The organism is Halobacteriovorax sp. HFRX-2_2 (assembly GCF_043196705.1).
Lineage (GTDB): Bacteria > Bdellovibrionota > Bacteriovoracia > Bacteriovoracales > Bacteriovoracaceae > Halobacteriovorax_A.
Genome location: NZ_JBEBMT010000004.1, coordinates 257361 through 315031, shown reverse-complemented (window position 1 = coordinate 315031; position 57671 = coordinate 257361). Strand labels below are relative to the sequence as shown.

Sequence of the window (57671 nt, the reverse complement as noted above, 5' to 3'; positions counted from 1 at the left end):
ATCCTAAGCTTAAGGTCACGCCAACCATTTGCAGCTGCACCAGTTGGTCGGTCTTGTTTTACTCCAACTTCACTAGGCTTATTCAGCTTAGCTAGTTGACTTAAGATCCCTTTTCCATTGATCGTACGAACTAACTCTGTAACACCTTTTGCAAAAGCACTATTCTTTGCGGCCAACATAACAGGTTTTTTCTGATTAATGGCCATTGCACATGTTTGCTCGTCTTTTAAGATTTGCGCTAGAACTGGACGTCCAACAGACTTCCCTGCAACGTCTGCAGTAACGGGATGTCCCTTTTGTGCCTGATTAAAGACAAAATGAATCATTTCCTTAGGAAACATCATTGTAATCAGTTCTGAAACAAGACGCTTCGTTTGATTTAATGCCAGTAAATCAGGCGTGATCACAACCAAGATCATTGTAGAATGTTCAAGGGCCTTTGCTGTAAGATCGGTAATTTCAGTACCCACATCAATTACTGTAAGTGGATACATACTCTTAACGGCCTTTAAAACTTTACCTGCTCCATCAACACTCATGCCTTCAGTTGCAACAGGATCATTTGGTAAACCTATATAGTGAACCCCACTTGGGTGCATATTCACGAAAGGTTGAAACGTTCGAGGATCAATATTTCCATTGAAGTTAAATAGATCCTTTAGGTTCTTATTTGTTTTAATACCAGTTAATAAGTTTAAGTCACCACTTGCTCTTTGATCGAAATCAAGCAGTAGTGTTTTAGAACGTTTTTCACCACTAAAGGCAAAAGCTAGGTTTGTGGCAACTTGGGACTTCCCAACACCGCCTTTACCACCAATAACTGTAATAATATGACCTTCGGCCACTATGGCCCCCTCTTTCTAAATTTTCTTTTAATATCTTCAGTCCCTGTCGAAGCACTCTCAATAATTTCAGGAGTGATGAAAACAACAAATTGCTCTTTCGACTTAGAGACATCTTTGGAACGAACGAATGAGAAGAGTGAAAAGACTTGTCCTTCCTCACTTCCATCACTTGTCGTAGTAGAAACACCATCTGGTGGATCTTTATCATATTCAGTTGCTGTTTTATTAATCGAAATACCACCAACAACCGCTGATTCACGAGACTTTACAATAATTTTGGTATCGAGATTGTTAGTTTGTTTATCTGTTCCCTGAGAAGAAGAAACACCAAGAATAATATCCAGGTTAATTTTTTCTTCCTGCAGAATTTTTGGAGTTACATCCAAGTTAAATCCTGCTTCAATAACCTTTGCTTGTTGAAATTCACCCGTACCAACAGCAACGTTTCTTTCCGAACCTTTTGAAAGCTTCGCTTTTTCACCGTCTTTAGTAATAACCATCCCCGACTGAACAATACGTGCATACCCCGCAGCCTTTGCAGAACTTAGCTTAGGGAATAATTGAGAAATCGTTCCACCAAAGTTACCGGCCGATGAAGTCGTTACCGTTCCACCATTTTCAGTTCTACCGAAAACAATCTGTCCACCAGTTGTCCCAACACTTGGGTTCCATTTGAAACCAAAAACACGGTTATAGTCTTTCGATAGCTCTACAAATTGAGCAGTAATTTTAATTAGCTTTGCTGCCTGTGGAGGCTGAGGTTTTCTATTAATTGCAAGAAAGTTTCTAATGATCTCACCCTTATCAAGTTGTTGAACCGAGTCAGTTCTTCTTGCTAAACTTTGGATTCGATCAGGTAAGTAAGTTGCAGCAATCTTAACGGCAAGATTACTCTCTTCTTCAGAGTTGACGATCCCTTCTAGTAGGTAAGAGTTGTTAAAGAACCTAACCGTCACATCTTTTAAATTATTTCTTCTTAGACCTTCTTGCATTTCTCGAGAGATAATTAAGTAAGTTTGTGGAGAAACTTCAACGAGGTTTTTCACATCTGGGTAATCTTCTAAAACCTTTACGATTCGGCCAATGTCACCAGGAACAATAATCTTTCCTTCAACAAAAACTTTTCCACCTTTGAGGTTGATCTCTAGCCCTTCAATAGGTCCTAGTTGTTCCTTGATTTCTGCAATAAGCTTCGATTTCTCTGTTGCCGTAACTGTGACAAGGTAACGTTTTTTAATTGCCCCTAATCGATCACGAACTGTAACAGATGTAATCCCTGGAGCCTCACCTTTTAGAACAAGCTCACTAGTTCCCGCTGCAGTATTAACAGGTTGTACTTTTAGAATTCTCTGATTAGCGATTTGTACACTTCGAGAAGTGATTGTGAAATCAATTGGTAGAACCTTATCAATTCCAAGAACTACTTCAACTTTCTCTTCAGATACTCCAATACCAGAAGAGGCCTGCTGAGCGCTGGCCGTGAATGCAAATATAAATAGAGTTAAGTACGTTAAAATTCTCATTAATTCTTTTTCTTATATTTTTCGTTAAAGAAGGCCCTCGCTTCGTTCTTATCTGAATCTGAAAGAATATCGTAAAGTCTAGTTCCTTCAATCATTGCCTTCTCACCATCATTAATATTTCTTAGAGTTAAGATTGGTTTATTTGGTTGGAAGACATAAAGGTGTGCAATCTTCTGTGCTTGGAATGGGCTTAGCTCAAGTGTTACCGTCGTATAATTTGAGTAAGTGTTAAGCTTCATCTTTCTAACAACTTCTTCAGTTTTAACACCAATAAGTGGAATATTATTTGAAACACTCATCCCCGTTGAAAGGACACGAACATCTTGAAGAATCGTTACAATCTTTTCTTGATCCTTTCTCGCTCCACCTGTGTAATCAATAGGTGCAAGAACATCAACACGATCTCCAGGACGAATTAGTTTACCAACAGAGCTTCTTTCATCAACCTGGAAAGCAATCGCTCGCATTCCAACTGTTACCTCTCTTGAAAGACCAGTACTCTCTCCAGGGTAAGTTACACGAGGCTTTGTAATTTGCTCACCTTTTAGAATTGGAACTGTTGCAATTGTATTTTCAATTTCTTTAACTGTTTTAAAACTTCCAGGAGCTAGGAATTTTTGAGGAACTGTAATGATTGAAACCTTCGTTTCATCTAATAGATCGAACTCTCGGATATCTTCTTTAGCAACAAGAACAGAACTCATCGTTCCGTATTTTTTAATCAAAGCAGATTGTTGATCTTCGATATAAGTGTGGACCATAAACATGGCAACACCTGCAATAATAAGGGCCAGCGTAAAAGCTCTAGTATTCATAAAACATCCTGTTTTACTTTGTTAAGTAATCAATTAATATTTTAACAAAAAACAAGCATTTAGTTGCAATGAGGCATTTTTGGCTACTTATAGCTACAAGAAGTTACCGGCGAGAGAATAGTGGCGTCATTGGCCCTAAATAAAACATCACCTGGTTTAGTAAAGGTTTCACCACAGACTCCAAAAAGAGTGAACACCTTAATACAACTTGTATCCTCAGGATCACCCGCCTCTTCACAATTCTCTTCTTCAGCAGGGGCCCACGGCAAACTAGGAATCTTAAAAGTTGATGAGATTGGTGTACTATTAGATTGTAGTGTCTTATTCCATCCAATCATAAAGCCACCTATCTCACTAAAAGTTCCGCCTAAACTTCTAATATCGTTTGCACCGATACCATCTGAGTTCCCTTTTAAGATAAAGAATGTATAAGTTCGAGTTGCTTTATTTTGATTAATTGAAGCATTGATTGAGTTACCAACAGTGATAAGCATCACAACCATATAAAGAAGTATTGGAATAAAGATCATTGCCTCAAATAAGGCCTGACCTTCTTCATTTTTTAAAATAGTTTTTTTCTGATTAGGATTCAATCTAACATCCATTATCATAAATAGTTGAGTTCGTACTTGAACAATTTCCATTTCCTAGATCGGTCGCAACTTCAGAAAAGGCACGACAAACCTGAGCTAGGCACTCCCTTATTGTAGGCTCCTTTCCGAGAAAGGACTCTATTCTAAAATCTAAATCAATATCTCCTGTTAATACCTTCATAACTGAAAACTTAGTTTTATAATCTAAGTAGGTACCACTTAAAAACCATTGATTCGTTGATTTTGAATTAAATTTAATTTGGCAGTCAGTACCGCAATTAACCATATTATAAGAGTTGAAAACTGCTGTTGCATTTTGGCGAGCAAGAGAATCATTTTGAATCTTATTATCAGCAACGAGATAAGCTCTTGAGGCCATAAAATTTGCATATTGTAATAGATAAGTATTTGTGTAGTTTATTGCAATCTTTGCAAAGACAAAGAAGAAAGCAATAACAAAGGTAAAAGTCGATAAGAATTCAATTGTCGACTGACCTCTTTGATTTTTTATTTTCCTATGGAGCTTCATCATAAACTCCTACAGGTGAGAAGAAGTGAGATCTTCCTTCATCATTATTGTAATAAAGTGGATGAACTGGATTACCGTAAGTTTTTCCATATGTATCGACACTGCCCTTATCACCATAACGAGCAGAGTATTCCATCGAACGGGCCAATGTACCAAACATCCCCTCGCCAACCATATTTTGAAAGCCTTCACTTTTAAAAACAAGCATCGCAAAAGATGTAACAACAACAAAGAGTAGAATGTACTCAACTGTTGATTGTCCTCCTTGGCCTAAAAGAATATATGCTTTTTTATTTTCCATCCTAGAAATATCCATGAAATAAGTATAACAGGGGCAAATGCAAATTTCTTCCCAAAAATCTTTTTAATCTGAACAACATTACCTTCCTTAAAAGCCTGAATGATAAACTCAAGATTCTTAAGAATATTTGTAATGAATACAGAAAGTCCTACAATGACTGTAACAACAGAAAGTGAAATCAGGGCCTGATCCTGATGAGCAACAGGAATTAAAAGAAATAAACTTGCTAGATATTTCGAATCCCCGCCTCCCATTATCTTTAAGATGAATAACAGAAAGCCCGCGAGAAATATTCCCAGAGGATAAAGAAGTGTCTCAATTCCAATAATGTAGTTATTTGGGAAAAAGAATACGAGAACTAGAAATAAAAAAATATTTCCAATGGACCACACATTCGCAATCTTACGTGATTGGATATCGATATACGATACATACAATAATTGAATAAAGATAAAAATATAGACACTAACTGGCACTCAAACCTACCTATCTTGGTTTACATAAGGTGAATGCCAACATCCTCTCGGACATGAGCCAGTTGCAAGTTCTTGCGATAAATGGAATGCAAAGCTTTTAAAAAAGCCTGTTGTATAGACTCCTATTCCCCTTGCCATAGCAATGGAAATACCAGCGAAGAACGCTAGGATAAATATATACTCTATTAAAGCCTGACCGCTTTGAGACTGACGTGACATACTTAATATTCTACATTAAGTATGCAAAAGGTTTTGGTGAGAAAGTTTTTCCTCCGCTCTCTAGAATAGAGTGCTAAATAGTCGCATCAGACTAAAGAGCGGAAGAATTAGTTCCCTTGTAGTTCACGAAGTAGGTTGTCTGTGTTCCCAAAAACACCATCTGTCAGAGTCGTAATACCTTCAGACGCCTTTTCCTTAAACTTCATAACAAGCATCGCTGCAACAGCAACAAGTAGAATATACTCTGTTGATGTTTGACCTTCTTCGTCTTTTAGAAACGCTAGTAAGGTTTTCATTTCATACTCCTTTCAATCACCCCCAATCAGTGGGGTTGAAACTTAAATAACTACTTGAAAGTTTCGGCAATATCTGAGTAAAGCTTTAACTTTTCTTAATAATATTTTAACACTTTGCGAAACTAGCACAAAAAAAACCGCTATTTGTTCATAAATACATGTAATTACTACCGTCAAGTGCTTTTAATTATGCCTATTATTGTTGCCGTTTGCGGTTTTCGGGTATAATTTATGAGTGAGCTAGATGGGTACCAAATAAAGTTGTTTCGCCCTACAAAGCTTAGAAAGGAAGTGGTCACTGGTCACGGTGAGCAGGCCCATGAATCAGTGGGAAGCCTAAAGTGATTATCACTACATCCACCTGTCGTACGACGGGCGGAAACTTTCATCGCTCATCTAGCTCATTCACACTGCCCTTTCAATTGCGCAATCCAAAAAAATCTTTTCAAATCATCAATATCTAGTAGAATTTAAGTTATGGATATTACAAAATTTGAAAGAAACACGGAAGTATCAACAAAATGGATCGAAAATCTTGCTCTCGAAGAGATCAATATGGACGAAAGTGGTGTTGTTAGTTTTAACGACCATTTAAATCCGGCATTCCAACTTGAGGAATCTTCAATTAACTTCATGAATAAGCTCAGAGATCTTTTTGAGATTTATGTCCATAAATTTAATGAATACCGCGGTGACAATAATACGATCAAGATTTTTAAAATCGCTAATACGATTAATGACTTTATGATCTATCGCAATTCACTTCGTCTTATTTTTGCAAGAAAGTCGGATGATCTCATTTCAATTGGTTTCCTGGCCAATGGAAAAGACGTCTTCAGTGCAAGAACAAATGAATCACAAGTACACGGTGGCGGTCACCTACATGAAATTCGTGCACATATTGGGCCATTTAATCAAATTACTTGGCGCTTTGAGAATGAAGTTGTTGATTGTGATGCTCTTGTAAGACACTACTTAAGCGAATTCATCAAGCTTTCAGCTCGCTAAAAAACTTAGATATAGTTAATAGTATCTTTAGACTCATGTGCTTCTTTAGCATCAAGGCCTACACGTAGCTTTTGAACAGAATACTCTAACGACTCTTCTACTGAAGGAAGACGTAAATGGAGATAGCCTTCAGCATTAGTGATATTCATATTAAAGTTAAGTACTCCAGAACTATTATCACTTACTTTAGCGGAACTCATAATTGGATAAGGCCACTTCCCAGAAGAAATTAGTTTTCCTGGTTCTTGAAACTTTTGACAGTAAAGTTTTCCAAAGGCATATGTGGACATAAAGTCATTGGAGCTTATTTGTAATAGGCGATTTTTAAGACCTCTTTCAACACAGATTTTAATAACCATTCCAAGATAATCAATATCAAGAAAGCCAGTCTTAATATAATCATCTAACTCTATTTCTTCTCTTGCATGCAGCTTTGCTTGAATTTTTTCAAAGAGGTTTCTTCTAACGTGAACACCTCCCCTTCCATAAAGTCTACAAACTCTAAACACTAAATAATTGAGTGAAGACTTTTGAATATAAAACTCTGCTGCGGCCTGAGTTTTTCCGTAAGTTGTTGTTGGATCCGGAATATCTAATTCAAAATTCTCAGAAGACTCACCAGAAAAAACAAAATTCGAAGAGAGATAGATAATTTGTGATTTATAGCGCTGACAAATATCTGCAACGGTGAAAAGGCCACTGGTATTAAGTGCGTCAGCTCTTCTCTCACTTAAGGCACAATCAACAATTGATGAAAGCCCTATTGCATAAATAGTAATGTCCGGCTTGAAAGTGTACATGATTAACTGAACTTCTTGTTTACTATGAATATCACAAGGAACAGTTGTGATGCCATCAATAGAGACAGGATTCTTATGGTATGTACCAACGATTTTGTAGTCTTTCTTTAAGAAGCTTGCAAGCGATGAACCCACAAAAGAAGAAATACCAAAGATTAAAATTGTCTTGGTTCTTTGTTCAGTCATGTTTCTATTATATAGGTAAGATTTGATTTTTGAGAAAAAAAAGAGGAGGCAACTATGTCCTATTCAGGACCATAGTCGCCTATATGATTAGTTTATCCGATTAGTTTTAATGCCACATTTGGCACTTGGTTTGCCTGTCCAAGAACAGAGGCTCCCGCCTGAATTAAGATGTTGTTCTTAGTCATGTCGGCAGTTTCTTTTGCCACATCAACATCTCTGATTCGCGATTTAGCTGCACTTAAGTTCTCGTCGCTAACTCCCAAGTTGTTGACTGTTGATGTAAGTCTATTCTGTAACGCACCCATATTAGCGCGATAACCGTTGACTGCGACCAACGCATCGTCAAGTTTCTTAAGAACTGCTTGCGAGCCTTCTTTAGTAGCAACACTTTCTGAGGAAAGTCCCAGCGCTGTAATAGTTGCGTCAGACCCTGCTGCATCGTACGTGAGTCGATCAAGCATTGGATCATTGTTGACACCAACTTGAAATTCCAGCCTGCCTCCTGTCCCATCGAGCAGTTGCGTTCCGTTAAAGTTTGAAGACTTTGCGATCCTATCGATCTCGTCTTTAAGCTGTTGGAACTCGATGTCTGAAAATGCCCTTTCAGTATCCCCAATCGTGTCAGAGGCAGTTTGTACTGCAAGCTCTCTAAGACGAATGATGATATTTGAAACTTCATTTAATCCACCTTCTGCTACTTGGACAAGTGAGATTGCATCGTTTGCGTTTCTCTTTGCTTGCCTCATACCTCTGATCTGTGCTTTTAAGTTTTCACTAATTGCCAGTCCAGCGGCGTCATCTCCAGCTCTTGTAATACGTTCACCTGAAGATAATTTTCTTAAGTTGTCCCCAACTCTTTTATTTGTAAGTGACATTGCTCTTTGTGCTGCGATAGATGCCACGTTTGTATTAATTCTGATACCCATGATTAGTCTCCTTCAATCATCATATAAACCTCCTGTTTGATAATTGAGCTTCCAGCTCAATAAATTCGTTAATAATTAAATAATGCTTCTACGGATAAACCAATCATTCCTCTTTATATATTTTGCCAAGCAATCAAAGGTTGCAGTCTCCAATTGCCGTACATAACTTATCCAGTAGTATGCATATTATTGACTCCGTGTTCTTTACTCTAAACTTTTCTAAACAATGCTAGTGCCATCCGGCGCTGTCAGGGATTACTACCCTTGAGCAGCAGCCTGGATTAAGCTTAGTGCACTGTTTGTACTAGTGTTCGCTTGAGCAAGAACCGAAGTACCGGCAGTCATTAGAATGTTTTGTTTTGTTAAGTTTGCAGTTTCTGCTGCTACGTCAGTGTCTCTTACACGAGAGTTTGCTGCACTTAAGTTTTCAATCGACGTTGCAATATTATTTACCGTTGACTGAAGTCTGTTTTGAAGAGCACCAAAGTCCGCTCTAATACCAGATACAGAGATAATCGCCTGATCAATTGATGATAGAGAGTTCTGTGCAGAAATCTTATCAGCAACTGATGCTAAGTTAAGACCAAGAGCTGCTACGTTTACGTCAGCTGATGATGCATCAAACGTTAAACGATCTGATATAGGGTCATTACGCGTACCGATTTGAATATCAAATACTGCACCTGTACCATTTAGTAGTGGTACTCTGTTGAATTCTGTTGAGTTAGCGATACGATCAACTTCAGAAGTTAATTGTTCGAATTCTACGTTTAGGAACTTTCTTTCAGTTGCTCCAATAGTATCCGAAGCTGCTTGTACTGATAGTTCTCTAAGTCTAATTAAGATATTTGAAACTTCACCTAAAGCACCTTCAGCAATCTGAACTAATGAAATACCGTCTTCTGCGTTTCTTTCAGCTTGTCCAAGACCTCTAATTTGAGCCTTTAGGTTTTCAGAGATTGCTAGACCTGCGGCATCGTCACCCGCTCTGTTAATTCTCTGACCTGATGATAATTTTTCTAGGGATTGTTGCATACCAAGACGTGTTCCACGTAGGTTTCTCTGTGCGTTTAGAGATGCAACGTTCGTGTTAATTCGTAGTCCCATTCTATCCTCCTTGACTGGGTACCGACAAGATTCCTTCCTGTCAGTCAGCTGAAATCCATACAGCTGTACAATTGTTACACCACCTTATCGCTCCAAATTCTTAACTCTTTAGAAAAAAATTGTATATTTCTTATACGAAACTTTTTGCCTAGTTAAGAAGTTAACCCAGTGTTTATGGGGCTTTTGAAATCTGGATAAATTTGTTCAAGATTTTAATTAGAAAAAACTGTAAAATATATGGACATGATACTTACAACTTTAGATCAATATTCTCACTTAAAAGACATACTCAATAAAGAAATTGAAAAAGCTTTTCATTATAAAGATGGCAATAGCTTTAACACTGATTTCTTCCAATTAATGAAAGAGAGCAATCATAATAACTGTCATCTTCTTCTTGATGAGAATGAGAATTTAATCGCCCATATAGGAGTAAGGCCAGTCACACTACATTATAAAGGCCAAGAATTAAAAACATTACTTCTTGGAGGTATTGTCACTAAAGAAGAGTTTCAAGGAAAAGGACACTTTAAAGAACTCTATAATCATATAAAGAGTATCTATAAAGATAACTACTCACTCGCTATTCTTTGGAGTGATAATATGAGTGTCTACAAAAAGCTTGGCTACTCTCAATTCGGTTTAACGGCCGTAATTGGTGACATTCCTTCAACTGAAGAAGAAATTAAGCGTAGAGGCTACCAGGACATATCTATCCAAGAGATTCCAAAAGACAAATTGGCCAAGAAATACAACGAGTCTTATAAAGAGACTATTTCTATTAAAAGATCTTTAACAGAATGGAATGATATTCAAAAAATCTCTTCGATGAAAATATATATGAATGAATATGATGACTATCTCTTCTTTGAGAAGGGGCAAGATTTAAAAGGAATTATTCACGAGTGTTCTTTTGCTAATAATAAAGAAGAGCTTTCTAAATTCAAAGGTCTACAGTTACTTAACCCAACACCTTTAGACGATGATTCATTCTATATTCATCTAGCATGGGGAAAAATTATAAATACTTCGGACTTTTCAAAATTCTTAAGTGCCATTACAAATGGTCAGGTTTCGATTTCAGAATTTCTAGCAGATTCAAATAAGATAACACTAACGATAAACAACGAGTCATATTTATTTAAAAGAGAAGAACTTCTCCCTCTTCTTTTTGGCCCTGAACAAGCAATTGAACTGCAAAGCCTAATACCTCAAATCTATATTACTGGTGCTGATAGTATTTAATTACGATGCTTAAGTGTTCCATAACCGATAGTTCCTAAAGATAATAACCACAAGATTAAAGTTATGGTTGGATAATCGAGAAGCGCACCTTGATAGAGATCCTGCTCGGAGACAAATGACTTCCCAGCAAAAAACAACACTCCGCCAAGAATATAAAAAGATAATAATCTTACACTACTTGCAAGTGAAGCAATTGGCTTCCAGATTCCTTTATGCCTAATTTTTACTGCATAATTATTCTTTGCAAACTCTTTCAAAAACCACTTAAGATGTCTTGGAACAATTCGAGACGCACTTAAAACATCTTTTGCAATCCACATTCCATCTTCAATAAAGCTATCAGTTGAGAAGCTATCTTTGATAATGTCATTGATATCTCCTTCTAAAAGGTTGAAGATATCAAAGTCAAGATCAAGAGACTGCCCCACTCCATCAAGAGTTATCAATGCTCTAAAGACAACGAACCATTCACTTGGTAAGAAAATATGATGTTCTCTAAGAGTTGTAATAATAGAACTTATAATTAGAGAAAAGTTAGTTTGTTGAACAGTTAGTCCAATCTGTGGACCAATTGCATTCTTTATATCAACAATAAGCTTATCTACATCTGGTACAGTTTCATAAACTGCAACATCTAAAAACTCATAAACTAAGTTTTCAAAATTTTGAGTTAAGATGGCATAGATAATCGCGATAAAGTTTTGGCGAGCATTCTTAGAAAGATTTCCAACAAGGCCAAAATCAATCAGAGCTATTTTTCCATTTGGAAGATAAAAGAAGTTTCCACCGTGAAGGTCTGCGTGAAAGAAACCTTCATTTAGAAAACATCGCATAAAGATTTTCACGCATTCATCGAGCTTAGAATCTAAATCAGCGATATGCTCACTAATCCTAGCGCTATCACTAAAAGGTATCCCCTCAATTAGTTCCATGACCAAGAGGTCGTGGCAAGTAAAGTCTTTATAAATTTTAGGTAAATGAAAAATTTCTGATGAGTCGTACTTTGCAATTATTTTCTTCAGTTTCTCACAATTAAGAGCTTCAACATTGAAGTTTAATTCACTTTGAAGTGAGAAAGAAAAATCTTCTAGAACTTTAGAGAAGCCCAAGAACTTAAAATCATCTGCCGCCTTCTCTGTTTGAGTTGCCAAGAAGATAAGAATTGAAAGATCAGTTTGAATGATTCGATCAATCCCAGGTCTTTTAACTTTTAAGACAACTTTTTCACCAGTTAGTAATTCAGCTCGATAGACCAATCCAATTGAAGCGGTACCAATCGGCTGCTCCTCAATACTTTTAAAGACTTCTTCAATCTTTTTCCCTAGTGATGCTTCAACATTCTTTTTGATACCTGAGAAAGGAATCGGCTTCACTTCATCTCTAAGTTTTTTCATATGCTTGATGAAGTCCTCATCAAAGATATCTTCTCTCGTACTAAGTAGCTGGCCAAACTTAACAAAGGCAGGCCCAAGCTCTTCAAAACAAAGCCTTAGGCGATATCCCATCACATCTCCCCATGAATTGTCATGAACAGAAACCTTTTGTGACTCTTCACTTTTTCTTGGGAAAACAAAGTTTGGAATTATATTAATAACATTCTGAGAAACAAACTCATCGAGGCCATTTTTAGCAAAAACAGTAGCAATCTCTCTTAAACGAGAAATATTTCTAATTGTTTTCGTTATTTTAAAACTCGTCGTTATTAGGCCCACATAATATCCTTTAGAAAATATCTATTATTTTATCACGATAGAATCAAAAGGTGCATAGCCCTATTGCCAGAAAAATGGTAAAAATAAGGAGTGAAAGAATTTTTTATTATTACATCGCTTTTATTTTCTCTAGTGACTCATGCAAATGATGAGACTTGCTCGCGCGTTGCAGTAATTAACCAACAAGAGATTCTTATTGATCCAAGCTCCTCATTAAAGGGAGAAGGCCTACGCTACCATCTTGAAAAAGATAAAGTGGCCCTAAGTTATTTAAATGATTATCAATCACTACAAGAAGATATTTGGCGTCCTGCAATAATGGGAACTGTTGGTTCGGGCCTTATTTTATCGGCCTTCCTAACAAACCCTAGCTCAAATACCAGAAGAAGCCTTATTGCATCAGGAACGGTTGTTCTTATTCTCAACTACTTATTAACGAAAACAATTCAAACAAGTAATGAAGAGTTACTTTATAAGAGTATTGATGAGTACAATAAGAGACAAGAACCTAAGATTTTTCTAAAGTCAGATGATCAAATTAATACGCCTGAAGTTTATATTGAAAAAAGCTGGAGCTTCTAATGATGGACAATAAAGAAATCACTTGCCACGCGTGTCATAAACCACTAGATCTTCAACCGGGACAGAAAATCTCATTAAAAGAAGAGTGTCCATATTGCTACGCTAGTGTTCATTGTTGTAAAATGTGTAAGTTCTACGACATTACGGCATATAACGAGTGTCGCGAATCAAGTGCTGATCGCATTGTTGAGAAAGAAAAAGCTAATTTTTGTGATTACTTCGTCCTCAAGGGCGGTGGTGATGGCGGAGATAGTAAGGGTGACCTTCTTGCCGCTGCAAACGCATTATTTAAATAAAGGAATTATTAATGGCAAATCCAATAACAAAACAAGGTTACGATACAATTCAAACTGAGCTTGATCACTTAATCAAAGTAGAAAGAGAAGAGCTTAAGGTTACAATTGCGGAAGCAAGAGAGCTGGGTGATTTAAAAGAAAATGCTGAGTATCACGCGGCCAAAGAAAAACAAGGTGTTGTTGAAGGACGTATCTCACAACTTCAAGGAATTCTTGCGAGCTGTGAAGTTATCGACCCTAGTACAATTAAATCAGACAAGATTGTTTTTGGAGCAACTGTCTCAATTTTAAATATGGAAACTGATGAATCACAAACTGTTAAGATTGTTGGTGAGTCGGAGTCAGATATGAAGAAAGGGCTTATTTCATATAATAGTCCATTAGGTAAAGCACTTATTGGTAAGGAAGAAGGCGACGAAGTTCTAGTGCGTGCACCAAAAGGTGATATTGAATATGAGGTGGAGAGCATTGAGTTTAAATAAGGATATTCTATCTACTCAAATTTCTGATCTCTACGCAAAGCCTACCAAAACACTCGAAGCGCTTAATAAAAAAAATATACATACAATTAACGATTTGCTTTGGCTTATGCCAAGGCGAATTGTTAAATTGCCAGAAATTGCTAAATTTGATTACGCAAATATTGGCGACTTCTTTCGTGGTCGCGCAACAATTGTTTCGATGCAAGCAAAGCCAAACTTTAAGTCGAGAGGAAAAGGTAGAGCTGTATTACTCAATATCGCTGTTACCGTAAAAGATGACTTAAGTGACAATTATATAACTTTAAAATGGTTTAACGCTTACCAGTCAATTCAGAAGAAACTTGAACAGCTTAAGCACCTCGAATTCCTAGGTGTTGTCTCAGTATTTAATGAATCAATGCAAATTGTTAACCCTGAAATTTTTGAAGTTGGTAAATCTGAATCTGAAAGTGGACTGCGTATCACCTACCCGACAATCGATAGTGTGAAGTCACATCATATTCAAAAAGTCTTTGATAAATTACCAAATGGATTCTGGGATAAGATTCCAGAAATTATCCCTAGTAATATACTTGAAGACAAAGGCCTTCTATCTCGTAGTATGGCCTTTAAATATCTCCACGGCAGAGTTCCTTCTAACGAATGGAGCCAGGAGAAATTTGATCAAGCGAGACGCAGAATTATTTATGAAGAATTCATCTATGATCAACTCAAGATAAAACTACGAAAAAATAAGAGAACTGAACTATCACGCAATAGCCTTGAAATAAGTACAGAGCAAGTACAAAAGGCAAAGTCTCTTTATCCTTACGAGCTTACTACTGATCAAGACAAGGCCCTCGACGATATTGTCTCAGACTTTGAAGGGACAACACCTTCAATGCGACTAATTCAAGGAGACGTAGGTTGTGGGAAAACGACTGTTGCCGTTGCCTCTGCTTACTTAATCCTAAAGACAGGTGGGCAAGTCGCTCTTATGTGCCCTACTGAAACTTTAGCACTTCAACACTACCGAGAAATAGAAGAAATTCTTGGTAGTGAATTTAATGTTGAACTTCTTGTTGGGAGTACTAAGGGCAGTGAAAAGAAAAAAATAAATGAATCTTTAGAAAATGGTAATTGTAATATCGTAATAGGAACTCACTCTCTTTTTCAAGACAGTGTAAAATTCAAGAATCTTGAACTAGCTATTATCGACGAGCAACATAAATTTGGTGTCGAGCAAAGAATAAAACTAATGAAGAAAGGTGAAAATCCTCATTGCTTAATTATGTCTGCAACACCTATTCCACGCTCTCTTAGCCTAACCAAATATGGCGACCTTGATATCTCCATCATTAAAACAATGCCAGGAGGAAGAAAAGGTCAGAAAACTCGTATTGTAACAAATACAAATTTAAATAACTACTTAAGCTTTGTGAAAACAAGACTTGAGATGAAAGAGCAAGCCTACGTTGTCGTCCCGGCAATTGAAGAGTCTGAAAATGATGATATCAGAAACCTTGAACATACTTATGAGCTTTACAAAAAATACTTCCCTGAGTTTAGGATTGCCTATCTACATGGAAGAATGTCACCAGATGAAAAGCAAGCAGCAATTACAGAGTTTAAGGAACATAAGACAGATATTCTAATTGCGACTTCAGTTATTGAAGTTGGTATTAATATTATTAACTCAACTATTATGGCCATCCTAAGCCCTGAAAGATTTGGACTTAGTAGTCTTCATCAGATGAGAGGACGTGTTGGACGAGGAAATAAGCCAGGCTTCTGCTTTCTTGTCACAGACAGAGAAATCACACCTGACAGCATGCAAAGGCTACAAGTTATCGAAAAATACACCGATGGATTTAAAATTGCTGAAGAAGATTTAAAGATTCGAGGAGAGGGAGATCTCTTTGGTCAAGAGCAATCAGGAGTCGTCACTCAGAAAAGATTGGCCAATATCGTCCTCAATCAAGACATCCTATACGAAGCAATTGAGGATATTAAGAAGTACCCTAATGACTTTGATTCCATCATCGATTTTATGAACCATGATGAAAAAGTTTTCACTACGATTTAACTTAGCAAAAAACTCAGATCGAGTATAAAATAGAGCTATGATTCACTTAAAAGTATTAAAAACAAATGACCTTTTATCTCTAGGAGAATATCGCTTTGATCTTCCTAGGGTTTATATTGGAAGTTCTATTCACAATAACTTGATCATTGAAGATAAAAGCATTGATAAAGAAATTGGAGTTCTGAAGTCTATCAGTCATTATTTAGTCTTTGAAACGAATAGCTCTTATAAAGTAAACTCTAAGGCGGTTGAAGGTATCGTTAGATTAGAAAAAGGTGATATCCTTGAGTGCCAAGGAGTACAGATACAAATACTTGAATTTCTTAAAAGTGAAGAAAGTGACTTTCAAGACTATTACAAATACCTTGAAAAATTAAAAGTAGAAGATCCTGCAAAGTACGAGTTTATTCAATCTCTCGAAGAACATTATATTACTCTAACTGGAAAATACGACGATGACTTCTTGGAGAAATAAAGCAAAGTATCATCAAGTGGATGAAACAACTAAGATTCAATATTGGACGAATATTGAAAATTTAGAGCAAGAACATAATCGTGTCATAGTATTCAATTACGGACTAGTTTGTAATATAAGGCATTTTGTCTATCAGATTGATCACTATGAAAAACTTGGATATAAAATCCTACTACATGATTACCGCGGACACTATCAATCAGAAACCACTCAAGGTGTTGAGTCTATCACATTTAAGAATATTGTAAGTGATCTCAATTCATTAATCAGATCTCTTAATATCAAAACATCAATACATATCGGACACTCGATGGGAGTAAATGTCACACTTGACTATGCTCATAAATTTCCAGAAGAGGTACAAAAAATTGTTTTGATTTCAGGAACAATCTTTCCTCCACAAGATGTTATGTTTGATTCAAATATTATTGATATGACAGAGCCTTATATCAAAGAGTTAAAAAGCAAGTGGAAGACTCAATTTCAATTCATCTGGAAAAACGTTTACCGCAATCCTCTTGCTAGTGCACTGGTTTGGAATGGCGGCTTCAACATTAAGAAAACAAATATTGAATTTGTAGAGTACTATATGAAGAAGCTTGGAGAACTATCTCCAGATATCTTTTTTCAGCTACTCGATCAAATGAGAGATCAAAGAATCATTAAGGAGCTTGAGGAAATTAAAACTCCGACACTAATCATTGGTGGTGACAAAGATAAAGTCATTCCAAATTACTTACAACAAATCCTTCATGACAGTTTAAAGAATTCAGAGCTCTATATCATTAAAAACGGAAGCCATGTTCCGCAAGTTGATTTCCCAGATTTTATCAATGAAAGAATTGATTTATTCTTGAACTAAACCTTTATGGATTAATAGCTTTTTGAAAACACGATTCATAGCATAGATGCGTTGCGCTTTCTTATATTCACTATGTGATGCTTCACCTTCTGAATTAATTCGATAAGAAGTTTCATCAACAACTTGAACTTCAAAAGGGTAAAAGAATCTGATATCTCTTGCTAGTGAAGAAAAGTCTAAACCAAGTAATTCCTTAGCAACTGCTGAATCCTCTTCTTTAGCAAGTTTTCTTAATTTGAAGAACTCTGCTAAGAAAGGGTTCTTATACTTAATTAGCTGACGACAAGTAAATTGAACTGAACGGTACTTTGCAGAAGAATGTAAATTATTTTCATTCTTTAAATTATCAAAGCTACATTCATCAATTTCTCGATTCACTGCTGAAACAAATCTCTCCTCAGAAAGATTATTCCTTAACGCCATTTTAACCAGGCTTGAATACTTTGTTCTAAAATGATTGATATCAAAAATTGTATTCAAAGATCTTGAAGGCTTAATATTATGAGGAGTTACAACATAATTACGAATTAAAAATTGAAGAACTTTTAAAATATCTAACTTATTTTTTGTAACTAAACGAACACCTACTCTATCAAAAAGTTCTTCAGCAACGTTTTCGGCCTTATGAAGTAACTTAATAATAACACTATCACGGGACTTCTTTGATTTCGTTTCAAAATCAACGAGAGGAATTGAAATATCTCCCGATTTCAAGAAAAGATTATTCTCTTGATCACGGTGAAGATAGCGATAGAATTTATCAAAGATTTGAGTTTGAATTTGATTAAAGTAATTGGAACGAAGATCTTTATCAGCATGCAAGATAGTGTGCATTACTTTTAAAACAATTTCCGCCCAAAGTTGTTCCTCAACTGTATGATCTGAATTCCCAGTGGCCATAAGAAATAAACCACTAATGTCTGTAACAGTATAAAGAGAGTTAGGAATCTCTAGATCAAGTCCATCTGGAGTTCCATCTTTTAAGAAATAACGTTTAATGAATTGGACAGCTTCTTGAAAGTTACCAAATAACTCTGCTCTTGAAACAGGATCTTCTGTATCTAGGCCATAACCTTTTAAGAATTTATTTACTTCTGTGATGTCATCCAGCTTGGCAACAAAGAAGTTTGAGTCGAGTGCAGATTTACCACCTACAACAACATCAAATACATCCCAGTCGAAAATATAATTTTTTAAATAATCAGGTCGATTCATAAAGTTACTTTGTTCTAACGTTGAGTAATGCTACCATAAGCCCATGAAGACAGAAAATCAGCTAAAAAATACAAAAAAACTGACATTAAAGTCACTAACTGACTTAAGAATTCTTTTTCTTACATTTTTTGGTGCAGGACTTGCGCCAAAAGCACCAGGAACAGTTGGAAGTTTAGTAACAATTATCCTTCTCTATTTTGTTGGTAAGCTGAACGCACCTTTTTTCTTCTTCATCCCCTTTCTTCTAATCCTAACAATTGGTGCAGTTTTCATAACTGGTGTTATTGAAAAAGAATACGATTGTGTCGACCCATCATGGATTGTTATTGATGAAGTTATTGGGATTTGGATTGCGTCATTCTTCATACTTGATCACAGTTACGTAAGTTACGTAGCGATTTTTGCCCTCTTTCGCCTCTTCGACATTTGGAAAATAGGACCAGTGAAATACTTCGACAACCGTAAAGACGCACTAGGAACTACGTTTGACGATATCGCAGCGGGTCTTATGGCCGGTATCTGCTACATCCTTACTTTTAAATTGTTAGAATTTATCTCTTGACTTACGCAAAACTTACGCTAAAAATATTTATAAGCAAAAAGTAAAAAATTAGAAAGTCATCTAGTTAGATCTTTTAATTAACTGTACTTACACAGAAGTTAAAAATCCTCTTTTTTGCATTAGCTGATAACAGATAAATTTGGTAGAACAAAGTAAATAGAAAAACGGAGAGCTTATGGCCACAACATCAACTGAAAAGAACAACAAGCAAAAAGCATTAGACCTAGCACTTTCAACAATTGAAAAACAATTTGGTAAAGGTGCAATTATGAAGCTGGACACTGAAAATGGTCCAGAAAAAATTCCAGCGATTCCAACAAGCTGTTTAGGTCTAGATTTAGCACTTGGTGTAGGTGGTGTTCCTAAAGGTCGTATTATCGAAATCTATGGTCCAGAATCATCAGGTAAGACAACACTAACTCTTCACATTGCTGCAGAAGCGCAGAAACAAGGTGGTACAGTAGCATTTATTGATGCTGAGCACGCTCTTGATACTGTATATGCGCAAAAGCTTGGTGTTGATATTCCAAATACTCTTATTTCTCAACCAGACAGTGGTGAGCAAGCTCTAGAAATTACAGATATGCTTGTACGCTCTGGTGCAGTTGATCTTCTAATTGTTGACTCTGTTGCAGCACTTACTCCAAGAGCTGAACTTGAAGGTGACATGGGTGATTCACACATGGGTCTTCAAGCACGACTAATGTCACAAGCACTTAGAAAGCTAACTGGTTCTATTAACCGTTCAAATACAACTGTAATTTTCATTAACCAACTTCGTATGAAAATCGGTGTTATGTTCGGTAACCCTGAAACAACGACTGGTGGTAACGCTCTTAAGTTCTACTCTTCAGTAAGACTTGATATCAGAAGAACTGGTGCTATTAAGAACGGTGACGAAGTAATTGGTAACAGAACGAAAGTAAAAGTTGTTAAAAACAAAGTAGCTCCTCCATTCAAAGTTGTTGAGTTCGATATTATGTACGGACAAGGTATTTCACAGACAGGTGACCTATTAGATCTTGCTGTAGCAAATAATATCGTTGGAAAAGCTGGTGCATGGTTCTCATATAATGAAGCTAAGATCGGTCAAGGACGTGAGAACTCAAAACAATATCTAGCAGATAACCCAGAAGTTGCTCTAGAGATTAAAAATAAAATTCTTGCCCTACACGGACTAATTGAAGATAACACTGTTGTAGATCAAGCAACTGGTGAAATTATCGAAGATGAGCCAGTAGTTGAAGAAAAGAAGACTAAGAGCAAGTCTAAGTCTAAAAAAGTAGTTCAATAAACAAATATAGCCCCTTAGGTTTCTATCCTATCGAATGATAGATATTAATATTAAGGGGCGCCCTTTAAAATGACTCTCTCAAAATGACCCTCAAAGAAACTATCGATAAACTTCCGCTTGGAGAATCTGAAACAAAATCAGAGGACATACGTTCATTCAAACGAGCTTATCAATACTGCATCTGGCTTCTTTCAAAGAGAGATTACTCAAGATATAAACTATCTCAAAAACTCTACGAAAAAAAATACACTCCATTCATTGATCAACTACTCGACTTCTTAGAAGAGGCCAAGTATCTACAAGAAGAACAATATATTCGTACTCGAATTAAAACCTTCATGTACAAGGGTTTAAGTAAGAGAAATATTCTGAATAAATTACGTGCAGAAAGAGTTGAACCAAGCACAGAGCTTATCGACGAGCTGTTTGATGAGTATAGATATACTGAAAATGGTCAATTACGCGAGTTAATTAACAAGAAATTGCGCTCTAAGGGTGTTTCGGCCCTCGAAGATTTTAATTTTAAGCAAAAGTTGATACGCTTTCTTTTGTCAAAAGGACATTCATACGACAAAATTAATACTGAACTAAAAAATGTCCAAAATGATGAGGAAAGTAATGCACAAAACTACCCTTTTTAATTTCATTCTTTTTATCTTATTACTACCTCTAGTATCGTGTAGAGTTGATAGAGATGATAAGAATACACTTCGATTTCCTTTAACAGAATCGATTTCTACAATTGACCCAGTAAATGCGTATGACTCGGTATCGATGTCTGTAATTTATCAAGGGTATGAACAATTATTTGAATATCACTATCTAAGAAAACCATTAAAACTTGTTCCTCTTTTAGCAGAAGAAATGCCACAAGTTTCAGATGATGGGCTTACATATACAATTAAAGTTAAAGAGGGAGTTCAATACCACGATCACCCAGCTTTCAACGGACAACCACGTTATGTAGAGGCCCAAGATTTTATTAACCAAATCAAACGTCTAGCTTTTACACCGTATCGTAGTAATGGTTGGTGGCTATTTGATGGAAGAGTTGTTGGTTTAAATAAGTTTAGAAAAGAAGTTGGAAGTGATTTTGAGAAGCTTTTATCAACTAATGTTGATGGACTTAAAGCTCTTGATAAGAGAACACTTCAGATTAGACTTATCGCTCCCTACCCTCAAATGCTAAATGCTCTTGCAATGAGCTTTACTTCACCAATGCCAGCTGAAGTTATGAAGAAAGAAACTTTTCTTGATGAGTTAATAGGGACAGGGCCATATAAATTAGATAAGTGGTTTCGTGGTTCAAAACTTTTCATGAGTCGATTTAATAACTATCACAAGTCTTTCTATCCAGGAAAAGGTGATCGCTTTGCCCATAGTAAGAACCTTTTAACGGATGCTGGTAAACGCGTTCCTTTTATCGATAAGATTGAATTTCATATTATTAAAGAAGCTCAAACAAGATGGCTGCAATTTATGTCTGGTAAACTCGACTTCCTTAGAGTTCCAAAAGATAACTATCATTCACTTGTTTCACCTAGCGGAGAGCTTACAGAGGAATTTCGCGACAAGAAGATCACTCTTGATATCTTTTCAAGTTTCACTTATTGGTGGTTCTCATTCAATATGAAAGACCCAATTGTAGGAACAAATAAGAATTTAAGATTAGCAATTGCACACGCTGTAAATGTTGAAAAGTATATTAAGACATTTACAAATAATATTGGGTTAAAGGCAAACTCAATCTATCCTCCAGGAATCCCGGGTTATGACCCATCAAGAAAGCTTCCGTATTCATATAATATTGAAAAGGCAAAAGAGTATCTAAGAAAGGCCGGATACCCAGATGGAAAAGGGCTTCCAACTCTTGTCTATGATACGAGAGCATCATCGACGACACAAAGACAACGTGCAGAACTTCTTAAGCAAGATCTTGAAGCAATTGGTATTAAAATGAAAATTCAACTTAATACATTCCCTGCATTCTTAAAGAAATCAAAAGAAGGAAAACTTCAAATTTGGTTAGATGGTTGGACTCTTGATTATCCAGATAGTGAAAACGTTCTTCAGTTATTAACAACTAAGAACCAAGCTCCTGGCCCTAATGTTTCAAACTACTCAAATGCTGATTTTGATAAGAAATTTGAAAGTATTAAAGTAATGAATGATAGTGATGAAAAATATCTTCTGATGTCTCAAGTTGAAGATATTGTTTTAGAAGACCTTCCATGGGTACTTCTTTACTATTCACGTGACTATATCGTTTATCATAACCGACTAAAAAACTTCAGATATAACGACCTTGTTGTTAATAAAGTTAAATACTTAAGATTAAAATAGTAAATAAGCACCATATTTCGGGGGAATATATTTCCCCCGAACTTCGACAATACTGCCCCTATCATTTTTTTCCCCATATTTCCGAATAGTAGATCAGTACGCTTGTAAAGCCTACTACTGCAACAAAGGAAGTAATGAATGAAGACTCTTGCACATTTCATACTCGTCATCATAGGGATACTATTTCAAGCTCAAGTCATGGCAAATGACTATATGATCTATTCTGTAGAACATGAACTGCCAATGACCAATGACGTTCAAGAAATTCAAAAAAACTACTACGTAAACTTAGGTGAAAAACAAGGTATTAAGAATGGTACCTTACTTGATGTGTATCGTGTTGTGATTTTAAACGATCCATATGATCGTGAGAAACGCTACCGTCACAAGATGAAAGTTGGACAACTTGAAGTTATTCATCATGACTCTGATACCTCAATTGCAGTAACAAAGAATTTTAACGATAAAGAAAGACATCCTATTTTAGAGATACCTGCATTTATGGTTGGAGACCAGGTTAACGTAAGCCTCAATTAGAGCGTTCATGGAGCAGAAACCTTCTTTGCTTAAGAAGTTCTATCTGCTCTTTAATGGCCTTCGTGGCCTTCCTTTGTCTTCTTATCAGCTCTTCATCTCCACCTTGTTGTTCTAAAAGCTTCAACACCTTTGCGGCCATTCCATCTGCAATAGCTAGCTTATTAGACATTTCATGAAGAAACTTTCTTTCTTCTAAGGCAAGTTCAACAATTGTAGAGTCATCCATTAGTCACCAAAATATTTATAACTTAACACTTCACCAAAAAGTGTTTGTGATTCAATTCTTATTACATCAATCTTAAAAATATAGTAACCAATTGCCAAATCACATGGGCCATTTTTAAATATTAAATCAATTTTTCTTAATATATTTCCAGCGCAAATACCGTGGAATTTTTGTTGATAATGTTTAACCGATTCTAATACTGATTGATGTTCGATAAATATAAATAATTGTTGCTTCATAGGATATTATTATGCAAGTAAAGTACTCAACAAATAGAGCTAAGTGACTTAAATTACATAACTAAAGTATAAGTACTTCTAAAAATTTTAAATATTTAGGCCCTATCTCTAGACAAAAACAGCGCTTTGTCCTATAAAAATAACTTAAGTCACATTTAATTTTTCGGAGTGCACAAAATGGCAAGAATTACGATTGAAGACTGTCTAGAAAAAGTTGAAAACCGCTATGAGTTAGTACACCTAGCTGCTAAACGCGTAAAGCAATTAAGAGATGGTGCAGACCAACTTGTTAAGAGTAAAAATAAAGATGTTGTTACAGCACTTAGAGAGATCGCAGCTGGTAAAGTTAAGCACGCTCCAGTAAGTGAGTACGATTCAGACGAATTCTAAGTCGAATTTAATTTTTTTAAAATTATTTTGAATATAAGAAAGGCCCTAATTAGGGCCTTTTTTATTACTTAAATTTTGGTTTGAATTTTGGTAGCGCAATTTTTAAAACTTCATCAAAGTGTGCTACAGGATAGAACTTCATTCCTTTTCTATGTCTTTCAGGAACTTCTTTTAAATCCTTTTCATTATCAATTGGTAACATAATATTCGTAATACCTGCTCTCTTTGCAGCTAATACTTTTTCTTTAATCCCACCAACAGGAAGAACCTTACCTGTTAAAGATAGCTCACCAGTCATGGCCAGATTACTCTTAATAGTCACATTGTGAGCAAGTGAGTAAAGAGCAAGTGCCATTGTAATACCTGCAGACGGACCATCTTTTGGAGTTGCACCAGCAGGAAGGTGAAGGTGAACTTCTCTTTCAGAAAGGAAGTCTTCCATTTCATCTTCGTTTTCATCAGAAGCTTTTCTCTTAGGCTTCATCTTGAAGTATTCTTCCATCTCATTTTGTAGAAGTTGCTTAACATAACTATATGCAAGGTTAGCAGACTCATTCATTACATCACCTAACTGACCAGTTAGCTTGAAACCTTTGCCGTTAAGAGAAAGAGTTTCGATATAAAGAATATCACCACCATAACCTGTCCAAGCAAGACCTGTTGTCATACCAGGACAAAGCTTCTTAAGGGCCTTCTCACTTTGATAGCGAGCAGTTCCTAAGATATCTTCAAGTTCCGTAGGTTTAGGATTAAATACCTTATGTCTCTTGGCCTTAACTTTTTCAAGTGCAGCACGACGACACATTTTAGCAATCATCTGCTCCATCACACGAACACCTGGCTCACGAGCATAATCTTCGATTAGCTTTTTAAGTGTTGCTTTTGTTAGGCTAATATCTTTCTTTTCTAAACCATGTTTTTTAATCTGTTTTGGAATTACCCACTTAGTAGCAATTGAAAGTTTCTCTTCCATTGTGTAACCACTAAGTTCAATAATCTCCATACGATCTAAAAGAGGCTCAGGAATATCGCCAATATAATTAGCTGTCGAGATGAAAAGAACTTTTGAAAGATCAAAAGGGACATCTAGATAGTGATCAATGAAATTATGGTTTTGCTCAGGATCTAAAACCTCTAAGAGCGCTGATGCTGGATCACCTTGGAAAGATTGTCCAAGCTTGTCGATTTCATCAAGCATGATGACAGGGTTATTCACCTCAACACGCTTCATTGCTTGGATTAAGCGACCAGGCATTGCTCCAACATATGTTCTTCTATGTCCTTTAATCTCTGCCTCATCTCTCATACCACCAAGAGAGAAACGGTAGAATTTTCGACCGAGAGATTCTGCAATTGATTTACCCATCGATGTTTTACCAACACCAGGAGGACCTGCTAAACAAAGAATCGTTCCATCAAATTGTGGCTTTAATTTACGAACGGCCAAGAACTCCATGATTCTTTCTTTCGCTTTCTCAAGGCCATAGTGCTCTTTTTCAAGAATCTTCTGCGCCTTATCCATATCGACATGATCTTCAGTCGACTTTGACCATGGAAGATCGACGATCCAATTTAGGTATGTACGAGTTACATTGTACTCTGGTGATGAATCAGGAATTACCTCTAGTCTTTCAATCTCTTCATTAACAGACTTTAGAACATCTTCTGGAAGTTTCGCTTCAAGAATTCTTTCTTTAAGCTTACTAATGTCACGGGCCTTATCATCTTCTTCCAATCCAAGCTCAGATTTAATAACCTTGAGCTGCTCACGTAAGAAGTATTCTCTTTGATATTTGTTAACTTTGTCATTAACCTCATCAGAGATTTTCTTTTGAATGTCAGCAACATCCTTTTCTCTTTTTAGATATACTAATAGTTTCCCAAAACGTTTCTTAACAACAAGAGTTTCTAGGAAGTCTTGTGCTTCTGGAATATCTAGAGATAGTGCAAATGCAACTAAGTCTGCCAGTGCACCAGGTGAAGAAGAGTTAATCATCGCAAGCTTCATTTCTTCGTTAAAGTAAGCATTTACTTCACTAAGCTTTTTAACCTGATTGATGATTGAACGAGTGTATGCATCTAGTTCTTCATCTTCTTCTAAGATATCATCAAAAACTTCGTACTTAGCTCTTAGTAGTGGAGATTGTTCGTAAATATTAGAAGCACGGTATCTTTTTATACCGTGTACAAGAACGTTTACAGAACCATCTGGTAACTTAAGTCTTTTTACAACCTTACAAAGAACACCTACTTTATAAATATCCTTTGAAGTGATTTCCCTAGAGTCTAGGTCTTCTTGAATAGAAGGATCAATCTCACCTTCTTCATTTTTAAGATCACTCTTAACAAGGTTAAGAGCAAGATAACCACTCTTAATTAGATACTCATCTAATTCAGCAGTGAACTTATCTTCAGTTAAAATAATTGGCGCAATCATTCCCGGAAAAATCGGGCTATTCATAATAGGTATGATTACAACATCTTCAGGGAATTTCTCATCCCCTTGAGAGTCTTTAATTTGCACGTTGTACTCTTCGTATTCATTCATAATAAGTCACACCTACTTTTTAATATCGATTACTAATCGACCTGGATTTTTTAAAGTGAAAACATCAATTGAATGTTTTCCATCAATAACAAGTTCTGCAGAAAGCGTATCGTCTCCAACTGGATAAAAATCTACTTTCTTCACAAGTTTAGAAGTTCCAAAAGAACCAACTTTTTTATTAAGCTTTGTTTTAAAGAAATCTACATAGATCTTATTCTCTTTTTCAGACTTATAACCATAGACTCTTGGAGCCTCATTTGTTTCAAAGTCGAAAACAAGTCTTTCAAAACCTCTTGAGCTACCATTTCCGTGACGAATTGATTTCAGTACAGAATTAGTATTGCTATTTGTCGAATGAAAGATTCCTTTGTTGAAAAAGATTGATCTTTTTTTATCCGGAATTTTACGAATTCTTTCGTTTAATAAATCTTGTGAATAGGCCTTGTGACCCAGAGAAAAAACTGTGATTAACAAAAGTACTTTTAATAGATTCATATTTACCTTCCATGGGATAATTAGTTAAATTTTACTAAATTGCGCGTTAAAAATGAATAGTAAATTTGGATAATTAGACTTTTGATTTTCTTAACTGTGCCGCACCAAGCAATCCAAACAAAAGAGCTAACCAATAGATGTGAATTTTATATTCACTAGATTCTCGAGAATTATCAACTGAAGCAATTTTCCTGCCTCCGGCCTTCTTATGAAAAATATCTTTATCAGTTCCAATTCCTTTCAGTCCCTCACCATAGATACTACTTATCCAAAGATTGAATGTACTAAATGAGTTGGCACCAAATTTTGGATTATCTGGAAAAGCCTGAGAAATAACGGCATCTTCACCATTGCGACCAATTACATTATACACGCCAAGGCGCTCGTTCAATGGATAGAAATCATACTCACCTTTTCTTAAAAGAACGATATAGCGGCGTCCGACAACGAATCTTGGCTTAAGCTTGTTAGGATAATCGATCCCCTGCCAAGTTCCTCCATCATAGACAAAACTAAATGAGTTCTTATTCAAAAGTTGGCGAGAACCAAGTCCAACTGACTTCTCTAATTTGAATGAGACATTAGTTACAACTGATCCATCACTTAATTTCTTAGGAAAGCTACCTTGATAGGTTCCCATAATAATAGCATTGGACTCAGAAAGCTGTTTACTCAATGGGATTTGAAATAACTCTTGTGCTGAACTAGTTATAGAAATAAATATAAAAATAGAGCACAATAAGAACCTTAACATACAATTCTTATCGGATATTCTACCTAATACTTTAGTCTTTTAATCAAGCTCTATCGTATTGAAATTACTAAAAATCTCATGGTTATCGAGAAGAACTAACGTATTACCTTGGCCAGTTAATCCCTCAAGTAATTCACATATTGAAGTCAGTTCATTAATTGATAGACCGTAAGAGATATTTGTTAGTACGATAATCGAATTCTTCACCTTCTTATCAATGGCCTTTAGAAGTTTTACACGAAGGCGCTCTCCACCAGAAAGAGAAGGAATTGTTCGATCGAGAGTTAAGTAATCAAGGTTAAGAAGTTTTAAATATTCAATCGTTCTTTTAATCTTAGGTGTAGTTGGTAGTGTTTCAAATAAAGTTGATACTGGTGTTTTACATGCATCAATAATCGTATACTTTCCATCTGTGATAGTAGCGTAGAATTTCTTCAATCCTGTTCCACCACATTCATCACAATCGAAAGTCACGTCTTCTAAGAACTGCATATCAATTTCTTGAATGCCCTTTCCTTCACAAACTGCACACTGACCTAGCTTACTGTTTTTAGAAAAGTGTCCTTTTTCTAGGCCAAGAGACTTAGAAACTGGAAGCTTTGAGAAATAATTTCTTACATGGCCACTCAAGTCTAAGGCCGTTCCAACAGTAGAACGACTAGTCGATTTCTCAATCCTAGTTTCATAAATAAAAATATTCTCAATTCCATCAGGATAACTTAAATCATCGATTTCATAAGAAGTTTCAAAATCATATTTTTCATTGAAGATATCTTCATTCAACTCATTAAATAAAGCATTGATAACAAGCCTCTTATCAAATGAATCCATCTGAGTCTTTACTTGATTAATTGTTCCAACTTGAAATTTAATTTCATTATATCTAAAGCCTTCAAACTCAATATTTTTGAAAACAATCTCTTCGTCTACTACTTTCTTTTTAGATGATTGTTTTTGAATTTTTTCAATTTTAGGTAGCTTGTGTGCAACAACTTCACCACCAAGATGCCCTGCACCTGGTCCAATGACAATATTGTGATCACTTCCCTGTTGTAGAACTCTACTATGTTCAACCATCACAACTGTATTATTTGTTGAAAGTTTTTTTAGAAATTTTAATAATACTTTTTGTTCATCTGAGTTCATCCCAAGACTTGGCTCATCAAGAACAAATAAAGAGCCACTTCCTTGAAAGCTTAAATAACGTACTAGTAGCGATTTTTGATATTCACTTGTTTCTAATGACTTAAGTTTTGTCATTAGAGGAAATTGACCTAGGCCTAACTCGATTGCAATCTCTAGTTTACTTAAGATTTTTTTTACGATTGTATCACTCTTGTCTACAAATAAGTTTTCATATAATTCTTCTAGAGTTAGAGATAAACAATCTCCATATGAAATTATATTTTGTAGTTTTCCACGATGAAGTAGAGCACTAGGAGAAACTCTTCTGCCGTCACAAATGTGACAACATTTTTCACTTTGTAGTGATCTTAGAAAAATTCTCGCAGAGCGCTTATATCGCTTCTCTTCAAGTCCATAGAGAAAGTTTAAAACACCATAAAAGCGTCCACTTCCTCTCATAAGTATTTCTTCAACTTCGTCTTTAACATCACAAAAACGACTGTCTGGAGAAACTCCTACTTTTTTAATTTCGGCAATAAAGTACTTATAATGCTCACTATATTTAGCGTACTCTAAGAAAGTGATGGCACCTTCAGAGATTTTTTTCTTAGGGAATTTTACAATTTTATTAATATCATAACTTAGTGTTGAACCATATCCCTTACATTCAGAACACGCACCCACTCCATTATAAGGAAGAAGATCACTAATTTGCCTTGCACTACGAACTTCTTCTTCAGAACACTTAGGACAAAAGGCCGTCGTATTTAAGTTGAAGTGCTTTAGTTCGTCTTGGCCAGCAAGATAAACACTTAACTGGGCAACAGAACTATTCTTTATTAGCTCCATCCATTTTTTTCTAAATTGGCCAATGCTTTTAGGCTTTATTCGAAAGATCTCCCATTGGGAATCCTCTTTATCAAAATCACGGATAGTAGAAGTTTTTGAGTCAAAACTTCTAGCAGGCATTCCACTTATATTTTCAAGATAATGATCTTTACCAATTAGCACATGAATAACTTTACAATCACCAGTTAGAGTATCAGTAATTTCAGTTTCAACCTGTGAAAGTCCATCAACAAATTCATCTCCATGAATTAAGCACTTTGTAGAGAATGGCTCAAAGTATAATTGCGCTAACTCGTAGCTTATCTCAAGTTGGTCGGCCATATTTAGGCGCGATCCAACGATTGGATTATTTTGCGCTAAACTCCAAACCGGTAAAACAGGAGAAATACTATCGACTTCAGCACTTGTTGGAACTCTTTCAAAGAAGTTCATTGAAGAAGGAAGTGAATTTAAAAATCTTCTTTTGGACTCATTTGCCAATGTATTAAAAACGAGTGAAGACTTCCCTGATCCAGACACACCTGAAACACAAGTGATCTTGTTAATTGGAAATTCAACATCAATATTTTTTAGATTATTAGTTCTTACGCCTTTAAGCTGAATGGATTTTGCCATATGGATTTATAGCATAGAAGAAAAGTTTTTGGTAAGCCCATGAATAAACAAGGCCCACAAAAGTGGGCCCTGCATATATTCGAAAATATTGTAAGATAAATCTTAACGCTTCGAGAATTGGTACTTTGCTCTTGCACCTTTCTGACCAGCTTTTTGTCTTTCAACTTTTCTTGGATCTCTCGTAAGGAATCCAGCTGATTTAAGCTCGCCTCTAAGAGCTGCATCAATCTTAAGAATTGCTCTTGCAATACCAAGACGAGTAGCACCTGCTTGACCAGTAGTTCCACCACCAGTAACGTTGATCTTTAGATCATATTTATCTGCAAGCTTAAGTAGGTTTAGAGGTTGGTTAACAACGTATCTATCTGTACCTTTTGTGAAGTACTCTTTGATATCTCTATTATTAACAACAACTTTACCAGTTCCTGCAGCCATGTAAACTCTAGCAACTGAAGATTTTCTTCTACCAACTGCCTGTGAATCCCAAGTTTTTCCTTTAGCCATAATAATAACCTCTTACTAGAATTTGTATTCTACTGGGTTTTGAGCGCTATGTGCATGCTCAGATCCAGCAAAAACCTTAAGTTTTGTTAGTTGTTTTCTACCTAGAGAATTCTTAGGAAGCATACCTTTAACAGCGTTCATAAGAATCGCTTCTGGCTTTCTTTCTAATTGTTCTTTAGCAGTTCTTTCTTTAAGTCCACCAGCATACCCTGTGTGTCTGTAGTAAACTTTATCGTTCCACTTATTCCCAGTAAATCTAACTTTTTCTGCGTTAATAACAACAACAAAATCACCAGAATCTGTATGAGGAGTGTACTTTGGTGAGTTCTTCCCTCTTAATACATTAGCGATTTCAGTTGCTAAACGTCCAACTACCATATCAGTAGCATCAATTAAGTGCCATTTTTTGTCAGCGTCTGCTGGCTTCAACACAAATGATTTCTCAGTGTACATAGTAACCTTCCACTTTAATAATGTTAAAAATCAATAAAACGTAAACGCATCATCAGAATAAAATGATTTGTTTACAACACTTAAGGACCTAAAGGCCCATAATTCCGTTGTTTGTGGGGTAACGGGTTTCGGCAGATATTAAACAATTTATGCCAATAAAACAATGGGAAATTGTTATTTTTTTGGCCATGCGTAATATTTTCTTCGAACTTAAGTGTTTGAAATTGCGAAATTTTCTAAAATTGGCCAATCGTGATGTGAAAACGACCAAATGAGTCACCACCAATGCGGTCTAATTTGATCCCGTAGTCAAAATCGAGGGAGCCAATTGGAGTAAAAAACTTAAAGCTCATCCCTACTGACTTTAATAGGTCAAAGTTATCAATTTTATCAACAAAGACGCGTCCCGCATCAAAGAAAACAGCAATAGCAGAATAGTCACCAATATAATATCTTGGTTCAAGTCTGAAGTTTACAAAGAAGGCCTCGCCTCTAACTGTTGTATCATTAATATATGTACCGTCTGTTAGCCTTCCACTTTCTAAATCACTATAACCACGAAGATAGTCGCGTCCAATTAAACGAAAAACCTTTAAAGGTGGGATATAACCAGTTGTCATTGGCTTACCATCAGTATCGATAATAATATTTCCACTGCTATCTTTAACGATATCGCTTGAGAAGTTGTGCTCGTATCCTAGGGCAATAGAAGTTGCTAGGGTAAAATCACCCATAGGGATGTAGTTAAAATTACGAACGACGGCCTTGTGATAGTCAATTGTTAGGTCTTCACTTTCTTGTGAACCAAGATATGGGTTTGCAAATTCCCATGAGAAATTAAACCAAGAGCCTTTCTTAGGAAGCGTTTTATTATCTCTAAAGTCTAATGATAGTTCAGGCCTGATTGCACCAATGATATATTTATCTTCATCAATTGCATCTGTTGCATCAAATTGTCTGATATTATCAAATTCATAAGTAAGACTCATTGATAATACATCAGAGAAGGTCTTAATCAGTTGTGGAGAGAAACTAATGATATCAGCATCAAAGTCAGAGTATCTTTTTCTTTCGTAACGAGCAGTCGCCTTAAAAGTTACTTTGGATTTGAATAGGTCATAGAATAGATACGGCTCAACATATTGAAACTGTACTAACCCTTCTAATAACTTTCGCGAGTCCTCTCTTCTGCGATCATCAAGATACGAGAAATCAGTTCTCCAGTTTGTCTGGGCCTTAAAGATGAAAGAGCGGTTCATTCCATTGAAGTTATTATAAGAAATTGTCGTAGAGAATTTTAAACCAAGATCGGTTCTGAATCCCGGTGCTATTTCAGCAAGACCAAAATCCTTCTCAGTAACTTTAATAACAAAGTTTAGATACTTCTCTGTTGGCGAGACTTCTTCTCCAACAAACGAAGAAATATTTACGTTTGAAAATAGGCCAAGTTCTCTTAAGCGTGCGATAAAATCGTTCATGGCCTTAGGAGTAACAAGATCCCCACGCTCTAACGGAAGCTCTCTTCTAATAACAACATCTTTAGTCGTTGAATTCCCAGTTACAATGACATTTCCAAGATAGGTCTTTACACCAACACCAAATTTTAGGTTTAATTCAATTTCATTTGTTGCAGAGTTTACATTAACAATCTTTTTAGGACGTTTTTCAGTATATGTACTGAAGTAATAGCCTCGAGTTTTTAGAGAAATCAGGGCATTCTTTAAATCCTCATCAATGTGAACAACATTAAAAGGCTTTCCTATTTTATTTTTAAGAACATCTTTAATAAAGTATCTGGCCTCTTCATCTTCAACACCCTCAATATTGATCTTACTTAATATATACTGAGAACCCTCAGAAATTGAAAAAGAGACAATTGCAGCATCTCCACCGTCGATGAAGTCGACCTTAGGCTTTTCAATATTTACGAAGATATAACCGTCTTTAACATAAATCTCTTTAATCTTCTCAGAGGCGTTTTCAAGTCCTCTTTCATGTAGATAGTCAGCCTTTAAAAGATCTGAATCAGTCTTATAGTAGACTTCATTTAGTTTTTTACTATTTTTTAAGTGATTGCCGTTAAAATTAATTTGAGCAACTTTAACCTTACGTCCTTCGTTGATAGTAAAATAGAAGTTTAGAATTTTATTTCCATTAATATCAAGTCCACGAGCTTCAGTTAGCTTAGACTTTGCGTAGTAATAACCATTCTCACGATAAAAGTTCACAATATGACGATTAAGTGAAATATCATCAAATCGTCCCTTATTATTTTGAATATACTTCTTAACGTGAGAGAGAAGATCGTTATGATTTAAACGATAGTTATTATAAAAATTAACACCGAATCGAGATCCTAGTTCAACATTGAAAATTAGCTCATAATTACCATTCTTCAAAACGTTTAACTCTTCTTTTACTCGCGATAGCCAAAAACCATCTCTTATTAATAAAGAACGATACTCTTGAAGCATTTTTTTATAATTTGTGAAATCAAGAGAACTTCCTTTAATACGATGCCAGAATTTTTCAGCTTCGATTAAGTTTACTCCAACGAGGCCATTTAATTTTATATCCTCAAGTCTCCTGATCTCATTCTTTAATAGATTTAGAGTAATCTTAATTCCTTCTTGATTTAACTCTTTAGAAATTGAACCTACTTTTGAGCCCTTTTTAAAATACTCTTTACCAATGGCCTTAAGCCCCTCTTGAGCAGACATGTCATCAAAATAGTCCCCTTCTTTCAACTTAAAATCATTTTTGATTCGTCGGTTAAGTACAGAGTCTGTCCCTTTTACGTTTATTGAAAGAATTCTAGGCTTTGTTTCGACAACAATATTTAGACGGCTCTTTTTAACTTCATAATAAAAAGTTTTGTAATATGGCTTTGTTAATTCAAATTGAATAATTCGGCTTAACTCTTCACGAGTTAATTCCTTTCCTTCATACTTTTTAAAACTTTCGATGATAAAAAGACATTCTTCGCGGCCGGTACAGTCAATATCAACATTTTTGATATGAATATTTTCAGCACCATGAACAGAACTAAATAGTAAGATGAATGTGGCAATTAATCTTAAAATGACCATTTATATTTTATGTCGGCCCCTACAGAACCGTCTGTTCCTTCTTTATTATTTGTATCATCTTCACTTTCAAAGATCCCTTCAATAGAGAGCTTATCACTTATACTGTAATCAACGTTAATCGACTGTTTATTACTTTCACTATCAAAAGTATTGGAAAACTTTAAATTGATATTGTCATTCACTTTTTTCGTAATCTGTAGCTTAGTGGCCGTCTTTACTGACTGCTCAGATTTCGTGGCCTCTTCAATAGGACTATCAGAGCTTTCAGTAAACTCTGGCAAAACGCTTAGCTTTAACCCAAGTGCAGCATCTAGGCCTTCATTAATATTTAACTGATCAACTAAAAATGTACCAATTCCGATTGTCGTTAAGTTAGTTCTTTGACTGTCTTCCAAGTTTTGAGAAAAGTCAGATGTTACTCCAAGTGTAAGTAGTGAAAAAATATTATCACGAGAAAGTGATGGGTTTGATTCTAAGTTGATTGAAATGTCGTCAACCGACCCAACAATTCCCATTTCAATATCATATTGTCCAATAGTAGAGTTTGCTAAAAGATTTAGAGTAATAGGTTCAATATTCTCTTCTTTCGTAAAGTAAACAACGCCTTCAGATAAGATAAAGTCATTACCTCTAAATTTAAACTTACTTAATCCTGGAACAATAATAAGTTGTCCCTGCATTGCTGGGTTTGTAAACTGTCCATCAATATGTAAATCCCCTGCAATCAAGAGATCCGCTAAGCGATTTCTTAGTCTAACAGTTTCCTTAATACTTAAGTCAATATCGAGATTAATTAAATCAGGGATACCTCTTTGGTTCTGGGTAATATATTTACTTAAGCTTTTATTGAACTCCGATGAAGACTTAAAGTCATTAAATTCATTTTCAATAAGCCCACCATTAACATAAACACTTCCTTTAATTAAATATGGAAAACCACGGCCACTTAAAGTTAATTTACCATCTGTGTTGATAATTGATCGCGACTCTACTTGATAGCCTACATTTGTATAATTAGAAGTTATATAAACTTCAGGCAGTGGAAAACTTGCTTTTATATATCCAGACAAGTCAAAGTCACCAGAGCCAATCTCACCACTAAGGTTATTGATTAGTATTTTTTGGTCACGATAGGCACCGACACCACTAGCATTAGAAATTTCTAAAGGAACGCTTTTAAGCTTTAGCCCAAAATTTGAAGTACTTAGGGAATGGGACAAGTCATATTTTTTACGATTTCCAACAATAATCCCCTTGCCCTTGATCGTTCCCAGAATCCTTTCGATCTCACTTGTTAAAAGCGTTAGATAACTAAGATTAATATCTAAGTCTTGAACTAGTTGGAAATTAGTATCAAAATTTCCACTCCCTACTAAATGATATGAACCACCGGAACCGCTTAATGATAAGTTAAGCTGCTTAATTTCCGATTGATCAACTTCAATCGAGGTCGGCCTTTTCAATGTTAGAGAGCGCCCATAATTACTAATATGAAATTGAGTCAAATTCATAATAGAACTTACAGGTCGATTTGGATTGAAGTCGTAAGTTAATTGCCCACTCAGCTGAACAAATCCATTCAATTCATTATTAAAAGAGTTGTGCTCAGAAATAAAAGATAGAGATGGTTTGATATCAGGCATATCGACATTGTAGTTAAGAACAACTCGCGGATGACTTTTACTAAAATCTAACTCACCATCCATATGGATATTTTGATTTAGAATATTTGTATTAAAGTTAATTACCTTATCTTTAAAACTGAACTCTAATTCCGAAGCACCAATCTCTTCATTTCCTACTTTTGTTTCAGTTAAGTATGCATTCCCTTTTCCTCTGAGAACACCATTTCTCTTTGCTTCAATACTAGCAGAGAAGTGGCCATTATAGCCTAAACCGAGATCACGATATCGATAAAAATCACCAAGCTTTATTGGAGTAGTAATAAAAGAAATTTCTTCAAATCCATTTTTAAAATTATAAATAAAGTCCGCTGATGCACTAGATCGGTTCTTTTTAACGAAAGCATCTTTGATCGATACATCATCATTTGTAACGATAAGGTTCAAAGCGATATTATCAATAGGCTCTTTGTAAACGCTCACCTTATCTGAATTAATATTCACAGAAGTGATAAAGTTTGAAAATTTACCGTTCAAATTAACATCAGCATTAAAGACACCTTCAAAAGGTGTCGTATACATTTTAATATCTTCCCAGATTGGCTTAACATTTCGTTCGAGTAGACTTAGGTCAACATTCTTTAGTCCAATATTTAATTCAACCTCTTCTTTACCTAGGTTCACATTTCCTGAGATCGTGGTTTGGCCATTAGTCTTATTTATAAGTTCGTTTACATAAATGATATTCTTATCAATTGAATACTTTAAATTTGCGCTAGATTCTTTTTCTAAGAGAAAGCCAAATACTTCAATATATTTTGCGTTTGAAGTATTTACATCAATTATAACTTCTTCTGATCCTTTAATCGTAATATCAAAGTCACCTCGACCTTTTGCAACTTGAGAAATCTGTCCACCAAGATCAAAAATACTAAAATCTCTTGCTTTAACAGTGAAGTCTACTTCACTTCCAACAACAGATCCCCAACCAACGAGCGATGAGGAATTACTTTTTGCATTAATTCCAATTCTAAAGTCATCTCCCGCAAAAATATTAAGACTTGATATGTCTACCTTCTCAAAGTTTAAAATATTATCACGTGTAGGTTTTAGTGCTAAGTTTTTGATATAAACAGGACTTCCTTCAATACTATCAACAAGGACAGCACCATTTTCATCCATGCTTAGTAGTACTTTTCCATTTGCACGTCCTTTTAAAAGAACGAAGTCATCACCCAAGAAGTATAAAATGTCATTCAAATGAAGATTATTCGTTTCAACGACAACTTTATTTTCAACTACTTTATTCTCACTAAAGTTCAATATTAGTTCATCAGAGACTTTGGCTTGGCCATTATTTATCTCACCAACAAAGTCTTTTATAATTAATTTATTATTATGGAATGAGTATTTTGTTTTAAACTTATCAAGATTTACATAATCAGAATGAATATTACTTCCATTCGAAAGCCCACTTACAAAAATATCTTTCTTACCGATAGCTCCTGTAATCGTGGCCTTTCCTTCTAGGATACCATCCATTTTTACACTATACTTCTTCTTTAAATCCTCAAAGCTATCAAAGTTTATTTTATACTCAATATCTGAATGAATCTTTTTGTTTTTAAACTCATATTTTCCAGAACCACTTATCTTAGAGTCTTTAATGAATACATAACCATTTCTGACACGAATGTTGTTTTCAACGATCTCTGCATCTAAAAATAAATTATCTACAATGGCACCTTGCCAACTAACATTTTCAATATCTAGGATTATATCGTAACTATACTCGAATGGACTTAGGGCCAAATGCTTAATTGGAATATTGAGATTACTATCAGCAATATAAAAATCAGAATTTCTAATTTCAATTTTATTAATCTTAAATGGTAATTGATTAGTTACGTTATTAAGCGTGTTAAATACACTCACTTGTGAAGTGTCATCTTCACTCTTTTCTAGTTTTTCAAGAACAATGTAACCATCGCTGAAGTTTACTGAGTTAAATCTAACATTTGATGAGAATAGACTTAGTAGTGAGAATGCTGCAGAAACATCCTTTACATGTACTTCTAACTCATCTTTGACCTTAAAGTTTACATCCTCTAGGATTGTTCGAGGAGGAAAGAATCCACCAGAAACTCTCGAGAACGAGAGAGTCATATTAGAATCAAGAATAATATTCTTATTTATATATTCTGTTAGTATTGTTGATACATATCGTGATTGAATGAAACGCCAGGCTCCAACAGCAAGAAGTCCGAATACAAGAGTGAATATGATTAGAAATTTATTAACAAATCTCATCTCTTTAACATAACCTCTACATTTCTATAACCAGGATATATACGGTTAACAATTATTGCTAAAAAGTATGCTCTCTCCTCATTACCGAGTTTTCGATAAGCAACGGCCATTTCAAATAAAGTATTGATATATTCATCTTTCGACTTACAACCATCTACCAATCTTTCTCTTAATTCAACTAATGACAGAAGCTCATCCTTTTTATTAATAGAAGTCTTATAAGCTTCAATATAGTCTCTATCTAATGTACGCTTTGTTGTAGTTTTAACAAACTCTGGAATATCGCTATAATCTTTTAGGTAGTAGTTAATAGCTCTTATCAGATCGTTATCATCACTATTTTTTCCATACTTATAGATAATAGACTTATACTCACTTGTTTCAAAAAACAAAGGAATGACTTTAAAAATTGATTCGATGAACATTAGAGGATCAATTAACTCTAAATCTCTTTCAAGTTTTTTTCTTAATGTTTCATATTGGAAATATTTTTCAGAGTTTTTAACAGTTGTAATCGTTGAAATAGAATCCGCGAAAGTCTCGTCTACTTTTTCAGTACTTAATATATTTATATATGAATCAAAATTTTCTGAGTATGAAACACTGAAATGATCTAAAATATTTTTTAATTCATTAAGGCGATTGGATTTTTTTCGTTTTAATAAATAACCTATTAGATTTTTAATTTCGACTGATAGCTTTTGTACTTTTCCTGTTGAATGAAATAATAAAATTTTTAAAATTGAATCAATATATAAATTATGACTTAGTGATGACTCTTCATTTTCAACACGATGACTTTCTAAAAACGCAATGAGTTCCTGCGTACTACCAAGTAACGTTTTGATATTAAAATTTGTATTTGTCATTGTGTTTTCTGACACATTGCCTCTGGTATAAAAATACAACTAACTATCTAATATTATTATATCAAATAATTAATTTAATTAATGTTAAGCGTACTTTTTACCACAGAAATAATTGAAATAGAGACAAGAAAAAGGCCCTAAAAAAGGGCCCTTACTATTAGAAAATTTATTTATTTACACGCTCTACGTAGTCACCAGTTCTTGTATCAATTTTCAGGATTTCACCTTCTTTGATAAATAGTGGAACGTTAACTTGAAGACCTGTTTCCATAATGGCCTTTTTTAGTCCACCTTGAGCAGTGTCACCCTTTAGTCCTGGATCAGTTTCAGTAACTGCAAGTTCAACAAAGTTTGGAAGTTCAATCGAGATTGGCTTTCCTTTATAATATAATAGTTCTACTTTAATACCTTCTTGAAGGTAATTAGCAGCATCTTCGATATACTCTGTTGCTACGTGAATTGTTTCAAAAGTTGATTGGTCCATGAAGTTAAATCCTTCAGGATCATTGTATAAGTACTCTACTTCTTTTTCGTCTAGATCTGGTTGCATTGCACCCGTTGCTACACCAGACTTGAAAGTTCTTTCGATAACTGCACCTGTTTCAAGGTTCTTAATTCTTAACTTGTAAAAAGCTGAACCTTTACCTGGGTTAGTGAAGTCACATTTAATACAAACATATGGTTTGCCATCGATTTCTAGTTTTAAACCTTTCCTAAAGTCATTTGTCGATATTTCCATAAAAACCCTTTAAATTAATTGCGATAATATTGCTAGGAAGTAACCTTTTTCTTTTAAACCTTCTATCACAGCTGATGAAGATTTTGCAGTAATTTTATTCTTTCTAAACTCCTCTCGAAGATTTGTGTTCGACAGATGTACTTCAATTACTGGACATTTCATAACGCGCAAAGCGTCTAATATAGCAATACTAGTATGAGAAAAAGCCGCTGGATTTATAATAAGTGCTTTATAACCACCCTCTGACGCAGCATGTATTTTTTCAATAATTTCTTGCTCACCATTAGATTGAAACCATTCGACATCAACATTATAACCGAGGTCTCCAAGTTTTTTGTTTGTATACGACTCGATACCGGCAAGATCTAAAGTGCCATAGATTTCGGGCTCACGCTTACCTAATAAATTTAAATTAGGTCCATTAATGACTAAGAATTTATCCATTTAAAACTTCGCTGCTTCTTTTCTTTAGATATGATTCAAATAGCTCAAAGGCCATTGATAATTTTTCTAATTCAACCTTCGGCTTTTCTTCTAGTTTCTTGGCCGTAGACTCGAATGCGGCCATAAGATCTTCACGGCCTTTGCTCTCACTTATCTCATCAAGTCCTTCAAGCTCCCTTAGCCTATCTTGAATTCTCTTATCATCCGGATTTTCAACTAATGCACTATTCAATACCTCAATAGCTTTTTGCTTGGCACCCTGTTTTAGGTAAAGATCAACTAAGGTATGACTAAAGATTTGTCCTGGTTCATCATTGCTCTTCTCTTCAACAACAGGCTCTTCTTTAATTTGCGGAACTAAACTCAACGTGCTCCAGCTTTCAATCTCGTCATCAAGATTTGAGATATCAAAAGTCTTTTGCGTTAAGTCCTCATCTTCAACACTATCAAAATTATCATACTTAACGATAAACTCAGTCGCTTCCATATCTTTAGGAGAGATAAATAGAACTCTCTTATAAGTATTTAGAGCTTCAAGAATGAGGTTTTGCTTAAAACAAGATTGAGCAAATAGTTTTAGGAACTTTATATTATCGCCATTTATAGAAAGCTGAGGCTTTAATATAGTATATGCCTCTTCAACCTCATCCTTTTCTAGTAGAAGTTGTCCATAAATAATAATTGCAGCTGAAAAATTCGGATGATGAATTAGACCTCTCTTTAATAAGGCAAGAGCTTCATCATTCATACCAACTTTGCGATATACTTCGGCAAGAGGAGCAAAGACCTTCGAACGAGGGTCTTTCTCCAATTGACTCTTATATTTTGAGATTAAATTATTATAATTTTTCATCTACAAGCTACTTGTTAAACCTGCACGTTCTTGGTTAATAACCCTTGGAGTTATGAAAATGACAAGTTCAGTCTTACTCACTTGTGGGTTATATGGAGTTCTAAATAGCCAGCCAACAATTGGTACATCTTTTAGGTAAGGCACACCAGAGTGTGATTCAAGTTTAGAATAACTATAGAGTCCACCTAAAACGATAGTTGATCCATTTTCAACCAGTACGTTTGTCTTTACCTGTCTTTTTGTTTTATCAGGTGGTGCTCCAGCTGCTGGCGCGGTACCAAATTGTTCTTTAGAAAGTTCGACAATTAGATCAATCGCACCATCATTAGCAACCTGAGGTGTAACTGCGAGACTTAACTCTGCAGTCGTCTCTTTAAACGTAATTGTTAGATCCTCACCTGTCCCTTCTCTTTCTTCAAATGAAGTTGTATCAGTTGAAACGATCTCAGCTTTCACATTATGTTTTGTTACAACTCGAGGAGAAGCAATGATCTTTCCTTTCGACTCACTTTCTAAAAGTTGTAATTGGAAATTGAGGTCAAATAAGCGGCCGAAACGAGAGATTGTTACTCCAAGTAAATTTCGTGTACTCTCTCCTGTTGTTGGAGCACTTGAAAAACTTAGCCCTGGACCTGAAATACTAGTCGAGCTTGCCGTCCCAGTTAACTCTGTCGACGTAGGGATTTGTCCAACAGGATCATAGCCAAAGTTTAAACCATTTTGAAGACCAATTTGCTTTTGATATCCTTCGTTAACTTCAACAATCTTTGATTCAATTAAAACCTGTGGAGTTTGACGATCAAGGATATCAACAATTTTTGCAATCTTTTCAGTTGTCTCTAGAGTATCATTAATAATTAAATTATTTGTTCTCTCATCAGCAATGATTGAGCCTCTTGCAGGAGTTACATAGTCCTTTAGAAGTGTCGTTAAGTCTTTTGCTTTTGAATATGAGATTGGAAGAATTTTTGTAACAAGAGGCTCCGCTACTTCTTTAATCTGAGTCGCTTCTCTCTCTTTTCTCTTCTCTTCAGTCGCTTGAGCAAGCGTCTTAATTGTTAGGATCGCACCATTCTTTTCAGCAACAAGTTTATTGATTGATAAAACGGTATCTAGTGCCTGATCCCATGGAACATTAACAAGATTAAGGGATAAAGGTTTAAGTTCTGCTACATCATTTGTCATGATGACGTTAAAACCAGAAGCATCTGCAATGAGATCAAGAATATCGTTAATCTTCATATCTTTAACATTTAGAGAGATTTTATTACCAACATATTTCTTTTGCCCAGAAAGAGTTAGGTTTTCTAGAATATCTTCCATGCTCTTAGACTTAGGCTTTAGAAGTCTTTCTGTCTTCTTTTCTTCAACAGCGGATACAACGCTATCTTGCTCTTTTGAACTAGCAAAGGCACCGTAACGATTTTCAAAAATAATGCTCGCTAAATTTCCAGATGTTTGAATTTTGGAACGTACATTATCACGTAACTGTACAACGACTCTAATATCTTGAGAACTTCCAGGTGATTTGAATGCCGAAACAAATACAACACTTCCAGAAAACTCAGATGTATCAAAGGCCCTCAAAACTCTTTGAGTTGAAACTGTATTTTCAATATCGATGATAACTTGCTTGTCTTTTACGACTTGAAACTTCTTGATCTTGAAGTCATTCTTATCAAAATTAAAATTCAAGTAACTTAAGTCATCTTTTTGTTGAAAATCAATTTTTGTTAAATTTGCAGATAGTGCAAAAAATGAGTATAGAATTGATACTGCTATGACTATTTTTTTCATTTTTACTCTTCCTAAGTAAAATTATTATATTTTTATGATATCACAATTTGAATTTTATAAAAGTATTATGCATTACTCAGATAAAGGAAGTATTGTTTCTAGATACTCTTCTTCATCATATACATTAATAATTTTCTCAACTAATACTACCCCACCAGGTAGGATTGCTTTTACTTCAACTTGATCTGGGCCTATTTTCATCCCTTCTTTTATTATGACAGCTTCAGATAATCCTTCATCGTCAACTTGTTTAATAATAGCTCTTGCATCTTTACCTAAGAATATTCCAGTAACCCTTAAACGATCGATTCTTAAGTGGTCAGTAGTGAGCTTATTTGAGAAACCAGTAAACTTCTCTCTTCTTGCTTTCTTATTACCCATTTTCTTTTTATATTTTACCTTAAATGGGTCACGGATATTGCGGCCAGAGCTTAAGTCAGATGAAACATCTCCAAATGAGAAATATGAAAATAAACAGATGAGAATTAATTTGCTAAATTTTATCATTTTCTCTTCCTAGTTCTCTTCTTAGGTGTTGGCTTTTTCTGCTTTTCACTAAGCTGCTGCTCGATTTCTTTAATACCGCGTTTTTCTCTATGGTTCTGGTTATAAATATAACTCTCAATAGTCGCATAAAGATTAATAATCTCGTATCTTGATTTATTCGTTTTTGTAATTTTACTCAGGTTTATATCTCTAACATTTAAGATTCTTTCTTGCTTAGAAATATTTTCTAATAATAGTAAAAACTGTAAATAAGTTCCTTTTCCAGAAAATGTATAATACTTCGTGATATAGAAGCCATTTTCTTCTTGGCCACTTGGATTAATTTGTACATCTTTAATTTTAAGACTCTCACCTAGCTTCTTAATAAGGTTTATACTTTCGTTATCACTTATATCTTTAGGTAAGCGTCTTTGTGTCTCTTCTAACTTTTGAGCAACAATTTCAATCTCTTCTTTCTTTTGCTCAACATCTCTCTCATAGTCTTTGAGCTTTTTAAGTTCTTTTTTCTTCTTAGCTATTCGGCCATTAATAGCGTTTAAATCAGATTGTAGAACTTCTCTTTCTGAATCAACTTGGTTATAAGCCTCGTATGCTTGAAAGGCTCCCCAAAGAATAAGTAGTAAATATAGTTTATTAATTAACGATAACATTACTAAAGATCTCCATATGATTGAACTTTTCCTTCAATCGAAAAACTCTGTAACGTTACATTTTCACCATATAATTGGTCCTGTATCTCTTTTAACTCTTTCATTCCAAAGGTCTCAGAACTAAAGCCGTTTCTTGGGATGAAATATTCAAGCTCCTTCACATTATTAATAAAATCTCCAACTGAAGAGAAAGAAATGGACTCCCCTTCTATTTTGATAACTTTCTTATCATCGATAGTCAGTGTATTGAACCAAATATCATCATTCAAAGAACCAGACAGACCTCTCAGTACTTTATATGGGTTCGATTTCTTTGACATTACCTGTGCAACAAGAGCTTCACGACTTTTAAGCTCTTCAATTCGTTTCGTAAATGCATCCATTACCTCAGTCAATGAGCCATATGAATCGACATCTTTCTTAATTTTATTATAAGTTGCTCTTTGTTGAACAATTTGATCTTGAATATCTTTATTTTGATTCTTAAAAGTAGGAACCAAATAAGACGTCATTGCATAGTACAGAGCATAAGCAATCAGGAGTGACTTCTTATTCACCTTATTAAGATCAACACCAAGTATAACTGGAAGTTCTATCGGCTTCTTTTTCTCTAATAGGTTAATTTCTATCATTTTGGAAACTCCCTAAGGGCCAATCCAAATGAGACAACACCTTCGTGGGCCATATCATTTAATTCTTCATCATCGAAATCATTTTCATTAAACTCAATTTCATTGAATGGATTTAGTACGTTTACATCAACACCAAACGAAGATCGAATCTCTTCTAATAAATTTGGTAATCGAACAGAGCCACCTGTTACAGTAATGTTTTTTAATGAGTCATCAGACGTGGCATTTATATAAAAGTCATGCGCTTTCTTTAGTTCATTAACCAGAGTTCCATTGATTTCATTAATAATCATTAAGACATCGTCTGGAACACCTCCACCAGCAGACATCTTCTTCAAGTCTTCTGCCTCTTGAAAGGTAACACCTAGCTGCCTTTGAATTTCTTCAGTAATACTAGCACCACCAATAATGATTTCCTTAACAAAAACAGGAATCCCCTTTTTGAGAACAATAAATACAGTCGCCTGTGAGCCTATATCTATTAATAAACTCGAAGGAATAAGCACCTTACTTACATCTGTACTTGTTGTTGGCTCAAAAACTTCATCATTAAAATCTTGAGTGATACTACTTTCGATATCATCATCTTCAGAAGCTAGCTCATAAATATTTGTGATCGCAATCGAACATAAGTCTACAACTTTAACTATTTTTCCTAAGGATTCAATAATTGACTTGAATGATTCGAGAACATCTTTTTTAACAGCACAAACAATAACATCGAGACCTCCCCCCATGTTTTCGCCTATGACATACCAGTCAATATTACAGTCCTCTACTGGAAATGGAAGATACTGCTCGGCTTCCCAAATAACTTGATCTTCAAGTTCTTCGTCATCACCACCAGCTAGTTGTAATTTCTTAATAACAGTATTGGGACCAGATAGGCCGAGGCAAATATAAGGTTCAGTAACCTTAGCATCTTTAAAGGCTTCTTCTAAAGCTTCTTTAAGAGCGTCCTCATCTTGAATTTCATCTTCAATAATTGCAGCTTCCGGAAGTGGAACAGATGCATACTTAACTAATTTATAAGTATCATTCTTAGTGACTATTTTAGAGACCTTTACTGAGCTTTGACCAATGTCAACACCAATAAGTTCTTTAGGAACTAAACCTAAACCTTCCCTAATTTTAAATATAACATCCTGTATATCAATATTCTTCTTCATCCGTGACCTATCAAAGTATTATTATATTATACTCTGCACAGTCCAGTCATTTCAAGAAGTTATTTAAAACAGTAATGCGCCCAGCATCATTTTAAAAACACTTGGGAAGTAAATTTGAATCACAGCAACGATGATAATAAACGGGCCAAAGGCAATTGCCTGGTCTCTTTTTATTACCTTAAACATCAACAGTGGTAACATCAGCAAACTTCCAAGAATACATGAAAAGAGCATATTGTGAATAATTCCAAGTGGCCCAAGATATATCCCCAAGACACCAAAAAGTTTTATATCACCACCACCAAGACCGATGACTCCTTTAATACGATAGAATACATAAGTAATTAAGTACGGTACCAAGAATCCGATTAAGCCTCCTAATACCCAGTGTTTCCAATGAAAGAAAAACACAACATGAATAAAGAAGATAACTCCTAGGTATACGTTGATAACATCAGGAAGTATTTGGTGTCGAATATCAATAACAAAGTGGACAAGTAAACAACAAGCAACAGTGAAAAAGAATAAATACGATGTTAATCCATGCAGACTAATATCGTTGCCAAACAACAGAAGTGAAATTGTTGCTGTTAAGAACTCTATTACGGGATATTGAAAGCTTATATTTGTTTTACAATTAGCGCATTTTCCTCTTAGGCCAATAAAGCTTAGAATTGGAATATTGTGAAACCATTTAAGTTGAAATCCACATTTTGGACAACGTGATCGATCAATAAAGAACTTTTCATTTGTTGGCAGTCTAAGAATTAAGACATTTAGAAAACTTCCAATAAGAGCACCAAAAATGAATGCATAGATTTTGAATAGAAGAATCATTAGCCTAACTCTTTATTTTTAAAAACATACGCATTTATAAGTGACAATATAATGATATAGGCAGCACCATAAGCATAACTACCAACAATATCACCTCTTGAGATTAAATCCGAATTGAAAACAAATGGCTTATAATTCAAAAGATTTAAATCAGGAAGAATCATTTTATAGGCATTGAGAATAAACTCCAACCCTTCTCTATGTTTAACAAAAGATAGCTGAGAAATGTGAGTCACGGCATGCCCTACGAAGTAGATAACAACCGTATTAATTACACTTAGTGCCCTTGAGGTAAAAAGACTAAAAAATAGTACGATTAGAAAGAGTAAGATTGACTCCATAATTCCAAGAGCCAGTGAGTTAATAATTATACTATCAACTAACCCACCACGTGCTAAATAAACAATCAGGGAAGTTGTAAATATTAAAACTGAACTAAAGACTAATAAAGCTGTAACACCAAGAATCTTTCCTAATAAAAAGCTTACTCTAGATACAGGTCGAGATAAGGTAATATAGATTGTACGTGAATCAATTTCATCTGAAATAATATTCACTCCAACGAAAATTGCTAATATATTTGCCGCAAGGGATGCACCACCTAGGCCAAAATCAATCGATACTCTAAGAACATTACCATATGAGAACTCTGAAGTTACGTAGCTCATTAAAAGGATAAATAAAGCAATCCACAGTGTTAAGTATAACACTCTACTTTTGACTATGTCTTTGAAAGTGAATTTGGCAATAGTAAATATATTATTCATTTGTTTAACCGATATACAATTTCTTCTAAAGAAGAAGTCATTCTACTAATCTTTTGAATACTAAGGTTTTGATCTAATAAGTCTTTTATTTTTTTATCTTTCTCATCTTCTTCAACTAATAATCTTTGAGAGCTGTCATGGTCTTTATAGACAATCTCAAATTGATTACTTGTGTTTTTAGCGACAAGTTCCTTGATCGGGCCATTATAAATTATTTCTCCGGCTTCAAGAACTACAACATCATCACAAACTTCTTCAACATCATTTACGATATGAGATGAAAAGAAAACACTGACACCTTCTTCATTCACTTCCTTAATAACGTCTTTGAATTCTTTGCGACCGATTGGATCTAATCCAGAAAGAGGTTCATCCAAAATAATAAGCCTTGGATTATGCAGTAGAACAGACACAAACCCCAAACGCTGTAACATACCCTTCGAGTAGCCTTTTATTTTTCGATCTAATGCAAATTTAATTTCAAGTTTGGTTGCCCATTTTTCAATATTCTTATCAACTATCTCACGAGAAACTTCTTGAAGCTCCCCACAGTAATAAAGAAACTCAAGTCCTGTTAAGTTCTGATAATAATAAGGTCTCTCTGGCATATATCCTACGAGTCTCCTAACATTATCATCTGTCCAATCGTTACCTAATATCTTCACACTACCGCTATTTGGTTTAATAAAACTTAGTATAATTTTAATCAGTGTCGTTTTACCTGCACCATTAGCCCCTAAGAAGCCAACAATTTTCCCCTCAGTGAGTTCAAAGTTGACGTTTTTTAATGCAATAAACTCTTTGGCCCAAAAGTCTTTTTTGAATGATTTAGAAATATTATGACAAACTAACATAGAAGCCTTTTTATTTTTTTTAATAATAGTATAATCAGTTATGGCCATGAAGAAAACACAACATATGAATAAATTAATGATAATTGCATTGGCGTTAGCAATAATTTCAACGAACAAGTTTCTATCATATACTAAAACAGTAAATCCTGAGTCATTCACTACACTAGATAGTAATTTTGTTAAGATATTATCTTTTGGGAATTATCGTTTTGTCTCTAGTTACTTATGGACTAAAACACTACTCGATGCTGACATTAAGCATGTTGAAAATAATGAGAAATCGTGGCTTTACTATCGTTTCAACCTAATATCGGATCTTGATCCTAACTTTTATGAAAACTATCTTCAGGGTGGAATTTATTTATCAATTATTAAGGATGATATTTATGGAGCAGAGGAAATTTTTCTAAAGGGTTTAAAGTTATTTCCCACTGATTACAAGCTTCTCTATTATACAGCGTTCAATTATCACTTTGAATTGAAAGATTATTCTAATTCATTAATTTACTACAAAAGACTTCAAGCTTTACCAGAGTCACATAGTATGAGAATCCTTCCCTACCTTATAAAACAAGCAGAAGAGAGAAATAGTCCAACTAATGTTAGACTTATCTCTTTAGAAAGAGAGTATCGTACTAGTAAAGACGAAAAAGTAAAGGCTGCAATCTTAAAGAAAATAAAAAGTATAAAAAAAGGAGAGCCATAGGCCCTCCTTCAAAATATCTAATTTAAATTTTAAATTAGTAACCTTTGTTAAGCTCTTGAAGAGACTTATTCTCATTAATCGCCCACATAGAAGCGTTACCACCAGAACCACCACTGATACCACCAGTGTTGTCAGCATCAATTGGACCAATCGCACCTGCGATAAAGTAAGCAGATTCAGCAGTTAATGTTGATAGAGTTCCATTTGTATTTAGTTGATTTTGCCACTTGTTAGAATCAATACCAGGAACAACACTAGCTAAGTCAGATGCAGCTGCTGCCACACCACCAACTCTCTTTGTTCCACCAAATTGAAATTGTCCGTTCGCACATGTACCACCGTTAAGCTCAACAACGTTATTTTCTGTCGTTGCGTCTACAGAAAATCCTGTTGCATAGAAGTTACCTGAAGTCGGTGCAACATAACCTGCATCATCAAGACATGTTCCAAATGAATCATAGTCAGATTGAAGAGCAGTCATTGCTGAATAAATAGATGATAATAAAAGTTTAGCTTCAGAAGTTTTCGTTTTTGCTTGATACTTCTTAAAGTTTGGAATTGCTACCGCAGATAGAATTCCGATGATGGCCACAACGACCATCAACTCAACCAGGGTAAACCCTTTTGAGTTCTTCAACTCGTTTGTAAAATTCATGTCTTTTCTCCTCGTTAATCTAATTTAGATAGATCAAAAAAATTTTAAGACTTGGCTAAAATTTAGATTTAGCTAGTCCTATAGCTACTTTACGGCATTTTAACTAAAAAAATTAACATTCAATAATTTCAGACACATAGCCGTTTTCCATAAATAAAATATACTAAATTATTGCCATTAATCTTTGTCAATTTAAGGGTTTATCCTCCTGCTGACATAAACATTGGCAAGTAAATTGCAATCATAACACCACCAATAATTCCACCAAGTACAACAAGAACTAAGGGTTCTAACATTTTTGTAGCAGATGTAATGGCATCATTAACTTCGTCTTCAAAAACAACAGAGATTTTCGCTAACATTTGATCAATAGAACCCGTCGACTCACCAACCTTAATCATTTGTGCAACCATCTCTGGAAAGTAATCAATCTTAGTAAGTGGTTCAGTTAAAGTTTTCCCCTCGATAACCTTTTTCCTTACTTCCTTGATATCGCCACAAATAACTGAGTTATCAATCGTTTCAACACAGATTTCTAAAGCATCAATTAGGGCCACTCCAGAACCCAATAGAGTTGCTAAAGTTCTTGAAAATTGTGCGAGACTTCCTTTGATAATAACTGTTCCAAAAGCTGGGATATTCATGGAGAACTTATCAAAAGCAACCTTTCCTTGTGGTGTTTTTACAAAGTAAGTAAAAAAGATCATGGCCGCAACGCCACCAATAATCATTTTCCCCGAATACTCACCAAAGAATTCTGATGTATCAATTACAAATTGAGTAATCCAAGGAAGCTCCTGTCCTGTATCAGAGAGCATACTAGTAAATTGTGGTACAACGTACGTAATAAGTCCCCAGACAACAAGTGCCCCAATACCTGATACGATAAGTGGATAACTCATTGCTGCCTTAATTTGTTTTTTTATTTTTTCTTGTTTCTCTAAGTGCTCGGTAAGCTTAGAAAGGATCTCATCGAGAATACCACCAACCTCTCCGGCCTTTACAAGGTTACAGTAGAGATTATCAAAGCCTTGCTGCTTACGCATACTCTCAGCAAGAGTATTCCCTTCTGCTACATCTGTTGCAATATTCTTTACTGCATTTTTGAGTGCTGGATTTTTTTCTGACTTATAAATAATTTCAAGGGCCAAAATAATCGGTACACCTGCATTGATCATAATTGATAACTGCTTAGTGAAATTCATTAATTCTGGAGCACCGAAGGCTGATCCAATACCCTTCTCAATTAACCATGCATTAATATCAAATTCTAAAATTGACGGTGGAATTATTTTACGTACACGATTACCTTGGGCGCGCAGTCTCTTCTTCGCATCCTTTTCATCGTTGGCCTGGATTTGTCCAGAGGTCTTTTTACCGTTTTTATCAAGTCCTTCCCATTTATATAGTGGCATATCTTACTCTATCGCTCCTTAATACCTAGTTGTGGACCAAGCTCTTCAGGGTTTGTTGAGTATGACATGGCCGTCTCAACATCAATTGCACCAGAATCAACATGCTTTTTAATAGATTGATTCATTGTCGTCATACCGGTCTGATCCTGACCAATTTGCATTTGTGAATAAATTTGATGCATTTTATCTTCACGAATTAAGTTTCGAATCGCAGGTGTTGGCCTTAAAATTTCAAGACAAGCAACTCGTCCAGGCTCATATGTTTTTGGTAATAGTTGTTGTGAAACAACACCTTGTAGAACAAATGAGAGCAGTGTGCGAATCTGATCTTGTTGATCCGAAGGGAAAACGTTTACGAGACGGTTAATTGTCTGCACACACGAGTTAGTGTGGAGTGTTCCAAAAACTAAGTGTCCTGTTTCTGCAACAGTTAAGGCAGCTTCAATTGTTTCCACATCCCTCATCTCACCAACAAGAACAATATCAGGATCTTGTCTTAAAAGCCCCTTAAGAGCATTTTCGAATGAGTGAGTATCACGGCCAATTTCACGTTGATTCACAATACTTGTTTTATGTGGGTGGACGAATTCGACAGGGTCTTCAAGAGTAACGATATGCGCAGGCTCCATCTCATTAAGACGATTAATAAGAGCTGCAAGAGTTGTCGATTTCCCTGAACCTGTTGGTCCCGTTACGAGGAAGAGACCATTTGAAACGTCAGTCATTTCCATAAGTACATTTGGTAGATTTAGTGCTTTGAAATCAGGAACAGCACTAGGAATTAAACGAAATACCGCTGCGACTCCACCTTTTGAGTAGAATATATTTGCCCTAAAACGAGCAAGCCCCTTAATTCCAAAAGCAAGGTCGAGTTCTAGATTTTTCTCAAATTCATTTCTTTGTTCTTCAGAAAGAATTTGATAAATAAGCGACTTACTTGAAGAAGCATCAAGAGCAGGTAGTTTTACTCTAACAATGTCACCATTAACTCTCATTGCAGGAGCAGTCCCTGGAGTTAAGTGTAAATCTGAACCGCCATTATCAACCATCAACTTAAAGAGCTGTTGGATCTTAAGGGATTCGGCACTTGTGATAGCACCTGTCTTTGTTTCCGTTTTAGTTTTTGTTTGCGTATTATCGCTACTCATCTATTTCACCTATAGAAAATATTATTATAATTTATCAACACTCGAGTTTTTTATTGCTTCAGCTAAGGTTGTGACACCTTCAGCAACTTTTGTCAGGGCCGACATTCTTAACGTCTTCATCCCATCGGCAATTGCCTGTTTTTTCAAATCATCAGAAGAGCAGTGCTTTAAAACAAGATCTCTTGCAGCTGGAGTCATTTCTAGAACTTCATAAATGGCGACACGTCCCTTGTAACCTGAACCATCACAGAACTCACAACCAGTACCGTGATAAACTTTAAGATTCTTAGCAGAATTTGGAGTTACACCACAGGCAACAATTTGATCAACTGTTACGCTCTCATCGACAGTCTTACAGTTTTCACAAATCTTACGACATAGTCTTTGTGCAACAACAACATTTAGAGCACCTGTTACAAGGAAAGGCTCTATTCCCATATTTAATAAACGAGTAACTGTTGAAGGAGCATCATTGGTGTGAAGAGTAGATAGAACCATGTGACCAGTTAGGGCCGCTTCAATGGCAATCTCACCTACTTCTTGGTCTCGAATCTCCCCAACCATGATAATGTCCGGATCCTGTCTAAGAAAGGCCTTAAGAGCTCTAGCAAAGTCCAGTCCAATATCCTTTCTAACGTTAACCTGATTGATCCCTTCTAAGTTAAATTCACAAGGGTCTTCGGCCGTCGAAATATTTTTTTCAATATTATTAAGCTCTGATAATGCAGAATAAAGAGTTGTTGTTTTCCCCGAACCAGTAGGCCCTGTAACAAGACACATTCCGTAAGGCTGTCTAATACCTTCTAAGAAAACATCAAGTTGTTTCTTTTCAAAACCTAACTTAGTCATATCTAACTGTAGATTTGATTGGTCTAGAAGTCGCATTACAACTTTTTCACCAAATAGTGTCGGTAGTGTGGAAACACGATAATCAATAGGGTTACCATCAATCTCTAGCTTAATACGTCCATCTTGTGGAATCCTTCTTTCAGAAATATCAAGTTGAGAAAGAATTTTCATTCTCGAAACTAATGGCAATAGCATTGATCGTGGTGGTGCCGCGTACTCATGGAGAGAACCATCTAATCGAAATCTAATTCTGAAATTATTTTCATAAGGCTCAACGTGAATATCGGATACCTTTTTAATATATGCTTCAGCTAGGACCTTGTTAACGTACGAAATGATATCTTCGCCAATATCTTCTTCTTTTACGTTCTCATCACCTTGTGCCTGATCACCTCTAACCTCTCTTACAGTTTCAAGAATTTCATCAATGGAGGCTTGGATATTTTGATATAGAGTTTTCCACGCAGATAAAGAAGTTAAAACAAACTCTACGTTAGACTGAATTTCTTTTTGTATTTCTGCTCTAATTTCAACAAGTGATGGATCAAAAATAGCTAATGATAAAGTTCCTGCTTGTCTCTTCAAAGGAACAATTCGAAATTTTGTGGCAACACCTTTTTTAACTAATTGTAGTGTTGAACCTGGTACACGAGTTTCTGATAAATCAACATAGGCAAGACCACTTTGTTCTGCAATGGCCTTTGCAAATTTAATATCATCAAAGAAATTAAACTTTAATAGATCTAACTCTGACACAACACCAGGGTTCTTATTTGCAGCTAATGGTACTAAATCTTTTCGTGGTACCATACCGGTTTTTGAAATGACTTCTAGAAATTCTTTTCTTATCACCTTACGTTATCCTAATATTAGTTTCTTTAAATATTGAATACTTAGACACTCTAACTATTTACTATTTATTTACTATTATAACGTAAAGTTCCAAAATTTTTTTGCTGCTACTGCTTGTAGGTAAAGAAGTTCACTTCCATCTACATAAGTGAGTTTATTACTCAGAAAAGACTGATGATATTCATGAGAATAGTTCATATCCCAAAAAATAGAGTTTTTTGATAGTACAGAATCAAACTGAAATTGACGTGCACAACAATTGATAATCAATGTCTTATCAAGATTAACAAAGGAATCATATTTAATAGAATTTAGATCACCATTCTTTCTTCTAGAGAATTGGTGATAATTGATATTTAGCTCTTTAAATAAAATTTTGAACATATTTGTCATAGCGCCATCACCAAGCATGACGATATCTTTTTGTTCATACGAGTTTTTCAAAATGATTTCTTTAGCGGCCAAGTAGTCAGTATTTGTGCCAAAAAATTGTGTTCCATCATATTTAATGCAATTGATTGCACCAATTTCCTTTACAGTATCCTCTAATAAAACATCATTTAGAAAGTGCTTCTTATAAGGAGCTGTAATTGAAAGTCCTTGAAGATTAGAAAAGATCTCTTTTAATTTAGGAATATTTTTTTCATCATCAATATCCAAAAGAGTGTATTCAACTTGGCCATCAAAGAGTTCATCATATATATCAGGCGATTTTGAATGTTGAATATTCTTTCCTAAAAGACCTAGCTTAAGCATTAAAATATTCTCGCGTCTTTTTCACATCTAATTTAATTTGTTCAATGAGCTCATTTACTGATGAGAATTTCTTTTCATCCCTTAATCTTTTAATGAACGATACTTCTAGTTCATTTCCGTAAATATCATTATCAAAGTCTAAGATATGTGTTTCAACGAAAACATTATTTCCATCAGTGAAGGTAGGATTATGACCGATATTTGTAACGGAGTACCATGTAGATTCCCCAAACTTAGTTTTCGTAATATAGACACCATTTTTAGGATAACGACGATAACGATCGAGGGCCAAGTTAGCTGTCGGAATTCCAATCTGACGACCACGGCCAGCACCTTTTATAACACGTCCCCTAATAAAATAGTTTCGTCCTAGATACTTTCCAACACTTTCAACGTCTCCATTTGCCAGAGATTCGCGTACAACTGTACTAGAAACTTTATCACCTTCAACATCGTAAGAGCAAAGCACATTCACTTCTGTCGATTTTGATGAACAAAAACTTTTAACAAACTCATGATTCCCTTTCTTTTGCGCACCAAAAGCGAAGTCATGCCCAAGATAAATTCTTTTAGGTTCTATATAATTAAAGATATATTCATTTAAGAATACTTCTGGTTCTTTCATCGATAGATCACGATTAAATTCGATCTCTAATAGGTAATCAATATTTTGATGAGAAAGAAGCTCTCTTCTTTCTTCATAACTATTAATTAGGTAGTGCTCTTTTGGATTTAGGATTTCAATAGGATGTGGAGTAAATGTTATCACGACTAGTTTTAAATCAGCATCGCGGCATTCATTATAAATCTGATTAATAATTTTCTGATGGCCACGATGAACACCGTCAAAGTTACCAATAGTAACAGCAAAATTATCACACTCTATTTCGTTTAGGCTTTTAATTATTTTCATATTCTGCTCTAGCTAGTTCTTGCCAGTATTCTTTCTTATACTTAAGAGGCAACTTAGCGCCTTTGTACTCATTTTTTCCAGCATTATCGACAAGATCGAAAAAGTATTTTCTAGCTTCATCTGAAACTCTCATTCCCTTAATACGATCATTTAAGCTATCACCGTGTACACTTGGTGTAAATATTGTGATGTAATGAAAAATATTTGAATAATTAAATTCATTTTTAAGATTCTTAAAAGGATCTCTATCAAAGAATCTAATATAAGGAAATGCCGTAATCACTAGAATCAAAATTATGATTCCCGCTAGCGAATAATTAATAATATCCCATAAGCTTCTCTTATTAGAGACAACAAATACTGGTGCCATAATATTTTCTGCCAGTATCGTTTTCTGGACTTCAGGCATTGTAACCTGCTTATTTTTAACAACTTCTTTTGTCTCACTCGATGCAATATTTGAAGCCGCACTTCCTGAACCAATAATGACAAGTGGATCAACAACTAGCTCTGTCGTTTCAAACTGGCCAGAAGCTGGATCAAATGTCGATAATTCAATTTTTCTCTGTGAAACAAATTCTGCTCTTTTTGCTAAGAAAGTATAATCAAATACCTTATTCTTTATAAGTGGAGTTTGTTCAACCATTTCCGCTCTTGTTTCGAAAACTTCGAATGCATCAGAATTAATTAAAGTAGGTGCATCAAATTTCTCAAGCGCACCATCTCCGCGAACCTCTAAACGGGCCTCTAATACGTCATTAACAACAATTTTACTTTTATTAAGACTTAAGTTGAAAGTGTGTTTACCAACAAGTCCCGTAAAAGACTTAGGCATATTCTCCATAGGAATCTGAAGGGCCTTTATTTTAACTCGCTCACTTCTAATTGTTTTCGACTTATAAGTTGCTGAGCTAAATGAAAATGACATTCCGAATGCATTTCCACGTCTATTCTTATAGTCTGGGTGTTGAAATCGGACTTCGATAGGATCAATAGAAAGATTTCCTGGCTTTTCAGGATAGAGTACACTTTTATAAACAGGAATACGTTTGTAGACATCTCCCTGAACACTTACTCTCTCAACATTTGTACGAGGTAACTCAAAACGTTTTAAGAAATTCTTTTGTACTGGAAATTTAACAAACTCAGGATTAGTTATTTCACCCTTAAAATATACATAGTAGACAAGATCAATCTTCTCTCCAACATATGCCTGAGTTTTATCCACTTCTGCGCGTATAAAGTAATCCTGAAGTCTTGCCCTTTGACTAAGAATACGAACTGTTAAAGAACGGTGCTTAATAACTTCATTTCCAAAATCAACTTTAATATCTCTAACTACAGCACTTCCCTTTTTTAATGCTCTAAGTTCATAGACATAATTATAGACTTTTTTCTGAATCATTTTACCGCCAGCAAAATACCCTTTCACCATCAGTCGACTTGCATCATTTGTGTTATCAGAGACTATTTCAGCATTATTAAGCTTGAAGCTTACATAAGGTTCCGTTTCACCCTGATACTCGAAATTGATTATTAATTTAAACGAATCCTCTAACGCGACCTCAGATGAGCTTACTTTTGCAGTTATCGTTTGAGCGATAGAAGAAAATGTTAATAGAATTAAAATTATATACTTAAACATTACCAATCCTTACGATTATTATTTCCATCTGAAGTTGTGTCGATAAATTTCTTCTGCAGTTGCGAATCATCATTCATAATCTGCTTAAAGACTCCATTTGC

57 protein-coding genes and 1 other RNA gene (1 of these 58 only partly in view) are annotated in these 57671 nt (G+C 35.1%); 16 read left to right on the top strand and 42 right to left on the bottom strand.

Annotated features, from left to right (window positions below):
- The 8 genes from ABMA79_RS14385 to ABMA79_RS14350 all read right to left on the bottom strand — a co-directional run.
- Positions 1-845: the beginning of an ATPase, T2SS/T4P/T4SS family gene (locus ABMA79_RS14385; RefSeq protein ID WP_393093465.1), read on the bottom strand. 1402 nt of this gene lie to the left of the window's left edge; 845 of the gene's 2247 nt are visible here — the first part of the coding sequence; it begins with the start codon at positions 843-845; its stop codon lies beyond the left edge, outside the window.
- Entirely contained in the window at positions 845-2368 is a 1524-nt protein-coding gene (locus ABMA79_RS14380) for a hypothetical protein (RefSeq protein ID WP_392861099.1), read from the bottom strand. Before ABMA79_RS14380 ends, ABMA79_RS14385 begins: the two co-directional genes overlap by 1 nt.
- Positions 2368-3183, bottom strand: a complete 816-nt coding sequence (gene cpaB / locus ABMA79_RS14375; RefSeq protein ID WP_392861100.1) for a Flp pilus assembly protein CpaB — start codon at positions 3181-3183, stop codon at positions 2368-2370. The genes ABMA79_RS14380 and cpaB overlap by 1 nt, the downstream gene beginning before the upstream one ends.
- Positions 3184-3266: 83 nt before the next feature.
- A complete protein-coding gene (locus ABMA79_RS14370; RefSeq protein ID WP_392990131.1) occupies positions 3267-3788 on the bottom strand; it encodes a hypothetical protein in 522 nt (173 codons plus the stop codon).
- Positions 3778-4305: a hypothetical protein gene (locus ABMA79_RS14365; protein WP_392861104.1), complete on the bottom strand. Its 528-nt coding sequence runs from the start codon at positions 4303-4305 to the stop codon at positions 3778-3780. Before ABMA79_RS14365 ends, ABMA79_RS14370 begins: the two co-directional genes overlap by 11 nt.
- The gene (locus ABMA79_RS14360) at positions 4292-4606 is read right to left on the bottom strand and encodes a hypothetical protein (RefSeq protein ID WP_392861105.1); all 315 of its coding nucleotides are present in this window, start codon (positions 4604-4606) and stop codon (positions 4292-4294) included. Before ABMA79_RS14360 ends, ABMA79_RS14365 begins: the two co-directional genes overlap by 14 nt.
- Positions 4576-5082, bottom strand: coding sequence for a prepilin peptidase (locus ABMA79_RS14355; protein ID WP_392861107.1), 507 nt, complete (start codon positions 5080-5082; stop codon positions 4576-4578). The genes ABMA79_RS14360 and ABMA79_RS14355 overlap by 31 nt, the downstream gene beginning before the upstream one ends.
- Positions 5083-5408: 326 nt before the next feature.
- Positions 5409-5597, bottom strand: coding sequence for a Flp family type IVb pilin (locus ABMA79_RS14350; protein WP_021267549.1), 189 nt, complete (start codon positions 5595-5597; stop codon positions 5409-5411).
- 234 nt (positions 5598-5831) lie between these two features.
- Between ABMA79_RS14350 and ssrS the strand changes: the two genes are divergently transcribed.
- Both ssrS and ABMA79_RS14340 read left to right on the top strand, forming a co-directional pair.
- Positions 5832-6004: non-coding RNA, 6S RNA (gene ssrS, locus ABMA79_RS14345), on the top strand.
- Positions 6005-6074: 70 nt separating this feature from the next.
- Positions 6075-6605, top strand: coding sequence for a hypothetical protein (locus ABMA79_RS14340; protein WP_021267415.1), 531 nt, complete (start codon positions 6075-6077; stop codon positions 6603-6605).
- Positions 6606-6610: 5 nt separating this feature from the next.
- Here ABMA79_RS14340 and ABMA79_RS14335 read toward each other — a convergent pair whose 3' ends face one another.
- The 3 genes from ABMA79_RS14335 to ABMA79_RS14325 all read right to left on the bottom strand — a co-directional run bounded on the left by ABMA79_RS14335 (position 6611) and on the right by ABMA79_RS14325 (position 9624).
- On the bottom strand, positions 6611-7591 hold the full coding sequence (locus tag ABMA79_RS14335; protein WP_393093462.1) for an SDR family oxidoreductase: 981 nt from the start codon (positions 7589-7591) through the stop codon (positions 6611-6613).
- 92 nt (positions 7592-7683) lie between these two features.
- Positions 7684-8517 (bottom strand): flagellin, encoded by an 834-nt coding sequence (locus ABMA79_RS14330; RefSeq protein WP_021267659.1) that lies wholly within the window; start codon positions 8515-8517, stop codon positions 7684-7686.
- 258 nt (positions 8518-8775) lie between these two features.
- The gene (locus ABMA79_RS14325) at positions 8776-9624 is read right to left on the bottom strand and encodes a flagellin (protein ID WP_021267425.1); all 849 of its coding nucleotides are present in this window, start codon (positions 9622-9624) and stop codon (positions 8776-8778) included.
- A gap of 237 nt (positions 9625-9861) precedes the next feature.
- On the opposite strand from ABMA79_RS14325, the gene ABMA79_RS14320 reads away from it, so the two are divergent.
- Positions 9862-10869 carry a GNAT family N-acetyltransferase gene (locus ABMA79_RS14320; RefSeq protein ID WP_393093459.1) on the top strand — a complete coding sequence of 336 codons (1008 nt, stop codon included), beginning with the start codon at positions 9862-9864 and terminating at the stop codon, positions 10867-10869.
- Here the strand turns inward: ABMA79_RS14320 and ABMA79_RS14315 are convergent.
- Positions 10866-12581: an ABC1 kinase family protein gene (locus tag ABMA79_RS14315; protein WP_393093457.1), complete on the bottom strand. Its 1716-nt coding sequence runs from the start codon at positions 12579-12581 to the stop codon at positions 10866-10868. The two genes, ABMA79_RS14320 and ABMA79_RS14315, sit on opposite strands and share 4 nt — an antisense overlap.
- A gap of 90 nt (positions 12582-12671) precedes the next feature.
- Here ABMA79_RS14315 and ABMA79_RS14310 point away from each other — a divergent pair, with 90 nt between their 5' ends.
- From ABMA79_RS14310 to ABMA79_RS14285, 6 genes are read left to right on the top strand one after another with little or no spacing between them, the layout of a single operon-like run.
- On the top strand, positions 12672-13163 hold the full coding sequence (locus ABMA79_RS14310; protein WP_392861114.1) for a hypothetical protein: 492 nt from the start codon (positions 12672-12674) through the stop codon (positions 13161-13163).
- The gene (locus tag ABMA79_RS14305; RefSeq protein ID WP_392861115.1) at positions 13163-13459 is read left to right on the top strand and encodes a hypothetical protein; all 297 of its coding nucleotides are present in this window, start codon (positions 13163-13165) and stop codon (positions 13457-13459) included. The genes ABMA79_RS14310 and ABMA79_RS14305 overlap by 1 nt, the downstream gene beginning before the upstream one ends.
- 11 nt (positions 13460-13470) lie before the next feature.
- Positions 13471-13941, top strand: a complete 471-nt coding sequence (greA, locus tag ABMA79_RS14300; RefSeq protein ID WP_392861117.1) for a transcription elongation factor GreA — start codon at positions 13471-13473, stop codon at positions 13939-13941.
- Positions 13928-16006 carry an ATP-dependent DNA helicase RecG gene (locus tag ABMA79_RS14295; protein WP_393093454.1) on the top strand — a complete coding sequence of 693 codons (2079 nt, stop codon included), beginning with the start codon at positions 13928-13930 and terminating at the stop codon, positions 16004-16006. Before greA ends, ABMA79_RS14295 begins: the two co-directional genes overlap by 14 nt.
- Positions 16007-16043: 37 nt before the next feature.
- On the top strand, positions 16044-16481 hold the full coding sequence (locus ABMA79_RS14290; RefSeq protein WP_393093451.1) for a hypothetical protein: 438 nt from the start codon (positions 16044-16046) through the stop codon (positions 16479-16481).
- Positions 16462-17343, top strand: a complete 882-nt coding sequence (locus tag ABMA79_RS14285) for an alpha/beta fold hydrolase (RefSeq protein ID WP_393093449.1) — start codon at positions 16462-16464, stop codon at positions 17341-17343. Before ABMA79_RS14290 ends, ABMA79_RS14285 begins: the two co-directional genes overlap by 20 nt.
- On the opposite strand, the gene ABMA79_RS14280 is transcribed toward ABMA79_RS14285, so the two are convergent.
- Complete coding sequence (locus ABMA79_RS14280) at positions 17329-18558, bottom strand: TIGR04552 family protein (protein ID WP_392861123.1); 1230 nt, start codon at positions 18556-18558, stop codon at positions 17329-17331. The two genes, ABMA79_RS14285 and ABMA79_RS14280, sit on opposite strands and share 15 nt — an antisense overlap.
- 43 nt (positions 18559-18601) lie before the next feature.
- On the opposite strand from ABMA79_RS14280, the gene ABMA79_RS14275 reads away from it, so the two are divergent.
- The 5 genes from ABMA79_RS14275 (at position 18602) to ABMA79_RS14255 (ending at position 23294) form a co-directional block, all read left to right on the top strand.
- Positions 18602-19120: a phosphatidylglycerophosphatase A gene (locus ABMA79_RS14275; protein WP_392861124.1), complete on the top strand. Its 519-nt coding sequence runs from the start codon at positions 18602-18604 to the stop codon at positions 19118-19120.
- A gap of 175 nt (positions 19121-19295) precedes the next feature.
- Positions 19296-20414 (top strand): recombinase RecA, encoded by a 1119-nt coding sequence (recA, locus tag ABMA79_RS14270; protein ID WP_393057047.1) that lies wholly within the window; start codon positions 19296-19298, stop codon positions 20412-20414.
- Between the two features lie 83 nt (positions 20415-20497).
- Positions 20498-21055: a regulatory protein RecX gene (locus ABMA79_RS14265; protein WP_392861126.1), complete on the top strand. Its 558-nt coding sequence runs from the start codon at positions 20498-20500 to the stop codon at positions 21053-21055.
- Complete coding sequence (locus tag ABMA79_RS14260) at positions 21033-22757, top strand: ABC transporter substrate-binding protein (protein ID WP_392861128.1); 1725 nt, start codon at positions 21033-21035, stop codon at positions 22755-22757. The genes ABMA79_RS14265 and ABMA79_RS14260 overlap by 23 nt, the downstream gene beginning before the upstream one ends.
- Before the next feature lie 138 nt (positions 22758-22895).
- The gene (locus tag ABMA79_RS14255; RefSeq protein ID WP_392861129.1) at positions 22896-23294 is read left to right on the top strand and encodes a hypothetical protein; all 399 of its coding nucleotides are present in this window, start codon (positions 22896-22898) and stop codon (positions 23292-23294) included.
- On the opposite strand, the gene ABMA79_RS14250 is transcribed toward ABMA79_RS14255, so the two are convergent.
- Together ABMA79_RS14250 and ABMA79_RS14245 are read right to left on the bottom strand one after the other, a co-directional pair.
- Positions 23287-23520 (bottom strand): hypothetical protein, encoded by a 234-nt coding sequence (locus ABMA79_RS14250; RefSeq protein ID WP_392861130.1) that lies wholly within the window; start codon positions 23518-23520, stop codon positions 23287-23289. The two genes, ABMA79_RS14255 and ABMA79_RS14250, sit on opposite strands and share 8 nt — an antisense overlap.
- Entirely contained in the window at positions 23520-23759 is a 240-nt protein-coding gene (locus tag ABMA79_RS14245; protein WP_392861131.1) for a hypothetical protein, read from the bottom strand. Before ABMA79_RS14245 ends, ABMA79_RS14250 begins: the two co-directional genes overlap by 1 nt.
- Positions 23760-23936: 177 nt before the next feature.
- Here ABMA79_RS14245 and rpoZ point away from each other — a divergent pair, with 177 nt between their 5' ends.
- Entirely contained in the window at positions 23937-24149 is a 213-nt protein-coding gene (gene rpoZ / locus ABMA79_RS14240) for a DNA-directed RNA polymerase subunit omega (protein ID WP_021267614.1), read from the top strand.
- 64 nt (positions 24150-24213) lie between these two features.
- Here the strand turns inward: rpoZ and lon are convergent, their stop codons facing one another.
- The 20 genes from lon to ABMA79_RS14140 form a co-directional block, all read right to left on the bottom strand.
- On the bottom strand, positions 24214-26697 hold the full coding sequence (lon, locus tag ABMA79_RS14235; RefSeq protein WP_393093446.1) for an endopeptidase La: 2484 nt from the start codon (positions 26695-26697) through the stop codon (positions 24214-24216).
- 12 nt (positions 26698-26709) lie between these two features.
- A complete protein-coding gene (locus ABMA79_RS14230; RefSeq protein ID WP_103218451.1) occupies positions 26710-27192 on the bottom strand; it encodes a hypothetical protein in 483 nt (160 codons plus the stop codon).
- Positions 27193-27265: 73 nt separating this feature from the next.
- A complete protein-coding gene (locus ABMA79_RS14225; RefSeq protein ID WP_392861135.1) occupies positions 27266-27868 on the bottom strand; it encodes a hypothetical protein in 603 nt (200 codons plus the stop codon).
- 117 nt (positions 27869-27985) lie between these two features.
- Positions 27986-30535, bottom strand: a complete 2550-nt coding sequence (locus tag ABMA79_RS14220; protein ID WP_393093443.1) for a hypothetical protein — start codon at positions 30533-30535, stop codon at positions 27986-27988.
- Positions 30536-30637: 102 nt separating this feature from the next.
- The gene (gene rpsI, locus ABMA79_RS14215) at positions 30638-31039 is read right to left on the bottom strand and encodes a 30S ribosomal protein S9 (protein WP_021267519.1); all 402 of its coding nucleotides are present in this window, start codon (positions 31037-31039) and stop codon (positions 30638-30640) included.
- A gap of 15 nt (positions 31040-31054) precedes the next feature.
- Entirely contained in the window at positions 31055-31492 is a 438-nt protein-coding gene (rplM, locus tag ABMA79_RS14210) for a 50S ribosomal protein L13 (protein WP_021267593.1), read from the bottom strand.
- Positions 31493-31728: 236 nt separating this feature from the next.
- The gene (locus ABMA79_RS14205; protein WP_392861139.1) at positions 31729-34581 is read right to left on the bottom strand and encodes an outer membrane protein assembly factor; all 2853 of its coding nucleotides are present in this window, start codon (positions 34579-34581) and stop codon (positions 31729-31731) included.
- Entirely contained in the window at positions 34569-38513 is a 3945-nt protein-coding gene (locus tag ABMA79_RS14200) for a translocation/assembly module TamB domain-containing protein (protein ID WP_393093440.1), read from the bottom strand. Before ABMA79_RS14200 ends, ABMA79_RS14205 begins: the two co-directional genes overlap by 13 nt.
- Positions 38510-39397, bottom strand: a complete 888-nt coding sequence (locus tag ABMA79_RS14195) for a hypothetical protein (protein ID WP_393093437.1) — start codon at positions 39395-39397, stop codon at positions 38510-38512. Before ABMA79_RS14195 ends, ABMA79_RS14200 begins: the two co-directional genes overlap by 4 nt.
- Positions 39398-39548: 151 nt before the next feature.
- Positions 39549-40121, bottom strand: a complete 573-nt coding sequence (gene efp, locus ABMA79_RS14190) for an elongation factor P (RefSeq protein ID WP_392861143.1) — start codon at positions 40119-40121, stop codon at positions 39549-39551.
- 9 nt (positions 40122-40130) lie between these two features.
- Complete coding sequence (locus ABMA79_RS14185; RefSeq protein ID WP_393093434.1) at positions 40131-40565, bottom strand: type II 3-dehydroquinate dehydratase; 435 nt, start codon at positions 40563-40565, stop codon at positions 40131-40133.
- On the bottom strand, positions 40558-41418 hold the full coding sequence (locus tag ABMA79_RS14180; protein WP_393093431.1) for a tetratricopeptide repeat protein: 861 nt from the start codon (positions 41416-41418) through the stop codon (positions 40558-40560). The genes ABMA79_RS14185 and ABMA79_RS14180 overlap by 8 nt, the downstream gene beginning before the upstream one ends.
- On the bottom strand, positions 41419-43215 hold the full coding sequence (gene pilQ, locus ABMA79_RS14175; protein ID WP_393093428.1) for a type IV pilus secretin PilQ: 1797 nt from the start codon (positions 43213-43215) through the stop codon (positions 41419-41421).
- A 72-nt stretch (positions 43216-43287) separates the two neighbouring features.
- Positions 43288-43722 carry a hypothetical protein gene (locus tag ABMA79_RS14170; RefSeq protein ID WP_393093425.1) on the bottom strand — a complete coding sequence of 145 codons (435 nt, stop codon included), beginning with the start codon at positions 43720-43722 and terminating at the stop codon, positions 43288-43290.
- On the bottom strand, positions 43719-44372 hold the full coding sequence (gene pilO, locus ABMA79_RS14165) for a type 4a pilus biogenesis protein PilO (RefSeq protein ID WP_393093423.1): 654 nt from the start codon (positions 44370-44372) through the stop codon (positions 43719-43721). Before pilO ends, ABMA79_RS14170 begins: the two co-directional genes overlap by 4 nt.
- Before the next feature lie 2 nt (positions 44373-44374).
- Positions 44375-45004 (bottom strand): PilN domain-containing protein, encoded by a 630-nt coding sequence (locus ABMA79_RS14160; protein WP_393093420.1) that lies wholly within the window; start codon positions 45002-45004, stop codon positions 44375-44377.
- Positions 45001-46173 carry a type IV pilus assembly protein PilM gene (gene pilM, locus ABMA79_RS14155; protein ID WP_393093418.1) on the bottom strand — a complete coding sequence of 391 codons (1173 nt, stop codon included), beginning with the start codon at positions 46171-46173 and terminating at the stop codon, positions 45001-45003. The genes ABMA79_RS14160 and pilM overlap by 4 nt, the downstream gene beginning before the upstream one ends.
- A gap of 63 nt (positions 46174-46236) precedes the next feature.
- Positions 46237-47010: a prepilin peptidase gene (locus tag ABMA79_RS14150; protein WP_392861155.1), complete on the bottom strand. Its 774-nt coding sequence runs from the start codon at positions 47008-47010 to the stop codon at positions 46237-46239.
- Positions 47010-47777: an ABC transporter permease gene (locus tag ABMA79_RS14145; protein ID WP_393093416.1), complete on the bottom strand. Its 768-nt coding sequence runs from the start codon at positions 47775-47777 to the stop codon at positions 47010-47012. Before ABMA79_RS14145 ends, ABMA79_RS14150 begins: the two co-directional genes overlap by 1 nt.
- Entirely contained in the window at positions 47774-48679 is a 906-nt protein-coding gene (locus ABMA79_RS14140) for an ABC transporter ATP-binding protein (RefSeq protein WP_393093413.1), read from the bottom strand. Before ABMA79_RS14140 ends, ABMA79_RS14145 begins: the two co-directional genes overlap by 4 nt.
- A 16-nt stretch (positions 48680-48695) precedes the next feature.
- Between ABMA79_RS14140 and ABMA79_RS14135 the strand changes: the two genes are divergently transcribed.
- Positions 48696-49337 (top strand): hypothetical protein, encoded by a 642-nt coding sequence (locus tag ABMA79_RS14135; protein WP_393093410.1) that lies wholly within the window; start codon positions 48696-48698, stop codon positions 49335-49337.
- A 34-nt stretch (positions 49338-49371) separates the two neighbouring features.
- Here ABMA79_RS14135 and ABMA79_RS14130 read toward each other — a convergent pair whose 3' ends face one another.
- The 7 genes from ABMA79_RS14130 to ABMA79_RS14100 form a co-directional block, all read right to left on the bottom strand.
- The gene (locus ABMA79_RS14130) at positions 49372-49992 is read right to left on the bottom strand and encodes a type IV pilin protein (RefSeq protein WP_393093408.1); all 621 of its coding nucleotides are present in this window, start codon (positions 49990-49992) and stop codon (positions 49372-49374) included.
- 200 nt (positions 49993-50192) lie between these two features.
- Positions 50193-51407, bottom strand: a complete 1215-nt coding sequence (locus ABMA79_RS14125; protein ID WP_393093406.1) for a type II secretion system F family protein — start codon at positions 51405-51407, stop codon at positions 50193-50195.
- Between the two features lie 8 nt (positions 51408-51415).
- Positions 51416-52555, bottom strand: a complete 1140-nt coding sequence (locus ABMA79_RS14120) for a type IV pilus twitching motility protein PilT (protein WP_392861165.1) — start codon at positions 52553-52555, stop codon at positions 51416-51418.
- Between the two features lie 24 nt (positions 52556-52579).
- On the bottom strand, positions 52580-54256 hold the full coding sequence (locus ABMA79_RS14115) for a GspE/PulE family protein (RefSeq protein WP_393057037.1): 1677 nt from the start codon (positions 54254-54256) through the stop codon (positions 52580-52582).
- A gap of 75 nt (positions 54257-54331) precedes the next feature.
- On the bottom strand, positions 54332-55012 hold the full coding sequence (locus ABMA79_RS14110) for a hypothetical protein (RefSeq protein ID WP_392861168.1): 681 nt from the start codon (positions 55010-55012) through the stop codon (positions 54332-54334).
- Positions 55005-55925, bottom strand: coding sequence for a bifunctional riboflavin kinase/FAD synthetase (locus tag ABMA79_RS14105; protein WP_393093403.1), 921 nt, complete (start codon positions 55923-55925; stop codon positions 55005-55007). The genes ABMA79_RS14110 and ABMA79_RS14105 overlap by 8 nt, the downstream gene beginning before the upstream one ends.
- The gene (locus ABMA79_RS14100; RefSeq protein ID WP_393093400.1) at positions 55912-57570 is read right to left on the bottom strand and encodes a hypothetical protein; all 1659 of its coding nucleotides are present in this window, start codon (positions 57568-57570) and stop codon (positions 55912-55914) included. The genes ABMA79_RS14105 and ABMA79_RS14100 overlap by 14 nt, the downstream gene beginning before the upstream one ends.
- Positions 57571-57671 lie beyond the last annotated feature (101 nt).

Excerpts from the sequence above, each read along its gene's own strand:
- ABMA79_RS14380 (WP_392861099.1), bottom strand. The coding sequence starts at position 2,368 with ATGAGAATTTTAACGTACTTAACTCTATTTATATTTGCATTCACGGCC.
- cpaB (WP_392861100.1), bottom strand. The coding sequence starts at position 3,183 with ATGAATACTAGAGCTTTTACGCTGGCCCTTATTATTGCAGGTGTTGCC.
- ABMA79_RS14370 (WP_392990131.1), bottom strand. The coding sequence starts at position 3,788 with ATGGATGTTAGATTGAATCCTAATCAGAAAAAAACTATTTTAAAAAAT.
- ABMA79_RS14365 (WP_392861104.1), bottom strand. The coding sequence starts at position 4,305 with ATGAAGCTCCATAGGAAAATAAAAAATCAAAGAGGTCAGTCGACAATT.
- ABMA79_RS14360 (WP_392861105.1), bottom strand. The coding sequence starts at position 4,606 with ATGGAAAATAAAAAAGCATATATTCTTTTAGGCCAAGGAGGACAATCA.
- ABMA79_RS14350 (WP_021267549.1), bottom strand. The coding sequence starts at position 5,597 with ATGAAAACCTTACTAGCGTTTCTAAAAGACGAAGAAGGTCAAACATCA.
- ABMA79_RS14340 (WP_021267415.1), top strand. The coding sequence starts at position 6,075 with ATGGATATTACAAAATTTGAAAGAAACACGGAAGTATCAACAAAATGG.
- ABMA79_RS14335 (WP_393093462.1), bottom strand. The coding sequence starts at position 7,591 with ATGACTGAACAAAGAACCAAGACAATTTTAATCTTTGGTATTTCTTCT.
- ABMA79_RS14330 (WP_021267659.1), bottom strand. The coding sequence starts at position 8,517 with ATGGGTATCAGAATTAATACAAACGTGGCATCTATCGCAGCACAAAGA.
- ABMA79_RS14325 (WP_021267425.1), bottom strand. The coding sequence starts at position 9,624 with ATGGGACTACGAATTAACACGAACGTTGCATCTCTAAACGCACAGAGA.
- ABMA79_RS14320 (WP_393093459.1), top strand. The coding sequence starts at position 9,862 with ATGGACATGATACTTACAACTTTAGATCAATATTCTCACTTAAAAGAC.
- ABMA79_RS14305 (WP_392861115.1), top strand. The coding sequence starts at position 13,163 with ATGATGGACAATAAAGAAATCACTTGCCACGCGTGTCATAAACCACTA.
- greA (WP_392861117.1), top strand. The coding sequence starts at position 13,471 with ATGGCAAATCCAATAACAAAACAAGGTTACGATACAATTCAAACTGAG.
- ABMA79_RS14290 (WP_393093451.1), top strand. The coding sequence starts at position 16,044 with ATGATTCACTTAAAAGTATTAAAAACAAATGACCTTTTATCTCTAGGA.
- ABMA79_RS14285 (WP_393093449.1), top strand. The coding sequence starts at position 16,462 with ATGACTTCTTGGAGAAATAAAGCAAAGTATCATCAAGTGGATGAAACA.
- ABMA79_RS14280 (WP_392861123.1), bottom strand. The coding sequence starts at position 18,558 with ATGAATCGACCTGATTATTTAAAAAATTATATTTTCGACTGGGATGTA.
- ABMA79_RS14275 (WP_392861124.1), top strand. The coding sequence starts at position 18,602 with ATGAAGACAGAAAATCAGCTAAAAAATACAAAAAAACTGACATTAAAG.
- recA (WP_393057047.1), top strand. The coding sequence starts at position 19,296 with ATGGCCACAACATCAACTGAAAAGAACAACAAGCAAAAAGCATTAGAC.
- ABMA79_RS14265 (WP_392861126.1), top strand. The coding sequence starts at position 20,498 with ATGACCCTCAAAGAAACTATCGATAAACTTCCGCTTGGAGAATCTGAA.
- ABMA79_RS14260 (WP_392861128.1), top strand. The coding sequence starts at position 21,033 with ATGCACAAAACTACCCTTTTTAATTTCATTCTTTTTATCTTATTACTA.
- ABMA79_RS14255 (WP_392861129.1), top strand. The coding sequence starts at position 22,896 with ATGAAGACTCTTGCACATTTCATACTCGTCATCATAGGGATACTATTT.
- ABMA79_RS14250 (WP_392861130.1), bottom strand. The coding sequence starts at position 23,520 with ATGGATGACTCTACAATTGTTGAACTTGCCTTAGAAGAAAGAAAGTTT.
- ABMA79_RS14245 (WP_392861131.1), bottom strand. The coding sequence starts at position 23,759 with ATGAAGCAACAATTATTTATATTTATCGAACATCAATCAGTATTAGAA.
- rpoZ (WP_021267614.1), top strand. The coding sequence starts at position 23,937 with ATGGCAAGAATTACGATTGAAGACTGTCTAGAAAAAGTTGAAAACCGC.
- lon (WP_393093446.1), bottom strand. The coding sequence starts at position 26,697 with ATGAATGAATACGAAGAGTACAACGTGCAAATTAAAGACTCTCAAGGG.
- ABMA79_RS14230 (WP_103218451.1), bottom strand. The coding sequence starts at position 27,192 with ATGAATCTATTAAAAGTACTTTTGTTAATCACAGTTTTTTCTCTGGGT.
- ABMA79_RS14220 (WP_393093443.1), bottom strand. The coding sequence starts at position 30,535 with ATGGCAAAATCCATTCAGCTTAAAGGCGTAAGAACTAATAATCTAAAA.
- rpsI (WP_021267519.1), bottom strand. The coding sequence starts at position 31,039 with ATGGCTAAAGGAAAAACTTGGGATTCACAGGCAGTTGGTAGAAGAAAA.
- rplM (WP_021267593.1), bottom strand. The coding sequence starts at position 31,492 with ATGTACACTGAGAAATCATTTGTGTTGAAGCCAGCAGACGCTGACAAA.
- ABMA79_RS14205 (WP_392861139.1), bottom strand. The coding sequence starts at position 34,581 with ATGGTCATTTTAAGATTAATTGCCACATTCATCTTACTATTTAGTTCT.
- ABMA79_RS14200 (WP_393093440.1), bottom strand. The coding sequence starts at position 38,513 with ATGAGATTTGTTAATAAATTTCTAATCATATTCACTCTTGTATTCGGA.
- efp (WP_392861143.1), bottom strand. The coding sequence starts at position 40,121 with ATGGAAATATCGACAAATGACTTTAGGAAAGGTTTAAAACTAGAAATC.
- ABMA79_RS14185 (WP_393093434.1), bottom strand. The coding sequence starts at position 40,565 with ATGGATAAATTCTTAGTCATTAATGGACCTAATTTAAATTTATTAGGT.
- ABMA79_RS14180 (WP_393093431.1), bottom strand. The coding sequence starts at position 41,418 with ATGAAAAATTATAATAATTTAATCTCAAAATATAAGAGTCAATTGGAG.
- pilQ (WP_393093428.1), bottom strand. The coding sequence starts at position 43,215 with ATGAAAAAAATAGTCATAGCAGTATCAATTCTATACTCATTTTTTGCA.
- ABMA79_RS14170 (WP_393093425.1), bottom strand. The coding sequence starts at position 43,722 with ATGATAAAATTTAGCAAATTAATTCTCATCTGTTTATTTTCATATTTC.
- pilO (WP_393093423.1), bottom strand. The coding sequence starts at position 44,372 with ATGTTATCGTTAATTAATAAACTATATTTACTACTTATTCTTTGGGGA.
- ABMA79_RS14160 (WP_393093420.1), bottom strand. The coding sequence starts at position 45,004 with ATGATAGAAATTAACCTATTAGAGAAAAAGAAGCCGATAGAACTTCCA.
- pilM (WP_393093418.1), bottom strand. The coding sequence starts at position 46,173 with ATGAAGAAGAATATTGATATACAGGATGTTATATTTAAAATTAGGGAA.
- ABMA79_RS14150 (WP_392861155.1), bottom strand. The coding sequence starts at position 47,010 with ATGATTCTTCTATTCAAAATCTATGCATTCATTTTTGGTGCTCTTATT.
- ABMA79_RS14145 (WP_393093416.1), bottom strand. The coding sequence starts at position 47,777 with ATGAATAATATATTTACTATTGCCAAATTCACTTTCAAAGACATAGTC.
- ABMA79_RS14140 (WP_393093413.1), bottom strand. The coding sequence starts at position 48,679 with ATGGCCATAACTGATTATACTATTATTAAAAAAAATAAAAAGGCTTCT.
- ABMA79_RS14135 (WP_393093410.1), top strand. The coding sequence starts at position 48,696 with ATGAATAAATTAATGATAATTGCATTGGCGTTAGCAATAATTTCAACG.
- ABMA79_RS14130 (WP_393093408.1), bottom strand. The coding sequence starts at position 49,992 with ATGAATTTTACAAACGAGTTGAAGAACTCAAAAGGGTTTACCCTGGTT.
- ABMA79_RS14125 (WP_393093406.1), bottom strand. The coding sequence starts at position 51,407 with ATGCCACTATATAAATGGGAAGGACTTGATAAAAACGGTAAAAAGACC.
- ABMA79_RS14120 (WP_392861165.1), bottom strand. The coding sequence starts at position 52,555 with ATGAGTAGCGATAATACGCAAACAAAAACTAAAACGGAAACAAAGACA.
- ABMA79_RS14110 (WP_392861168.1), bottom strand. The coding sequence starts at position 55,012 with ATGCTTAAGCTAGGTCTTTTAGGAAAGAATATTCAACATTCAAAATCG.
- ABMA79_RS14105 (WP_393093403.1), bottom strand. The coding sequence starts at position 55,925 with ATGAAAATAATTAAAAGCCTAAACGAAATAGAGTGTGATAATTTTGCT.
- ABMA79_RS14100 (WP_393093400.1), bottom strand. The coding sequence starts at position 57,570 with ATGTTTAAGTATATAATTTTAATTCTATTAACATTTTCTTCTATCGCT.